At 69.0% G+C, this 57,671-nt stretch carries 40 protein-coding genes (2 of these 40 running past the window's edge); 21 read left to right on the top strand and 19 right to left on the bottom strand.

Annotated elements, in window-relative coordinates; translation table 11 throughout:
• Positions 1–317: the 3' end of an endopeptidase La gene (lon, locus tag ACIBG8_RS13590; RefSeq protein ID WP_397343002.1), read on the top strand. It extends 2,044 nt beyond the left edge of the window; the window shows 317 of its 2,361 coding nt (coding positions 2,045–2,361); its start codon lies off the left edge, out of view; the stop codon is at positions 315–317.
• A gap of 426 nt (positions 318–743) precedes the next feature.
• On the opposite strand, the gene ACIBG8_RS13585 is transcribed toward lon, so the two are convergent.
• Positions 744–1,595 (bottom strand): helix-turn-helix domain-containing protein, encoded by an 852-nt coding sequence (locus ACIBG8_RS13585; protein ID WP_397343001.1) that lies wholly within the window; start codon positions 1,593–1,595, stop codon positions 744–746.
• Positions 1,596–1,614: 19 nt separating this feature from the next.
• Positions 1,615–2,355, bottom strand: a complete 741-nt coding sequence (locus ACIBG8_RS13580; protein ID WP_397343000.1) for a DUF6879 family protein — start codon at positions 2,353–2,355, stop codon at positions 1,615–1,617.
• 284 nt (positions 2,356–2,639) lie between these two features.
• On the opposite strand from ACIBG8_RS13580, the gene ACIBG8_RS13575 reads away from it, so the two are divergent.
• The gene (locus ACIBG8_RS13575) at positions 2,640–2,846 is read left to right on the top strand and encodes a hypothetical protein (RefSeq protein ID WP_397342999.1); all 207 of its coding nucleotides are present in this window, start codon (positions 2,640–2,642) and stop codon (positions 2,844–2,846) included.
• On the opposite strand, the gene ACIBG8_RS13570 is transcribed toward ACIBG8_RS13575, so the two are convergent.
• Complete coding sequence (locus ACIBG8_RS13570; RefSeq protein ID WP_397342998.1) at positions 2,843–3,370, bottom strand: ArsR/SmtB family transcription factor; 528 nt, start codon at positions 3,368–3,370, stop codon at positions 2,843–2,845. The genes ACIBG8_RS13575 and ACIBG8_RS13570 overlap by 4 nt on opposite strands.
• A gap of 106 nt (positions 3,371–3,476) precedes the next feature.
• Between ACIBG8_RS13570 and ACIBG8_RS13565 the strand changes: the two genes are divergently transcribed.
• The 7 genes from ACIBG8_RS13565 to ACIBG8_RS13535 all read left to right on the top strand — a co-directional run bounded on the left by ACIBG8_RS13565 (position 3,477) and on the right by ACIBG8_RS13535 (position 9,301).
• Positions 3,477–4,424, top strand: coding sequence for a DUF2218 domain-containing protein (locus ACIBG8_RS13565; RefSeq protein WP_397342997.1), 948 nt, complete (start codon positions 3,477–3,479; stop codon positions 4,422–4,424).
• 9 nt (positions 4,425–4,433) lie between these two features.
• On the top strand, positions 4,434–5,270 hold the full coding sequence (locus ACIBG8_RS13560) for an NAD(P)H-binding protein (protein WP_397342996.1): 837 nt from the start codon (positions 4,434–4,436) through the stop codon (positions 5,268–5,270).
• A gap of 3 nt (positions 5,271–5,273) precedes the next feature.
• Positions 5,274–6,530, top strand: a complete 1,257-nt coding sequence (locus tag ACIBG8_RS13555) for an SGNH/GDSL hydrolase family protein (RefSeq protein WP_397342995.1) — start codon at positions 5,274–5,276, stop codon at positions 6,528–6,530.
• A 49-nt stretch (positions 6,531–6,579) separates the two neighbouring features.
• Positions 6,580–7,347 carry an alpha/beta fold hydrolase gene (locus ACIBG8_RS13550; RefSeq protein ID WP_397342994.1) on the top strand — a complete coding sequence of 256 codons (768 nt, stop codon included), beginning with the start codon at positions 6,580–6,582 and terminating at the stop codon, positions 7,345–7,347.
• 9 nt (positions 7,348–7,356) lie between these two features.
• A complete protein-coding gene (locus ACIBG8_RS13545; RefSeq protein ID WP_397342993.1) occupies positions 7,357–8,178 on the top strand; it encodes a helix-turn-helix domain-containing protein in 822 nt (273 codons plus the stop codon).
• 100 nt (positions 8,179–8,278) lie between these two features.
• Positions 8,279–8,902 (top strand): DUF998 domain-containing protein, encoded by a 624-nt coding sequence (locus ACIBG8_RS13540; RefSeq protein WP_397342992.1) that lies wholly within the window; start codon positions 8,279–8,281, stop codon positions 8,900–8,902.
• A gap of 30 nt (positions 8,903–8,932) precedes the next feature.
• Complete coding sequence (locus ACIBG8_RS13535) at positions 8,933–9,301, top strand: YciI family protein (RefSeq protein ID WP_397342991.1); 369 nt, start codon at positions 8,933–8,935, stop codon at positions 9,299–9,301.
• Here ACIBG8_RS13535 and ACIBG8_RS13530 read toward each other — a convergent pair.
• Both ACIBG8_RS13530 and ACIBG8_RS13525 read right to left on the bottom strand, forming a co-directional pair.
• On the bottom strand, positions 9,298–9,744 hold the full coding sequence (locus tag ACIBG8_RS13530) for a hypothetical protein (RefSeq protein WP_397342990.1): 447 nt from the start codon (positions 9,742–9,744) through the stop codon (positions 9,298–9,300). The genes ACIBG8_RS13535 and ACIBG8_RS13530 overlap by 4 nt on opposite strands.
• 12 nt (positions 9,745–9,756) lie before the next feature.
• Positions 9,757–10,212, bottom strand: a complete 456-nt coding sequence (locus tag ACIBG8_RS13525; protein WP_397342989.1) for a nuclear transport factor 2 family protein — start codon at positions 10,210–10,212, stop codon at positions 9,757–9,759.
• Positions 10,213–10,277: 65 nt separating this feature from the next.
• On the opposite strand from ACIBG8_RS13525, the gene ACIBG8_RS13520 reads away from it, so the two are divergent.
• Positions 10,278–11,066, top strand: a complete 789-nt coding sequence (locus ACIBG8_RS13520; protein WP_397342988.1) for a LysR family transcriptional regulator — start codon at positions 10,278–10,280, stop codon at positions 11,064–11,066.
• 25 nt (positions 11,067–11,091) lie between these two features.
• Here ACIBG8_RS13520 and ACIBG8_RS13515 read toward each other — a convergent pair whose 3' ends face one another.
• Together ACIBG8_RS13515 and ACIBG8_RS13510 are read right to left on the bottom strand one after the other, a co-directional pair.
• On the bottom strand, positions 11,092–12,090 hold the full coding sequence (locus ACIBG8_RS13515) for an NAD(P)-dependent alcohol dehydrogenase (protein WP_397342987.1): 999 nt from the start codon (positions 12,088–12,090) through the stop codon (positions 11,092–11,094).
• A gap of 2 nt (positions 12,091–12,092) precedes the next feature.
• Positions 12,093–12,410, bottom strand: coding sequence for a nuclear transport factor 2 family protein (locus ACIBG8_RS13510; protein WP_397342986.1), 318 nt, complete (start codon positions 12,408–12,410; stop codon positions 12,093–12,095).
• A gap of 61 nt (positions 12,411–12,471) precedes the next feature.
• On the opposite strand from ACIBG8_RS13510, the gene ACIBG8_RS13505 reads away from it, so the two are divergent.
• From ACIBG8_RS13505 to ACIBG8_RS13495, 3 genes are read left to right on the top strand one after another with little or no spacing between them, the layout of a single operon-like run.
• On the top strand, positions 12,472–12,924 hold the full coding sequence (locus ACIBG8_RS13505) for a hypothetical protein (protein WP_397342985.1): 453 nt from the start codon (positions 12,472–12,474) through the stop codon (positions 12,922–12,924).
• A gap of 59 nt (positions 12,925–12,983) precedes the next feature.
• Positions 12,984–13,232 carry a hypothetical protein gene (locus tag ACIBG8_RS13500; protein WP_397342984.1) on the top strand — a complete coding sequence of 83 codons (249 nt, stop codon included), beginning with the start codon at positions 12,984–12,986 and terminating at the stop codon, positions 13,230–13,232.
• Positions 13,232–13,987: a class I SAM-dependent methyltransferase gene (locus tag ACIBG8_RS13495; protein ID WP_397342983.1), complete on the top strand. Its 756-nt coding sequence runs from the start codon at positions 13,232–13,234 to the stop codon at positions 13,985–13,987. Before ACIBG8_RS13500 ends, ACIBG8_RS13495 begins: the two co-directional genes overlap by 1 nt.
• Positions 13,988–14,106: 119 nt before the next feature.
• Here the strand turns inward: ACIBG8_RS13495 and ACIBG8_RS13490 are convergent, their stop codons facing one another.
• The 7 genes from ACIBG8_RS13490 to ACIBG8_RS13460 all read right to left on the bottom strand — a co-directional run bounded on the left by ACIBG8_RS13490 (position 14,107) and on the right by ACIBG8_RS13460 (position 21,443).
• Complete coding sequence (locus tag ACIBG8_RS13490; RefSeq protein WP_397342982.1) at positions 14,107–15,423, bottom strand: PLP-dependent aminotransferase family protein; 1,317 nt, start codon at positions 15,421–15,423, stop codon at positions 14,107–14,109.
• 192 nt (positions 15,424–15,615) lie between these two features.
• Positions 15,616–16,902 carry a cation:proton antiporter gene (locus tag ACIBG8_RS13485; protein ID WP_397342981.1) on the bottom strand — a complete coding sequence of 429 codons (1,287 nt, stop codon included), beginning with the start codon at positions 16,900–16,902 and terminating at the stop codon, positions 15,616–15,618.
• 79 nt (positions 16,903–16,981) lie between these two features.
• Positions 16,982–17,785: an enoyl-CoA-hydratase DpgD gene (gene dpgD, locus ACIBG8_RS13480; RefSeq protein ID WP_397342980.1), complete on the bottom strand. Its 804-nt coding sequence runs from the start codon at positions 17,783–17,785 to the stop codon at positions 16,982–16,984.
• Positions 17,782–19,086 carry a (3,5-dihydroxyphenyl)acetyl-CoA 1,2-dioxygenase DpgC gene (gene dpgC / locus ACIBG8_RS13475; protein ID WP_397342979.1) on the bottom strand — a complete coding sequence of 435 codons (1,305 nt, stop codon included), beginning with the start codon at positions 19,084–19,086 and terminating at the stop codon, positions 17,782–17,784. The genes dpgD and dpgC overlap by 4 nt, the downstream gene beginning before the upstream one ends.
• The gene (dpgB, locus tag ACIBG8_RS13470; protein WP_397342978.1) at positions 19,083–19,733 is read right to left on the bottom strand and encodes an enoyl-CoA-hydratase DpgB; all 651 of its coding nucleotides are present in this window, start codon (positions 19,731–19,733) and stop codon (positions 19,083–19,085) included. Before dpgB ends, dpgC begins: the two co-directional genes overlap by 4 nt.
• 11 nt (positions 19,734–19,744) lie before the next feature.
• Positions 19,745–20,845, bottom strand: coding sequence for a 3,5-dihydroxyphenylacetyl-CoA synthase DpgA (gene dpgA / locus ACIBG8_RS13465; protein ID WP_397342977.1), 1,101 nt, complete (start codon positions 20,843–20,845; stop codon positions 19,745–19,747).
• A gap of 172 nt (positions 20,846–21,017) precedes the next feature.
• Complete coding sequence (locus tag ACIBG8_RS13460; RefSeq protein WP_397342976.1) at positions 21,018–21,443, bottom strand: acyl-CoA thioesterase; 426 nt, start codon at positions 21,441–21,443, stop codon at positions 21,018–21,020.
• Positions 21,444–21,999: 556 nt separating this feature from the next.
• Here ACIBG8_RS13460 and ACIBG8_RS13455 point away from each other — a divergent pair.
• The gene (locus tag ACIBG8_RS13455; protein ID WP_397342975.1) at positions 22,000–23,625 is read left to right on the top strand and encodes an FAD-binding oxidoreductase; all 1,626 of its coding nucleotides are present in this window, start codon (positions 22,000–22,002) and stop codon (positions 23,623–23,625) included.
• Positions 23,626–23,931: 306 nt separating this feature from the next.
• Here ACIBG8_RS13455 and ACIBG8_RS13450 read toward each other — a convergent pair whose 3' ends face one another.
• The 5 genes from ACIBG8_RS13450 to ACIBG8_RS13430 form a co-directional block, all read right to left on the bottom strand.
• Entirely contained in the window at positions 23,932–25,521 is a 1,590-nt protein-coding gene (locus ACIBG8_RS13450) for an MBL fold metallo-hydrolase (RefSeq protein WP_397342974.1), read from the bottom strand.
• Between the two features lie 814 nt (positions 25,522–26,335).
• Entirely contained in the window at positions 26,336–27,145 is an 810-nt protein-coding gene (locus ACIBG8_RS13445; protein ID WP_397342973.1) for a PIG-L deacetylase family protein, read from the bottom strand.
• Between the two features lie 270 nt (positions 27,146–27,415).
• On the bottom strand, positions 27,416–28,663 hold the full coding sequence (locus ACIBG8_RS13440; RefSeq protein WP_397342972.1) for a sensor histidine kinase: 1,248 nt from the start codon (positions 28,661–28,663) through the stop codon (positions 27,416–27,418).
• The gene (locus ACIBG8_RS13435; protein WP_397342971.1) at positions 28,663–28,992 is read right to left on the bottom strand and encodes a hypothetical protein; all 330 of its coding nucleotides are present in this window, start codon (positions 28,990–28,992) and stop codon (positions 28,663–28,665) included. The genes ACIBG8_RS13440 and ACIBG8_RS13435 overlap by 1 nt, the downstream gene beginning before the upstream one ends.
• A gap of 127 nt (positions 28,993–29,119) precedes the next feature.
• Positions 29,120–29,482, bottom strand: coding sequence for a hypothetical protein (locus tag ACIBG8_RS13430; protein WP_397342970.1), 363 nt, complete (start codon positions 29,480–29,482; stop codon positions 29,120–29,122).
• 460 nt (positions 29,483–29,942) lie between these two features.
• On the opposite strand from ACIBG8_RS13430, the gene ACIBG8_RS13425 reads away from it, so the two are divergent.
• From ACIBG8_RS13425 to ACIBG8_RS13395, 7 genes are all read left to right on the top strand, one after another.
• Complete coding sequence (locus ACIBG8_RS13425) at positions 29,943–31,889, top strand: ABC transporter ATP-binding protein (protein WP_397342969.1); 1,947 nt, start codon at positions 29,943–29,945, stop codon at positions 31,887–31,889.
• On the top strand, positions 31,886–36,805 hold the full coding sequence (locus ACIBG8_RS13420) for an amino acid adenylation domain-containing protein (RefSeq protein WP_397342968.1): 4,920 nt from the start codon (positions 31,886–31,888) through the stop codon (positions 36,803–36,805). The genes ACIBG8_RS13425 and ACIBG8_RS13420 overlap by 4 nt, the downstream gene beginning before the upstream one ends.
• Positions 36,806–37,256: 451 nt before the next feature.
• Complete coding sequence (locus ACIBG8_RS13415) at positions 37,257–49,481, top strand: amino acid adenylation domain-containing protein (protein ID WP_397342967.1); 12,225 nt, start codon at positions 37,257–37,259, stop codon at positions 49,479–49,481.
• 18 nt (positions 49,482–49,499) lie between these two features.
• Positions 49,500–55,112 (top strand): amino acid adenylation domain-containing protein, encoded by a 5,613-nt coding sequence (locus tag ACIBG8_RS13410; RefSeq protein WP_397342966.1) that lies wholly within the window; start codon positions 49,500–49,502, stop codon positions 55,110–55,112.
• Positions 55,112–55,321 (top strand): MbtH family protein, encoded by a 210-nt coding sequence (locus tag ACIBG8_RS13405; RefSeq protein ID WP_397342965.1) that lies wholly within the window; start codon positions 55,112–55,114, stop codon positions 55,319–55,321. Before ACIBG8_RS13410 ends, ACIBG8_RS13405 begins: the two co-directional genes overlap by 1 nt.
• A gap of 95 nt (positions 55,322–55,416) precedes the next feature.
• Entirely contained in the window at positions 55,417–56,598 is a 1,182-nt protein-coding gene (locus tag ACIBG8_RS13400) for a cytochrome P450 (RefSeq protein ID WP_397342964.1), read from the top strand.
• 63 nt (positions 56,599–56,661) lie between these two features.
• On the top strand, positions 56,662–57,671 hold the 5' portion of the coding sequence (locus tag ACIBG8_RS13395; RefSeq protein WP_397342963.1) for a cytochrome P450. 103 nt of this gene lie beyond the right edge of the window; only the first 1,010 of its 1,113 coding nucleotides appear in the window; it begins with the start codon at positions 56,662–56,664; its stop codon lies off the right edge, out of view.

Here is a 57,671-nt window from a genome sequence, read left to right as displayed (position 1 = left end):
CTTCGGCTGGGGTCACGCTGACCACAGCGCTCGCTTCGCTGCTGTCGGGGCGGCAGGTGCGGGCGGACGTGGCGATGACCGGGGAGATCTCGCTCACGGGGCGGGTGTTGCCGATCGGTGGGGCCAAGCAGAAGATCCTGGCTGCGCATCGGGCCGGGATCACTACGGTGCTGATTCCTGCTCGTAATGAGCCGGATCTGGATGATGTGCCGGCTGAGGTGCTGGCGGAGCTGACCGTGCATGCGGTCAGTGACGTGCGTGAGGTGCTGGAGATCGCCCTGACACCGGCGACGGTGGCGACTTCCGCGGTCGCGTAACGTCGCCCTTCGGACCGGCCCTGCCGTACTTACCTTCAGTGGAGGTACGGCGGGGCCTCGCGCGTAAAGGGCACACAAAGGGCTTCCTGATGGCGCTTCGCGCATAGTGGTGGCAGACGTTCTTCCAGTCGGGCCGGGGCCCCGACTCCTGGAGGGCCTCGCTTCGCTCGGGCTGTTTTGTTGGGGCGGGCGTTGCCCGCGAAAAGGGCTTCCAGTTGGCGCTTCGCGCAAGTTGGGTCAGGCGTATTTCCAGTCGGGCCGTGGCCCCGACCCCTGGAGGGCCTCGCTTCGCTCGGGCTGTCTTCCTTGGGGCGTGGCCTGGCGGCCACGCAAGACCCTTCGTGATGCCGCGACTCTGAGCCGAAGTCGAGAACGAGGAGCGTCGCGTGGCAGCCACAGGACGAGATGGGCTGACGGATATCTTCTTCAGCGAGCAGTGAGTGCTCGGCGCGCCGCGGAAATCAGGTTCTGAGCCTCGCTCCCGTACACGGCGGATTCCCGGAGTGCGTTCCAGACCCGCAGGTACGTTTCGACGCTGGCCGCGTCGTCGAGCCACAGCTCGGCGTGCCACGTCTCCGTGACGACCGTGCTGTCGTCGTAGATCCAGAAGCCAACCCCAGGAGGCTGCTTGATCGGGGCGTCGAGGGGCACGATTCCCAACTCCACCGTATCCATCCCGATAACCCCCATGAGGCGGTCAAGCTGGGCGAGGAGCACCGAAGGCGGGCAGACCAAGGCTCGTAACACCGGCTCCCACAGAAGTACGTGATAGCGCCTGTTCCCGGCATAGAGCAGCTCCTGCCGTTTCATGCGCGCCCGTACAGCCTCCTCGACATCCTGCGGGGACCGGTGCCGTTCGACGGATCGAGCGAGCCCCGCACGCGCATAGTCAGGTGTCTGGAGCACACCGACGACCCACGAGGACTCCCACGCGCGCAGGACCGTGGAGTTGGCCTGCGCCGCGTTGTGCGCGTCCTGGACGTGCCGGTGCCCGGCCGCAAGCTGGCGGCGCCAGGACCTGATGTGCGACTCGAACCCCTGGAGCTTGGCGAGCAGCTCGGCGTACGTGTCCGGCTGCCCGCACGCGTCGGCCCACAGCCGCAGATCCTCGGGAGTGGGAGTCTGCCGGCCGTTCTCCAGCCGACTGATCTTGGACTTGTGCCAGCCGTACCGCTCGGCAAGCTGTGTGCCGGTGAGCCGACCGCCAGGAGCGGAGAACCTGATCTCCCGTAGCCGAGCGCCCAAGGCTTCGCGGGCAGCCTGATAATCAGTGGTCACCGGCACCCCCTCGCTTCTGTCACATTCGCGCCGCGAAATCTTTGTACGGCACCGCGTAGTGCTGTGCCACGTCACGCAGCCGGTTGTACTGGTTCACCCGCGCCGGCTCGGATATCAGCTCGGCGCCCGTGAGGTTGTCGTCATCGTCGAACAGGCACAGGGCGACGAGGTGAGAGTCGAAGATCCAGAAGTCCTCGTCCGGCAGGTTCACGCGTTCGGCGTCCGCTCGCCACATGGTGCGAACATCCTCGCCGAGGGCCGCGTTCTTGTCGGCGTGCGCGAGCAGGTAGAGCTGCCCCGTGGTGGGTGGGTCGTCGACGATGCGGACGCGTCCCACGGCCACGCCATCGTGGGTCTTCGCCCGGATGGTCTTGCTCCACGGCGTGGACAGGTCCCAGTCTGGGGTCTCGCCTTGGACGAACTGAGCGTAGATGCCGGTCTCCTCGTCCGAGGCGTAGCGGCTGCGCGTCTCGAGCCGCCAGGCGCTGTGCTGGAAGTTCTCGAAGAGCTGGGCGAACTGCTCCGGGTCGATCTTGCGCGGTACGGTGTCCCGGTCGTGCGGCCCGAAGTCGATCAGGACGTTGCGCGGCACCACGATGGGGATCTCGTCGTCGTTGAGGTGCTGAAGCCGGGCGATGGTCTCGGGGTCGGTGAGCCGAGGCCCGTGGACGATGATGTCGCCGCTGTCGAGATCCTCGTGGATCGCGGGACAGCCGCCCTCGCCGGAGTTCGTGCCGTTGAAGCGCAGTCGACGTGCCATTGACCCGATCCTTTCGCCGGACACCGATGTCTCCAGCGTCCCCGAGATCCGTAGGCGGTTGGAGACCTCTCGACGGCCCGTGCGAACAACATCGCTCAACCTTGCAGAGGGGTCAAGCAACTTCGCGCAACCCCCATAGCGCCCTCCTGGTCACCCTCCTTACCGTCCGGGATATGGCCCTCCCCAACGCCCCTCACCAAACTCTCGGCTCCCGGGTACAGACCCGCGAAGTCACCGTTCGCGCCGATGAGGACGGCCTGTTTCACCTGCAGAAAGACGGCCGTATGTCCCCACGTGGCTGGGCACCCTCGGGCGCCTACGAGCGGCGACTGCTGGACATGGTCGTCGCCCTCGTGAACGGGCGCGACGACAGCTTCGCCTTCACCTCCGAAGAGCTCGGCCTAGCGCGAACTGCCGGGATGGATGTGGAGACGTTGCGCCGTGAGCTGCGGCGGGAGGCCTTCTCCGTCTACGTGAAGTTCCTGCTCTAGCCCTGGGCGTCCTCCGGGGGAAGGCGGGGGATGTCGGCTCGGAAGAGGCTCAGGAGCAGGCCGTACGCCTCGGTCCCTGGCTCCGGGGTCAGCTGGTGTCCGTGGTCGAAGGATTCGAGCCGTTCCGACAACGTGCGGGCCTCCTCGGCGGTGAGCCAGACGTGGTGCAACACCGTGTGGCCGGGGTCGCCGGGGCTGGTGGGGAGCATCTCGGCCAAGGCCGCGTCGTGGAGGAACATCGCACCCGTTTCCTCGTCCAGCTGGAACCCCCTGTTGACGAGCTCGAAGCGCTGCTCCGTCCCCCCGCGCACCCGCCGGGTGCTCGCGAGCCGGACCAGCCCCGCGTCGCGCAGGATGCGCACGTGGTACCCGACCGTCCCCTTGGTGGAGCCGAGCGCCGTGGTCAGCTCGCCCAGGGTGGCGGGGCGCTGGCGCAGCAGGTTCACCATGCGGTGGCGCATCGGGTGCCCGAGCGCCTTGTACTGCGCGGATGAGCGCAGTGCGAGGAGCTGCTCATCTGTCATGACGTAAGTGTCTAGGATCTTCGACGCTTTTGACAAATCGCCCAGGCCGTTGGCAGACTGCCCGGCATCGAAAGCGTCTAACAATCTAGATACTTGGATCCCCTCTATGCCCTTGTCAACGGCGCACGTCGCAACCGAGCGACCCGAGCGCTACGTCAAACAGCTGCTCTCGCACATGGGCCGCAAGGCCGCGGCGGAGCACACCGGCTCCGGCAGGGGAACGCTCACCTTCCGCTCCGGCACCTGCTCGCTGGTCTCCCTCCAGCACGAACTCGTCCTGATCGCCGCAGCCGAGGACCTCGAGTCGCTGTACGGCGTGCAGGACGTCATCACCAGGCACCTGCTGCGCTTCGCCACCCAGGAAGAGCTCAGCGTGGATTGGACCGATCCAGAGTCCGGCGACGCCCTCGAGATCGTCCCTCCGGCGATCGACGACTACCTGCGGGCGCACTGCACCCCAGCCGGGGAGCTGCTGGCCGAGCTGGCGGAAACGACGCGCGAGGCGACGGGGCGCGCCGCCGGAATGCAGGTGGCTGCCGATGAAGGGGCGCTGCTGGAGATGCTCGTCCGGCTCTCCGGCGCGCGCCGGGCCATCGAGATCGGCGTGTTCACCGGGTACTCGTCGCTGTGCATCGCCCGCGCGCTGCCCGCCGACGGCTACCTGCTCGCGTGCGACGTGAGCACCGAATGGACCGACATCGCCAGGCCGTACTGGCGACGCGCGGGCGTCGAGGACCGCATCGACCTCAGGATCGGTCCCGCCCTCGACACGCTCCGGGCGCTGCCCGGGGAACCGGCCTTCGACTTCGCCTTCGTCGACGCGGACAAGGGCAACTACCCCGGCTACTACGAGGAGATCGTGCCGCGGCTCGCGCCGGGCGGCCTGCTCGTCCTCGACAACGTGTTCCTGGGCGGCAGGGTGCTCGACCCGGCCTTCCAGGGCGCAGACCACCAGGCTATGCGGCGCGTGAACGACGCTCTCGCCCACGACGAGCGGCTGGACGTGGTCATGCTGCCCGTCCGCGACGGCGTCACCCTCGCCAGAAAACGATAAGGAGTTCTCATGTATTTGGTCACTGGTGCCACCGCCCACTTCGGCCGTCAGGCCGTCGAAGCCCTGCTCGCCGCGGGCTACCCGGTGCGGGCGCTGACCCGCGATCCTTCGCGGGCGGGGTTGCCTGAGGGTGTCGAGCTGGCTCAGGCCGATCTCACCAAGCCGGAGACCCTGCCCGCCGCGCTGGCGGGGGTGCGCGGGATCCTGCTGGTCCTGCAGTACGGCATGGACCCGGCGCCGCTCCTGGCCGCCGCCCGCGAGTCCGGGGTCGGGCGGATCGTCTTCCTGTCCTCGGGCGCGGTCGTGGACGGCGTCGAGGTGCAGCCGGATGTGATCGCCCAGTACCACGCTGACGTGGAGCGGGCCGTTCAGGAGTCCGGGCTGGAGTGGACGGTGCTGCGGCTGCTGTTCCCGGCGATCAACTCGCTGACCTTCGCCATGCAACTGGCCGGAGGTGATGTGATCCGCGCGCCGTACACGAAGGCCGCCTTCAGCGCCATCCACGAGCTCGACGTCGCGGACGTCGCAGTCGCCACCCTCACCGGCGACGGTCACGCCGGGCAGACCTACAGCTTGACCGGGCCCGAGTCGCTCACCCAGGCCGACCAGGTCCAGATCCTCGGTCAGGCGCTCGACCGCCCGCTCACCGTCGAGGACCTCGACCCTGAGCCTGTTCTTGAGCAGATGAGCGCCTTCATGGACCCCGCCTTCATCGGCGCGCTGTTCGGCTTGATGGCGGCCACCGTCGGCAAGCCCGCCGAGGTCAACGACACCGTCGAACGCATCACCGGCCACAAGCCCCGCACCTACGCCCAGTGGGCGACCGACCACGCCAAGGACTTCTAGATCATGCGTTTCACCAAGACCCTCGCCGCGCTGGCCCTCGCCACGGCGATCATCGCCCCCGCCGTCCCCGCCCAGGCCGGTACGGCAGGCCCCCGCTGGACGGGCGCCTGGTCGGCTGCCGTGCAGCGGCCCTCGCCCGGCGGGCTGCCCGGCTCGTCCAACTGGTCGCAGGCGGGTTTCCAGCGGCAGACCGTACGCCAGGTGGTCCGGGTCACCGGCTCCGGCGTCGCCGTCCGCATCAAGATCTCCAACCTGTACGGCACGGCGCCCCTGACGGTGAGCGGAGCCACGGTGGCCAAGGCCGCCGCCGGGGCCGCCGTCCGTCCGACGAGCCTGCGCCCGGTGACCTTCTCGCTCCGGCCGCACACCGTGGTCCCGGCGGGTCAGGAGCTGGTCAGCGACCCGATCCCGCTGCCCGTCAAGGCGCTGGACCGGCTGGCCGTCACCCTGTACTTCCAGGGGGCGACAGGACCGGCCACGTTCCACGACATCTCCTCGGCCACCACCTACCGGGCCCCGGGCGACCACCGGTTCGACCCGCGCGGCACCGCTTTCACCGACACCTCGCGCTCGTGGTACTTCCTGAGCGGGGTGGACGTGCTGAGCCCCGCCAGCCGGGGCGCGGTGGTGACCTTCGGCGACTCGGTCACCGACGGCACCGGCTCCACCCTCGACGCCGACAACCGTTACCCCGACCAGCTCGCCGAGCGGCTGGTCGCGGCGGGACGGCCGCTGACCGTGCTGAACAGCGGCATCTCGGGCAACCAGGTGCTGGCCGACCACCCGCTCTTCGGCGAGCGGGCCCTGGGCCGCTTCCAGCGGGACGTGCTGGACAAGCCGGGGGTGCGGGCGGTGATCGTGATGGAGGGCATCAACGACATCACCTACCCCGGCCCGGAAGTCACCGCAGCGCAGATCATCGCCGGACACCGCGAGCTGATCCGGCTCGCCCACTCCAGGGGGATCAGGATCGTCGGCGGCACGATCATGCCCTTCAAGGGCAACCCGTGGCTGTACCCGGACGGCACGCCGGAACCGTTCGCCAAGGAACAGGTCCGCGACCAGGTGAACACGTGGATCAGGACGAGCGGCGAGTACGACGGGGTGGCCGACTTCGAGCGCGCCCTGGCCGCACCCGGCGACCCGGACCGGTTGCGTCCTGAGTTCAACGTCCGCGACGGGCAGCAGGGCGACGGGCTCCACCCCAACGACGCCGGACTGAACGCCATGGCCGAGGCGATCGACCTGAACGGGCTGTAGGGGACATTCATCCAAGACCGGCAGGCGACCCGCGGGCCATCATCCCCGCATGAGTGAGATGCACGTGGTCCACGACGGGCCGGAAGACGCGCCCCCGCTGTTGCTCATCCACGGGTCCGGGGCTTCGGGGGGTACCTGGGCGCCGGTGGTCCCGGCGCTGGCCGAGCGGCATCATGTCATCCGGGTCGACCTCCCAGGCTGTGGGAACTCGCCGCCCTCCGCGTCCTACGACGTGCCCGACCAGGCGGCTCGGGTGGCTGCGCTGCTGGATGAGCTCGGGCTCGCGCAGGTCACCGTGGTCGGGCACTCCAGCGGGGGATACGTCGCCACCTCGCTGGCCGAGCAGCGGCCCGAGCTCGTGGGGTCGATCGTGCTGATCAGCACCGGGCCCCGGCTGGATGCGGTGCTGCGGCAGCCGTTCATCCTCCGTGTCCTGCTGGCCCCGCCGTTCGGGCCCCTGCTGTGGGCCAGGCGGTCGGATACGATGATCCGCCGCGCGATCAGCTCCATCGCGGCCCGGCCGGTGGAGGTCCCGGACGAGCTGGTCGACGGGGTGCGGGCCATCACCTACCGCTCGATGCGGGCGGTGCTGCGCCGCAACAGCGCCTACCTCGCCGAGCGCGGCCTGCCCGAGCGGCTGGCCGACCTCAAGGTCCCGGTGCTGGTGATCTTCGGCGCCGCGGACCCGAGGTGGGAGCCGTCGTCGGCGCGTCTCTACGACGCTGTGCCGTACGCACGCGTGGAGATGCTGCCCGGCGTCGGGCACCTGCCCATGCTGGAGGCGCCGGAACGGACCGTCGAACTGCTGGGTACCTAGACTGGGAACGTGCCGTCGTTCGACTGGGCTTCGATGGACGTCGCGGTCCCGCGCCTGCCGGGCCGCCTGCCGGGAGTCAGCATGGCCGGGTTCCGCCAGCTCGTCCCGGCGCGGGTGGACCTCGACATGGTCCCGCACCCGGCCGTCACTCTCCTCGTCGACCTGAGCGAGGGCGAGGCCACCGTCTACGACACCTGCCTGCGGCACGAACGCGGGAGCGTCGTCGTCGGGCTCCTGCCAGGCAAGCTGCGGGCGGCGGGCAGCGGGATGGGGGAGTACCTCCAGATCCGGCTGGAACCGGTCGCCGCCGCCGCGGTGCTCGGCGCGCCGGCCGAGCTCAGCGGGGCGCTGGTCGCCCTGGAGGACGTCTGGGGGCGCGACGCGGCGCGGGTCGAGGAAAGGCTGCGCGCCGTCAGCTCGTGGGAGGAACGGTTCACGCTCGCTGCGGAGATCCTCCGGCGGCGGATGGGCGCACGCCCGGTCGACCCCGAGGTCGCCCACACCTGGCGGCGGATGCGCGACGGCAAGGGGCGGGTCCGGGTCGACGGGCTGGCGGGCGAGGTCGGGTGGAGCCGCAAGCGGCTTTGGGCACGCTTCAGGTCCCAGCTCGGCATCACGCCCAAGCGCGCGGCCCAGCTCGTGCGCTTCGACCACGCGGCCCACCTGCTGGCTGCGGGGCACGCCGTCGCGGGCGTCGCAGCCGAGAGCGGTTACGTCGACCAGTCGCACCTGCACCGCGAGGCCAGGGCCTTCGCCGGGCTCACTCCAGCCGGTGTGGCCGCCGCGCCGTGGCTCGCGATCGACGACGTCGCCTGGCCTGACCTGGGGTAATGCGGTTCCCGAGAAAATTCTCAAAAATCTTGTAGGTGGTTGTCGAAAGCGGCTCCTCTCGTTCGAAGCGTCATCAAACGAAGCGAGAAGGAGAAAGAAAATGACCACCACCGAGTGCACCCCTCAGGGCCGCGTCACCAAGTCACTTCTGGGCTACGGCATCATCGCCGGACCCCTCTACGTGGTCGTCGCCCTCGCCCAGGCGCTCACCCGGGAGGGGTTCGACCTCACCCGCCACCAGTGGAGCATGCTGGCGAACGGTGACCTCGGCTGGATCCAGGTGACCAACTTCGTCGTCGCCGCACTCACCACCATCGCCGCGGCCGTCGGGCTGCACCGGGCCACCGGCTCCACCTGGGCGCCCCGCCTGATCGCGGTCTACGGGGTCAGCCTGATCGGGGCGGCGGTGTTCAAGGCCGACCCCGCGATGGGCTTTCCCGCCGGCACCCCGGAGGGTCCCGGGGCGATCAGTTTCCACGGCATGATGCACCTGGTCTGCGGCATGATCGGCTTCACCAGTCTCGCCGCCGCCTGCTTCGTCATCGCCCGCCGCTACGCCCCAGTCTTCTCCCGCGCCACCGGCGTCCTGTTCCTGCTCGGCTTCGCCGCCGTCGCCATCGGCGCCGGAGCCGTCTGGGCCAACCTCGCCTTCACCGCCGCCATCCTGCTCATCTGGACCTGGCTGGCCGCGGTCTGCCTGCACTACTACCGCCGCACCGTCTGAAACCCCCACCTTTCGGAAAGGATCACCGTCATGCGTTACCTCATCACCCTCCGCGCCACCAACCAGCCCACCACCCCGCCCACCGCGGAGCTCATGGCGGCCATCGCCAAGCTCGGCGAGGAGGCCACCGCCTCCGGCGCCCTGCTCGACACCGCGGGACTGGCCCCGAGCGCACACGGAGGCGCCAGGGTCGAGCTGACCGGCGGCCGCCTGGCCGTCACCGACGGTCCGTTCGCCGAGGTGAAGGAGCTGATCAGCTACGCGGTGTACGAGGTCAGGTCCAAGGAGGAGGCGGTCGAATGGGCCTCCCGCTTCCTGAAGATCCACCGCGACAACTGGGCGGGCTGGGAGGGCCAGGCCGACGTCCTCAAGATCTTCGGCCCCGAGGACTTCGCCTAGACCTCGCGCACACGACTGACGCCCCGATCGGATCCCCGATCGGGGCGCCGTGCTTTGACGGCCATGACCAGGCACGCGACGCACGCGACCGCGAGGACGACCGCCACCACCCAGACGAGGACGGGGACGGGCACACACTCCGGGTCGTCCCAGGGCACCCGCTTGAAGACCGTGTCACCGTCGTAGACCGGGCATTTCGCGTCGGGGTCGATCTGGAGGAAAGACGACTGGGTCAGGCCGTACGCCGCGATGGCCCACCCGCCGCAGAACGCCCCGCCCGCGAGCCTGCGCCAGAAGGAGGGCTGCCGGGTCACCCGGCGACCGCGCCACTCTCCGCGCAGCGCCCCGACGACCGCCGCTCCGACGAAGACGGGTACGGCCAGGCCGAAGACCGGCCACGCCACGACGAGAGCCAACGCGGCGACGAAGAGGAACTCCACCATAGAGCGGCGACTCTACCCGCCGAAGATCGCGGTGGGGGTGCCGGTCAGCCAGAGGTTGGAGATGCGGACCCGGCGGATGACCCAGCGGGCGCCATCGCGGACCAGCTCCACGTCGTAATGGTTCTTCAGCAACGCATGGACCCCGTGGTCGGCGCTGAGCAGATGCTGGGCCTCCACCATGGCGGTCATCGTGGCGGTGTCGCCGTCCACCACGACACGCGGGTTGGTCACCTGGTGGCTGGTGTCCACCCGGCCGTCGAAAAGGGAGAAAATGCTGTTCACGATGGTCTCCCTGCCGATCATCACCGGGGGATTGCCGCCCCACTTGGCGGCGGTCGGGCGGAAGTCGACCTCGGCGTCCTCCGCGAAGGAGGAGGCGAAAAGCTCCCTGTCCTTCGCATCCTGCCCCAGACCGAAGCGGTACAAGGCGTCGATGATCTCCACACGGTCCTTCAGTTCGTTGCTCATGCCGTCCAGCCTGGCCGTACCCCCGAGGGCCGATCAAGACCGGCCTGTGCAACGATCGTGAAGCCATGGTTAACGATGAACTCGAGGCGTTCCTGGTGCTCGCCGAGGAACTGCATTTCGGCCGGACGGCCGAGCGGCTCCGCGTGACGACCTCCAGGATCAGCCAGACGATCAAGAAGCTGGAGCGCCGCGTCGGCACGCCCCTGTTCGTCAGGACCAGCCGCCGCGTCGAGCTGACCCCCGTGGGCAGGGAACTGTACGGCGGCGTACGGCCCGCCTGGGACGCCATCGGCGCCGCGATGGAACGGGCGATCGCCCACGGCAGGGGAAGGCTGTGCACCGCCTTCACCGGCGCGGCGGCGGGACAGCTCCTCGCCGGGATCGCCGAGCTGTTCCAGCGTCGCGAGCCGGGCTGTGAGGTGGAGATGCGCGAGGTGCAACCGGGCGAGGTGGCCCGCCGGCTGCGCGACGGCGAAGTGGAACTCGTTCTTACCACCCTGCCCGTCGAGGGGCACGAAGCGGGCGACGTCCTGGTGCGGGAGGTGCGGATGGTGGCCGTCGCCGCGACGCATCCGCTGGCCGGCCGTACCAGCGTTTCCGAGTCCGACCTGGCGGGTCTCACGGTGCTGGAGGGGCCGCTCCAGGAGGGCCTGACGCTGGTGGGCGCCGGGCGCGGGGTGCTGCGGGTGGGGGCGCACACCAGGCGCTACCACCCCAGGCCGGACGTGGTCTACGTGCAGGTCGCCGACGCGCCGCCGCTGGAGTGGGGGCTGGTGTGGCGCGCGGGCGCGGCCACCCCCCGCGTCCGCGCGTTCCACCAGGCCGCGCTCGACCTGCTCAAGGCGCCGTCCTGATGACTCAGCGAGCCGTCCCGACGGCTCAGGGAGCCGTCCTGATCACGACCTTTCCGAACGGCGAAGCCGTACGGTAGTAGGAGATCGCGTCGAGGGCCTCGTCGAAGCCGTACACCCGGTCGATCACCGGCCGGATCCCCGACTGCGCGACCGCGGCCGAGAGCTGCTCCAGACCCGTACGGTGCCCCACGAACACCCGCCGGATCGTCGCCAGGCTGTTCGCGAACGTCGCACCCGCGACCTCCACGCCCCCGCCCCCGGCCATGGCCCCGATCAGCACCACGTGCCCGTACAGCGCGGTGGCCCGCACCGACTGGTCGAGCGTGCCCTTCCCCACCGTCTCCACCACCAGGTCCGCGCCGCCGGTCAGCGCGCGCACCCGCTCGCCCCACGCGGGCTCGGTGGCGTAGTTGACCACGTGCTCGGCGCCCAGCGCCTTGAGCCGGTCGATCTTGGCGTCGCTGGACGTGGTCACCGTGACCCGCGCGCCGAACGTCTGCGCGAGCTGCAGCGCGAACAGCGACACCCCGCCGGTGCCCAGCGTCAGCACCTGCTGGCCGGGCAGCAACGGCTCGCCGCCGGTCAGCGCGCTCCACGCGGTCAGCGCCGCGCACGGCAGCGTAGCCGCCTCCTCCCAGCTCAGGTGGTCGGGCACGCGGACCGCCCACTGCTCGTCGAGTACGGCCAGCTCCGTCAGCATGCCGTCCACCGTGCAGCCGAGCTGGTCGATCAGCTCAGGGCGCAACCGGCCGTCGTGCCAGCGCGGCCAGTAGCTCCCCATCACCCGGTCGCCCACCTTGAAGCGGGTCGCCTTCGGCCCCACAGCGACGACCTCACCGGCGCCGTCGCTGATCGGGATCAGCCCGTCACGGTGCGGCAGCGGGTAGACGCCGTCCAGGATGAGGGTGTCACGCTTGTTGAGCGCCGCCGCGTGCACCCGGACGACGATCTGGGACCCCGTCGCCTCCGGTTCCGGGGAGTCGGCCAAGGAGAGGGTGTCGCCGTTCAAACGGTAGGAACGCATGGTCAGGCCGCCTTCACGTAGCCGAGGCCCTCGACGATCTTGCCGTCGGCGACCCGCATGATGTTCACGCCTTCCGTCTGGCCGAGCCGCCACCTGATGATGGCCCGGTCGCCCAGGACGTCCACGTCACCGAGGTCGAAGACGACCTGCGGGTCGGCGGCCAGCGCCCGCCACCACTTCAGGGCGACGCCCTTGCCCTCGTGGCGGGTGCCGTCCACGTTCTCCACCACGCAGTCCTCGGCGATCACGTCGTCGAGCAGGTCCGGCTCGTGAAACTGGAACGCGTTGTTATAACGGCTGATGATCTCGGTAGTGCTCATGCGATGATCCTGCTTGCGGCACCGCGCATCCAACAATTCCCTCCAGGGAATCGGGGGCCCAGTGAAAGCGACAGCAGCGATCCTGATCCTGTTATGCACCTGCCTGGCGGGCTGCTACCGGACCGTCCAGGCGGGGCAGGCGTGCGTCGACCACGCCGGCAGGGAGATCGGGCTCTACCTCAAGACCGTCGACAGCGCCCTGCCGCCCAAGGAGCAGATCGTCTCCGTGGACGAGTGGATGGGCTGCGACACCGCGGGCAAGGGCGCGGCCGTGGACATCACGGTCAGCTCCGAGCTCAAGGCGAGCGACCTGATGACGATGCTGCAGAAGGCCGGATGGTCGGCGGAGGACCCGGTCGAGCGGCGCGACGGCATCAGGATGACGAAGAAGGCGGGCACCCGGGTGGTCGAGGTGCGCATCAGGGAGCTCAGCGCCGAGGACGCCGCGCCGTACCAGTCGGAGGGCACGCTCCTCAGCGTCGGCGCGGGCGACGACTGCTGGGACAACTGTTAAATAGGCTCTCACCTGGGAAGACTCCAGAAATGGGATGCCTGCTGGCCATATTCGGGGGAATGTTCCCCCGCCTCGCCGTACTGATCGTCTGGCTGTTGCGGCCGCGCTTCGTCGACATCGCCTTCGGCGACAACTGGCTGCTGCCACTGCTGGGCATCATCTTCCTGCCGTTCACGACGCTGATGTACATCATCCTGTACACGCCGGGCATCGGGCTGGTCGGCTGGGAGTGGTTCTGGATCGTGCTGGCCGTACTCCTCGACCTGGGCCAGTGGGGAGCGTCGTTCCGGCAGCGCAGAATGTCCTGATGAAGACTTTCGACGAGCTGGTGGCCGAGGCGAACGAGGTGTCGGTCGACGGCTGGGACTTCTCCTGGCTGGACGGCAGGGCCACCGAGCAGCGCCCCTCGTGGGGCTACCAGCGGACCATGGGCGAACGGCTCGCCCGCGCGCACGCCGCGCTCGACGTGCAGACCGGCGGGGGCGAGGTGCTGGCCGGGGCGCCGAAGCTGCCGCCGGTGATGGTCGCGACCGAGTCGTGGCCGCCGAACCTGGCCAAGGCCACGCGGCTGCTGCACCCGTTGGGCGCCGTCGTGGTGTCCGACACCGACGAGCCGCCGCTGCCGTTCGCCGACGAGGCGTTCGACCTGGTCGTCAGCAGGCACCCGGTGACGGTGTGGTGGTCGGAACTGGCCCGGGTGCTGCAGCCGGGCGGCACGTACCTGTCGCAGCAGGTGGGCCCGGCGAGCGTCTTCGAACTGGTCGAGTATTTCCGCGGCCCCTTGCCCGAGGCGTCACACAGGACCCGCCACCCGGACGACGCCAGAGCCGCGGCGACCGCAGCCGGGCTGGACGTCGTCGACCTGCGCTTCGAGTCGCTCCGCACCGAGTTCCTCGACATCGGCGCCGTCGTGTATTTCCTGCGCAAGGTCATCTGGATGGTCCCCGACTTCACCGTGGAGGCCTACCTGCCGCAGCTACGCGCCCTGCACGAGCAGATCCAAGAGCAGGGCCCGTTCGTGGCGACCACCACCCGCTTCCTCATCGAGGCCGTCAAGCGGTGACTCGCCAGGCTGGACGAGTCCTTGGTGGAGCACCGCGCAGAAACCCCTGGCCAGTGCGTTGACCTGGGGTTTCTTGGTTGTTACGTCTCTCTGGTGCCAGCCGAGTGATCAGGTGTGGATCAGGGGAGACGTGCGGTGACGAGCTCAGCGAGCCGGGAGACACCCTCCTCGATCAGTCGCGGATCAAGCAGGCTGATCGACAGCCGGAGTTGGTTGAACCCATCCTTGCCACCGTAGAAGTGATGCATCGGGGTGAACAGGACGCCGTGGTCGCGGGCGGCGTGTTCCAGCAATTCGTCATCGACGACGAAGGGCACGGTGACGGTGATGAAGAACCCGCCCGTCGGCGTGTTCCAGGTGACTCCGGGGACGGCGCCGAGCCGGCGGGTGAGTTCGCCCAGCGTGAGGTGGAGGTTGCGCTGGTAGATGGCGGTCTCACGGGCGTTGGCCTTGACCAGGCTGAAGTCGTTGAGCAGCAGCTTGCCGGCGATCACCGCCTGGGCGATGGGGGAGGTGTTCACGGTGAGCATGCCCTTGAGCTTGGCGAGCTCGTCGGCGAGCAGGCCACCCCCTGTTACGTGCTGATCCGCTACGACATAGCCGACCCGGGCGCCGGGCATGCCGGTCTTGGCGAAGGAGCCGAGGTACACCACGGTCGCCGCATGGTCGAGGGCTTTCAGCGTGGGGAGGCGGTCCCGTCCGAGGAGCCCGTACGCGTTGTCCTCCAGGAGCAGGACACCATGGGCCGCGGCGACCTCCAGGAGGCGATGGCGGGCGGGCAGGTCCATGCTGGTGCCGGTGGGGTTGGCGAAGCTGGGTGTCACGTAGCAGGCCCGGACCCGCGCGCCCTGCTCCTGTGCACGTTTCAGCTGGTGGACCAGGTCATCGAGGTCGATGCCGTTCTCGGTGGATTGGACCGGCCAGACGGGTGTGTCGGTGAGTAGCGCCGCTCCGGTCAGGCCGACGTAGGTGGGAGTGGGGGCGAGCAGCACATCCCGCTCGCCCGCTCGCAGCGTGCGAAGCACCAGGAACAGGGCCTCCTGGAAGCCCACGGTGACGACCACGGAGTCCGGGTCGGTCTCGATGTTCTCATCTACGGCGAGGTGCCGCGCGACGAGGTCGGAGATGATCCCCTTCGTGGTCCCGTACTGGAAAAGCGTGCGGCTGATCCCGGCATCGTCCATTCCCCGGTCGCTGCGAAGATGGTCGCGGTAGGCCTCGAGATAGTCGTGGATGAGGCTGACGTCGAAGAACTCTTCGTACGGTCGGCCCGCGGCCATGGAAATGGCGTCGGGGTATCTGCCGGCTATCTCGTTCAGCAGATTCATCGACTCGATGGCCGGGTCCATCAGCGATCCGTGCAGCGTTTCCTTGCTTAATTGATGGGAAAGCACGTTGGAGTCCATGGAAACAAAGACTTTCTCTTCGCAGACCACGCCGCCATTTGTCAGCCGACTTGGAAGCCGTCTCGTCGTACGGAAAACCCGTCAGAAGACCGCATCGACCCGCACCAAAGGATTTGGCGGCAAAACCGTATTCAATGTCGATGTGTGCATAAAGTCAGGTCATCATGACCGACCCCAGATTATGATGTGAGGCCGGAGCGAGGCTACATGTCCACTCCGTCGTCACCGCGCGTCTTCCCTTGCCCCGCCGGGCCGCGGCCCGTAGGTCAGGAGGCGGGCCTCCTCCTCGGCAGTGGCTTCGATCCTGGCCATGGCCAGGCGCAAGAGTGGTGGGGCGAGCAGAGAGGTGATCACCGCCACCACCATGATGATCGTGAAGACCTCGGTAGTGATCACCTCCAGGCGCAGACCGACCGTCGCCACGATCATCTGGACAACGCCGCGAGCGTTCATACCCGCCCCCAGCGCCAAGGCCTCCCACCGGCTGAGCCGGCTGGTCCAGGCGCCCAGAAAGGCACCCAGAAACTTGCCGATGATCGCCAGGGCCAGGAGAAGCAGCCCCAAGGCAAGCACGTCCGGCCGCGTCAGGGTCGTTAGATCAACACGCAGGCCCGTTGTGGCGAAATAGAGGGGAGCCAGCACCCCGAGCGTCAGGGTTCGCAGTGGCGCCAATCTGACCGGCTCCCGCACGGCCGTACTCACCAACAGCCCCGCGACGAAGGCCCCGAAGACCGGTTCAAGCCCCAACGCTTGCGTCCCGGCCGCAGCCGCGAGCACAAGTATCACGACCTGACCGGCGATCACCCCCGGATCCTCCGTCGCCCGCAGTGTCAGACGAGTCGCCGGCCTGCCGATGACGACGCTGAAGACGATCACGCCGAGCAGCGACGTGATCGACAGCACGACGGTCCCCGCACCGGCTCCGGCGGTGGCCATCGCCGTCACCACCGAAAGCAGCACCCACCCGAAAGCATCGTCGATCAAGCCGGCGGTCAGCGTGAGCTGACCGACGTTGCGATGGAGCAGGTTCATGTCCATCAGCGTCTTAGCGATCACTGGGATCGCGCTGACACACATCGCCACCCCCAGAAACAGGGCGAAGACGGCAGGTTCGCCGGTCCCGCGGAACTCAGGCGGCAGCAACAGGCCGACACCGATGCCGAGAGCCAACGGTATGACCAGCCCGAAGGCGCTCACCCGCACCGCCGTAGCGCCCTGACGCCGGATCAGCCGCAGGTCCAGATGCGCTCCCGTCAAGCCGATCAACAACAACACGCCGAGCTGCGCGACGGCGTCCAGCATGTGTGACGACGGCGAGGGAAACAGCCACTGCTCTGCCCTGGGTGCGATCTGCCCGAAAACGGATGGGCCGAGGATGACGCCGGCGCACAGTTCACCGACGACCGCTGCCACGCCCAGCCGTACGGCCAGGCGGCCCAAGAGCAACGCGAGCAGCAGGAGGGCCGCGGCCTGGACAAAGAAGACCAGCAGCGTTTGCGGGGGGATCATGTCGGCCCGCAGGACGGCTGTCCGGCAGAGGCCGGTATCCCGCCCGTGCTAGGGGAGCACAGCGCCCGCCAACCTTCCATCACCCCTGATCCCCCGTCCAGACCGGGTCCCGTTTCTCGATGAAGGCCCGGATGCCCTCGACCGCATCGCTGCTGCGCCGACGACGCTCTTCCCACGGATAGGACGTGGCGAACGCCTTCTCCAGGGGGATGTCGAGGGACCGCAGGGCGGCCTCCTTGATCGCGCGAATGGACAGCGGAGCACCGCGCACGAGGCTGTCCGTCCATCCGGCCACGCACCGATCCAGCTCATCAAGCGGTACGACCTCATTGACCAGTCCGTACCGGAACGCCGTCGCCGCATCCATCCGGCGCCCGGTCAGCAGATAGCCCATCGCCACTTTCTGCGGCAGCTGCCGCGGCAGCCGGAACACGCCTCCAGCTCCGGGGATCAGGCCGAGACGGACCTCTGGCAAGCCGAACACCGCCTCCTCGGAGGCGATGACGATGTCGCAGGCGAGTGCCAGCTCGAAGCCGCCACCCAGCGCGTAGCCGTTCACCCGGGCGACCACCGGCTTGGACAGGGTGAAACGGTCGGTCAGCCGGGGATGACCCGCCTGCCCTCGGCTGCCGAACGTCGAGGCCTCCGTTCCTGCCTCGTTCAGCAGCGCGCGTTCCTTGAGGTCCTGGCCGACGGAGAACGCGCGGGTTCCCGCGCCGGTCAGAACGACCGTTCTGACGTCGTCGTCGGCCTCGACGTCATCCCAGATCTCGGCGAGTTCCTCGTGCATCCGCCGGTCCATCGCGTTCAGCACCTGGGGCCGGTCCATCGTCACATAGGCGACGTGTTCCTTCTTTTCGCAGCGCACTCGGGGGTCGTTCATGCCGATCCCGCCGCGAACCTGCCGACCTTGTCGATGACATCCCCGCCGTAGATGCGCAGCGCCTGCTGCAGGGCGAACTCGGCCATGTACCGGCCGAACCCCTCGGGCGACTCCTCGGCCAGGTTCAGCATGCGCCGGTTGGCCGGCACCGCATCTCCATCGAGGCGGGCCAGCGCGCGATCGACTGCCGCGTCCATCTCTTCCGGCGGGACGACCTCGTCAACCATCAACCGTGCGTCCGGCTCGTCCGCCCGGATCCGGCGCCCGCCGAGGATCATCTGCCGGGCCATGCGGGGCCCGGTGAACCGGGTCAGCCGATAGTTCGCGGCCCCGGGAATGATCCCCTCCGTCGCAGCGGGCAGACTGATGTAGGCGTCGGACGCCGCCAGCACATGGTCGAAGACCAGGAGGAGCTGAGCTCCACCGCCGATGGCGAAGGAGTCGACGGCCGCCATCCAGGGCTTGTCGATCAACTTCGAGTGCCACGAACCGTCCGTGAACACGCCACGAACGATCTTGTGGATGTAGCCCAGCTCGCGCCTCAAGAGGAAATCGACGAGGGAGATGTCGCCCGAGCTCAGCTTCTTCAGGTTGACGCCCGCGCAGAACACCCGGCGCCCCCGATACAGGGGATGGCTCATCTCGCCGCCGCGCAGCAGCCCCACCCGGACGCCGGGGTCGAGCAGCGCCAGGTCGACCGCGGTCTCCATGTCGTCCACCTGCTGGGCGTCCTCGGCGTTGAGGCAGTCGTCCCGGCACAGGGTCAGGTACGCGACACCGTCGTGGCGTCGCAGCAGGACCGCCTCCATCCGCACAACGCCGGACTCTGCGAATTCAGGGAGCAGTTCGAGGGCTCTGGGGGTGGGCCGGAGCATGGCGTCGAGCAGGTGCGGACCCGCCTTCGGGGCACGCAGGATCCCGCGCAGAAATATGGCCTGATCGATCTCGCGCCCTTCCTTCTCCGCCTGCGGCCGTGAGCGCTCGGCCGCCATCTGCTCGTCGGTGGGCACCAGGCCGGGATAGGCCAGGGCGGCGGCCCGCACGAGTTCGTCGATGCGCTGGTGCCGAGTCCGGCCGGAGGTGAGGTATCCGTAGACTTCCTCGGCGTGCGCCTCGACGTAGTCCGCGCGCATCCCCCTCACCTTGTCCAGTGCCGAGGACGCGAGACCGCGCTGGGCGGGGGTCCTGGCGGGAGGCGCCGGCAGCACGGCAAGCAGGTCATCGACCCGCTGGGCCTCCTCCGTCAGGGCGCTGAGGGCGAGCGGCGAGCTGGACGGCGGAGCCGGCCAATCCGTTGTCATGAGAGTGCTTCCCGTCGTAGGGCCCGGTCCACCGCGGCCAGGTGAGTACCGAGCGCGTCCTCGAAAGCGGTCGAGCTCGCTTCGAAGATCAGCTGCCGGCGGATCGCCAGCTCCGCGCCGTCCATGGCGCCGGCCGCGTCGCCCAGGCCGGCCAGGGCCCCCGCTGGATCCTCGGACACCACATCGATCAAGTTGAGGGCGAGCGCGCGGTCGGCGTCGAGCGGTGCTCCGAGCAGTACGGCCTGCCGGATGCCGCCCGTACCTGCCTGCTGAGTGAGCCGGTAGACGGCCATCCCGGGCCACGTGCCGCCGCCGGCTCCGGAGAGCAGCAACCGGGTCGCCGGAGCGACGATCCGGACATCGGCCGCCAGGAGGAGGTCCAGAGAGGGTCCCGTGCAGTCGCCTGACGCTACGGCGACGGTGAGACGGGCGAGCCGTTCGAACCGGCGGACGACCCGTTCCCACTTGGCGACCAGGCCCACCGTCAGCCCCTTTGACCAGCCCGGGCGCGGCATGCCCGCGACGTGGATGATGACCGGGCCAGGCTCCCGATGGTCCTCGGCGCGGTCGCAGAGGTCATTCAGCTCCTCGACCGACGCGGCCGGCGGCTGAGTGGCGTCGAAGCTCAGCTCCAGGTCGCCCTTCATTTCACTCCCGCTCACCATTGGACCAGCGCCGTTTCGATCGTGGAGCCGGGCCCCATGGTCATGAGCAGGCCATAGTCTCCAGGCGTGGTCACGGCCTCGTCGGCGAGCCGCTCGTAGGAGAAGAGGAAGGAGCCACTGGAGAGGTTTCCGTACTCGCGGAGCACACCGGTCGTGTGGCGTACGTCGTGCCGGCTCAGACCGAGGTTGACGACCATGGCGTCGATCACCTTCTTGCCGCCGGAGTGCACCAGCCAATGGTCGATGTCGCTGCGGCGTAGCCCCGTACCGGACAACAGCCGGTCGACGACGATCTCGGCGTGCGCACCGACCACGTAGGGAATCTGCGGATCGAGGAAGAAGCTGAACCGGTCCTGGTCGCGGTCCCAGTCGTAGCGCATCGCGTCGACCGCGTCGGTGATGATGTAGCTCGCGAACTTCAGTACACGCGGACCTGGTACGCGCCCGTCACCGGAGACGACGGCGAGGGCGGCGGCTCCGTCGCCGAACAGGCTGTTGACCACGGCGGTCCGCATGGTCCCGTCCAGTGTGTAAGCGGCGGAACACGCCTCGCTGCACAGAACGACGGCGAGTTCACCCGGGTGCGCCGCGGACCAGCCCGCGACCACGTTGAGCGCGTTCAGTCCCGCGTTGCATCCCATGCCCACGATGTCCGCGCGGCTGCAATGCGGGTCGATGCCGAGTTCGCGGATGATCAGGGCGCTCAGACCGGGGGTCAGAAAACCGGTCGAGGTGACGCAGCACAGGTGACGGATATCCGACAGCGCCGCGCCCGCCGACTTCAGGCAGGCCTCGAGCGCCCGGCACCCCATGTCCACAGCGATTTCTTTGTGCTTCCCGAGGAGATCACCCTGCATTTCCGCCACGCGTGCTCCGTCCCGGCCCTCAGGCGGAAGCGCGAGAAAACGCCGATCGATCGCGCTGTTCAGGAACAGCGATCGGATCTTGGGATCCCGTATGTCGAAGATTTCGAGAAGCTCGGGTTGCGAATAGGACGTGGCAGAAACAGCGGTCCCCACACCGGCGAACCTCGTGATCTCGGTGAGTTCCGTGAGGGTGGAAAGGTCTTCTGCTGACGCAATAATGGTCGTCATCGATACATCCACCCCCATGTCCTGAGCTTGCTTCTGAGTATTTGCCTGACCTCGGAGGCGGCCATTGATCTCACCTTTCCTGTCGGCAGCGAACACAGTGAAGGTAGGTTCGGCCAATCTCGACGGTCAAGATCGTCCAACGCCCGGAACCGCGGCAATGGAGGGAGCCAATTCAGCGCAGGTAGCGCTTCAGAAAGGCGCACTCGTGGACGGTGAGACGCCGTGGCTTGGCGGTGTGCGTGTCGAAGCCCATGATCTTTGATCGGGCTTCGACGAACACCTCCCCATCCGAGCAGATCTGCGCGGCCAGCTCGCAGGTGACCCGGTTCACCTTGGTCACCCACGACTCGACCCGCACCGATCCGTGCCGGAATGTGAGCGGGCGGCGATAGAAGATCTCGTGGCGCACGACGGCGAACCCCACGGTGGGCACCCCGGCGCGGTCCTCCGGCGGCACGGCCGTGTTGTCGAGATAGAGGGCGATCCATGCGTCCTCCAGATACTCGAGGAATCGCACGTTGTTGACGTGGCCGTGGGCGTCGATATCGGAAAAACGCACCTGGCGGTGGTACATGTGCTTCTCGGGGATGCGCTTCATCTCGACCAGCAGGCGGGTGCCGTCGGCCGGGGGCCGGCCTCGGCCATCGGACTCTTGATCGTGTGGATGTCCCATGTTGTTCCCAGTCGTTTGGAAGGAACTGGATCAGGTAGGACGTCTGCCCGAGGCCGGGGCGCAGCCGTACCGGGGGCCTTGTGCTCAGCCGGCTCCAGCGGCACCTCGCAGCCGCCGGAGAGCGCGGCGGCGATCTCGATGCCGGGCACGGCACCGTCCAACTGATGGCCTCCGTGGTTGGACATCCCGCTTCCGCCGGCACCCGCCTTGACGGCGCGGTTCCCTTGGAGCGCGCGGATCGCTGGACCACGACGTCCTGTTCACTCCGTTGCGGCAACTGATCGAGGCGGGGTCCCGGCTCGCCGGGCTTGACCCCGCGTGAGTGCCGTGGCGCACAAGGGCGACCGTATCGTCAGAGATCGGAAATCTGTAGGCGATGGACACGGACGTACGGTCACAACGTGGAGAGAGAGGGCTTACGTCCAGTCAGACAGCGAGTTGCTTGATTCACACCGAAGGTAACGTCGTCGATGTGACAAGGATGAATCAACCCAAGTTACTAGGCGCCTCCATCGCCGGGAGCGCCGCGGCGATGGAGACCGGCGGCACCGGAGCGGAGGCCGCGCAGGCCGACGCCGCGTCCGGACGACCGGAGCAGCGCGACGAGCGCTGGCTGCCGCCGGCCGGCCCGGTCAAGGTCACTCCGGACGACCCCCGCTACCTCAACCTGAACCTGCGCGGCGCCAACAGCCGCTTCAGCGGAAAGCCCGACTACATCCAGCTGGTCGGCTCCACCAAGCATGTGGTCGATGCCGTTGAGGAGACGGTACGCGACGGCAAGCAGGTCGCCGTCCGCAGCGGCGGGCACTGTTTCGAGGACTTCGTCGACAACCCCGACGTCCAGGTCATCATCGACATGTCGCTGCTGACCGAGGTCGCTTACGACCCGTCGATGAACGCGTTCCTGATCGAGCCGGGCAACACGCTCTCGGACGTGTACGAGAAGCTTTACATGGGCTGGAACGTGACCATACCGGGTGGGGTCTGCGGTGGGGTCGGCGTCGGCGGACACATCTGCGGGGGCGGCTACGGCCCGCTGTCGCGGCAGCTCGGCTCCGTTGTCGACTACTTGTACGCGGTCGAGGTCGTCGTCGTCGACGAGAACGGCAAGGCGCGCGTGATCGTGGCGACCCGTGAGCGCGACGACCCCCATCACGACCTGTGGTGGGCGCACACTGGCGGTGGCGGCGGAAACTTCGGCGTGGTCACGAAGTACTGGATGCGGGTGCCGGAGCAGGTCGGCCGGGATCCGGAGCGGCTGCTCCCGAAGCCGCCCGCGGCGTTGCTCATGAGCACGGTGACCTTCGACCTGGACGGAATGACGAAGGCGGCGTTCTCCCGGCTGCTGCGCAACCACGGAGAGTGGTACGAGCAGAACAGCGCTCCCGACTCGCCGTATATCGGGCTGTGGAGTCAGCTCATGATCGGGAACAAGGTCCCTGGCATGGGCGAGAGCGGCTTCATCATGCACGTTCAGGTGGACAACACCCGGCCGGACGCTCGGAGACTGCTCGACGCGCATATCGAAGCGGTGATCGACGGCATCCCGTCGGTCGAGGTGTCCGAGCCGATCGAAGAGAGATGGCTGGCCTCCTCGCCGGGGCGGGCGGGGAAGGCCCCGGGGTCGAAGACGAAGGCCGGCTACCTGCGCAAGCGGCTGACCGACCAGCAGATCGAGGCCGTGTACGAGAACATGACCCACATGGACGGGATCGACTATGGCGCCGTCTGGCTGATCGGGTACGGAGGCAAGGTGAACACCGTCGACCCGGCGACGACCGCCTTGCCGCAACGCGACGCGATACTCAAGGTGAACTACATCACCGGATGGGCGAATCCCCGCAACGAAGCGAAGCATCTGCAGTGGGTTCGCAAGCTCTATGCCGACGTGTACGCCGAGACCGGCGGAGTTCCGGTGCCGAACGACATCAATGACGGGGCGTACATCAACTATCCCGACCGCGACCTCGCGGATCCGGAGCAGAACACCTCGGGCGTGCCGTGGCACGATCTCTACTACAAGGAGAACTACCCGCGGCTGCGCAGGGTGAAGGCCGCCTACGACCCGCGCAACCACTTCCACCACGCGTTGTCGATCCGGGCCTGATGTCGCGCGATCGGTGATGCCGAGCGGGTGTTCCTGGATCATGATCCGGAGCTACGGCCTTGATCCCTCCAGATCACCCGCCGGCGATGGCTACCAGGGCGGCGGGCTTCCCCCCGAAGTCAGGCGGTTGCCTGACTTCGGGGGGAAGCCCGCTCCTTCAGCACGTGACGATGGCCTTCAGCCCTCGTCTCCCTCTCCGAGGCAGAACCCGGCGGGCAGCTTCCCGCTGCCCCGGCCACCGCGTCTACTGGCAGATCCTCGCCGTCTTCAACGACCTGTTCAAGCCGGCACCGATTTGGCAGGACGTCATGACGACCAGTGCCATTCATGCTGGTCAAGCAGATGGGCAGCCTTCACACCCTTGTTCGAACACCATGTCTCGAACTCGGCGATCTGCTGGAGTTGGTAGGAGTCCTCGTTGTAGGAGGTGGCCATGACGTGGCCGAGCCAGCTCTCCTCGCCCATCGCGTAGATGTACGCCTCGTCGGCGCCCAGTTCGGTGACGATCGCACTCGCCTGCTGAGCATCGGAGCCGGACATCTTGCGGCTGTCACTCATCTTCTTCGGCAACGGCTTGGCGATGAACGGCTGATATTGCCAGTTCAGGGGAGCGCCATCGCATTCCATGCCGAGAAAGGCGATGTTGACGGGTCCGAGATGCCGGCGGATGTAGCGGTAGAGGACCGGATCGAGGCCGGAGGAGTCCGCGCCCACCCAGATCGACTTTCCACCGAGGCTGATCCAGTAGGTCGACTTGGCGCGGATGTCGAGATCGGCGTGCTCGCCGAAGAACGGGGTGGAGACGATCTTCCCGCCGGGGAACTCGACCTCGTCGAAATCATCCACCTCGATCGCGGGGAGCCCGAGACTCTTGAGATAGAGCGCCAGGGAGGGATCGCACAGGTTGCCGCGCGAGGTTCTCGGCACGATGAATGTGCCCACCCGGCCGCGCAGTTGAAGCAGCGTCTCGGGCACGAGATGGTCGGTGTGCCCGTGCGTGATGAGCACGTAGTCGAGGTGGTCAGGCAGATCGTTGTAGGTGTAGCGACCGGTCGCGCCGGTATCCGCGCTGATGAACGGGTCCGTCATGATGGCCACGTCGGGCGTCTGCATGAGCAGGCAGGCGTGTCCCCAATAGCGGATCCTGGCTCCGGCCGCGATGTGGCGGTCGGGGGCGAGCGCGGGCCCTGGGACCAGCAGGTTGGCCAGCTGGTTCGCTTCCGCGTCGCCGAGCTCCAGCACCTCGCGGAGGGCGGCCAGCGTGGTGGGCCGCACCCTGGATCGGAAGAGCTCCTCCAGACCGGGGTGCCGGAACGGGATATCCAGCTCCAGCACGTCGGGTGAGGGCAGTCGCGGGGTGCTCATCACGAAGGGCCGCTCGGTTCCGGTCTCCAGGGAGAGCTGAACGGACTGGCAGTCCTCGGCGTACGCCTTGCTCTTGTAGACGAGCGGCTCCAGGAAGTGAAGCGAGGCCGCGTTGCCGGTGTCATAGGCTATTTCCACCAGGCCCGACAATTCTGGTGGCAGCTTCGGGTAGAGCGGCCTGAGATCGTAACCGGTCGCTTCCTCGCGGATGATCTTCTCGGCCGCCACGATTGCCTCGGCGAACCGGATCATGTCCGCGTGGTCGCGCCGGATGGCGGCGACCAGCGCCTCGACCTCGTTCTTCCGCTTCTCCTCGATGTTGACAAAGAATCCGCCGCGGAACTTCGGGTCGCGAGCAGCTTTGACATGCCATTCCGGCGACGTGATGTATGACTCAAGCATCGGAATGTTCCGGAAGGTGAAATTCATGGAGGCCGTGACGGGAGCCGTCGCGTACATCGTGGCATAGAACCTGTTTACTAGAGGTTCGATAATGGTGTTGGGCCGGAGGAAGAGGGACTCCTCACTCACTTCTGCTCCTCACTGTCGAATGGCTGCCGGGAAGTATCTTGGAGAACGAGGCGCGTCTTCCCCTATGAATGGAAGAACGGGTCCACCGATTCATCAGTGTGATGAATGGTCACGTCACGGATCTCTTCCGATGCGTAGACGTCGGCCTGCAGCACGTGTCTGCGGCTGGGCGAACAAGCGCGGCAAACCCATGCGCTTCCTCCGTGCCACCGCCGTCCGCCGCCAAATCTTAAAGGTCACAGAATATCCGCACGAGCGGGCCGAATCGGTCCACGCTCTGCTTTAATACTCATTAAGCCAACCTACTGACACAAATCCAACATCGGGACGATAGTCGGTTGGACAACTCTTGGTGGTAACCAGTCAGGATGGCGCTGCCACCAGCTCGAACCGCTCCTCTACCACACCTGTGGCCGCGTGAGACCGCGGTCGAGTCTGGACGCACCTCCTGAACCGAGCAACTGGCCGCCCGCAGGTCGATCACCTGGCCTCCGGAGGTGGGCCCAAGGTGCTACGGTTGTGGTGGTCGCGAAGGCCGCGAAGGCCCGCCGACGCGACACCTGACTCATCCTCGCCGCCCGTGGGAGAGGCCGCTGGAGGACACCGAACTCACCCCGGCCCGAGTCCGCCGGGGGTTCGGAACCTGCGAACTATCGCCTTGTTGACGGCTCCATCCCGATACCGCTGGAACGCGGTCTTATTCGAGGGAACTCAGCGGGGGCGGGCTCGGCATCCAGGCACGCGGACGGCGGATTCATGATGATTTCCGGCATGGGGACTGCCAGGCGTTTCCCTCGGCGGTTCGCCGCCTTCGCTAGTCTTCGTAGCGAATGACCGGCCAGGTGGTTTCGTGGTATCCGCCGTCCGGGGAAGCGTTCCGGGCATGCTCGTCCAGCCTGGCGAACAAATTCTTGTTCGGCCCGTCGAGCACCGACAACTGCGTCGCGTAGTGCTTCATCGCGTGAAATTTCCGCGTCCGAGCCTCTTCATTGACGAAGCTGAGATCCGGAGAGTCGAGCCGGAGGCCGTCAGGCAGTTCAGCCATGTCCGAGGAATACGCTGCGTACGGGAGATCCTGCCAGAGTCGCAGCGGAATACCCCTCTCGCCCGCCGCGAGCAGCGTGGCGTCTCGCGTGACCTTGTGGTCGGGGTGATTCCCGATGCCCGCGCAGGTGAGAAGCAGCGTTGGATCGCAGTCCGCGATCATGGACTCGATGTCATCCCTGATCGCGGAAAGCAGATCATCGTTGTTCGCCGGCGACTGCTGGCGGACTATCGAACCTTCTTCGTGGCTCAGCAGCCACTGGCCGTCCGGCGACTTCCGATAAATGGCATCGATGAATCGGCCATGCCGATGGCTCGCACCGAGATGATTGAGGGCGGCGATGTCTTCATTTCGACGACGAAGCGGTGCGTCCTCGGTCGGCGACAGACCCCAGCGCGCATGGAATCGCTCCGCGGCGGGGGAATAGGGGGGCGCCGCACTACCGGCGAAAACCGTGAAGACGGTCGCCTTTCCACCGTCCTGCTCCGCTTGGGCGAGGCTGGCTCCGATGGATAGGACGGCATCATCCAAATGTGGGGAGATTGCTAATATCCGGGTTCTGTCGGCGTCCTGCAGCATGGTGATCAGTCTGATGTCGGCCCTGCCCCGTTTCAATGGAGTCAGACTGGACGGGACCTTTCCCGCATGGACGTTTCCGGGAGGGCGAGATCGTCCGGGGCTTCCTGGAGGCGCCGGGCGTGCCGTACGTTGGCGCGGAAATGGCCGGGGTCGGCGAGGTCGCGACGAAGCGCGCCTTCCGGTCACGTCGGAGTCACACTTTTTCTGACCAGCCTGTCACCACCCGCCGCGTAGAACTGAGTGGGAAGACCGCGGCGTCTCAGATGGTGTCTACCGGCGCATTGTGCGCAGGATGAGCGGGAAATGAATCTCTATCGCGAGGCCACCCTGCGGCCGCGCGCTCGCGGACAGCGGGGCGTCGTGGGCGACGGCGATGGCGCGGACGATGGACAGTCCAAGGCCATGGTGGTCGTCGGCGCGGGTGCGGTCGAGTCGCTGGAAGGGCTCGAAGAGGCGGTGGACCTGCTCGGGCGGGATCACCGGACCGGTGTTCGCGATGGCGACGACCGCCTTGCCGGCCTCGATCCGGGTGGAGATCTCCACCCGGCCGCCAGGCACGTTGTAGCGCATGGCGTTGTCCAGGAGGTTGGTGATGAGTCGTTCGACCAGTGCCGGGTCGCCCGTGGTGGGGGCGTAGGCGATCCCGGTCACCAATCGGGGGTGTGAGCAACCGGCCCCGACGGGCTTCCCGTTGGCCCAGGAATCGGTTGCCGCACTGGCCGTGGGGTTGTTCCCGTCATCCCCGCGGTCGGCGCCCGCGCCGGTCCTGGGGTTGTTCCCGTCAGCCCCGGGGCCGGTCCCCTCCATCGCGCGGATCGTGTGCTCGGCGATCTCCGCCAGATCGAGGACCTCGCGGTGATCAAGGCCGCTCTCGCTCTTGGCCAGCGTCAACAGCGATTCCAGCAGGCGCCCCTGCTGCCGGCTGAGGTCGAGCAGCCGCTCCATGATCGATCGCACGGACGGGGTGTCGGAATCTCGATGCAGGAGGCTCTCCTCCAGCAACGCGTGCTCCAGGGTGAGCGGGGTGCGGAGCTCGTGGGCCGCGTTGGCGACGAAGCGCTTCTGCGCGTCGAGGGCGCTGTGGAGACGTTCCAGCAGCCCGTCTACCGTGTCGGCGAGATTCCGCAGTTCGTCGCGTGGTCCGGGGAGGGCGAGCCGCTCGTGGACGTTGCGGGCGGAGATCAGCTTGAGGGCGGTGTTCATCGTCCGCAGCGGGCGCAGCATCCTCCCTGCCACCAGCCAGCCGAGCAGGAACGAGATGACCGTCATCAGGGCCAGGGCGATCACCGCCTGGAACAACAGGTTCTCGAGAATGGCCGCCTGCTGCTGCCGCGCGAGGGCGCGGAATCTACCGCCAGGGTCGTCGTTTACGATCACCAAGGGTCTGGAGCCGCGGAAGAGCAGATAGGTGATGGCGAGCAGCACGACCCCGGAGGCGGCGAACAACGCGCCGTAGACGAGCGTGAGGCGCAGCCGTACGCTGCGGAAGGCTGCCAGACGTCGAAGGCGATCGGCCACTATTCCCATGGTATGGGACCCGGACCGGCCGGAGGCGCCCACGGCGCCGACGATCCCAGCCCGGGGCGGAGGCCGAGATGCCGGATCCGGGCGCCTACCGAGCCGGCGCAAGCGCGCACCGCCGCGGTGATCTCCGGCGCCAGGGTGCGGGCGAAGGTGGTGGTGAGGTGGCTGCGGTCGGAGTAGGCGATCAGGCCGCCGATGACGGGGCGGCACGGCTCGCCGCACATCAGATCGTCGACGCTCGTCACGGAGACGAGGCCGGTGGTGTCGGCGCGGGCGGCGACGCCGCCCGCCCCCGCGACGACCACGACGCACGACGCGAGCACCGCGAACGTGATCCTGCGGCTGCGGACCAGAACCGGGTGCCAGCGCAGCCTGTCCTCGATGAGGCGCTGCGAGAGCGTGCCCCGGGAAAGGCTGTCTCGGAATCGAACCGGACGACGGCGTACACGATCATGCCCGGGCCGGCCCACGCGAGCCCGCGCTCCACCTCGTGGCGTTCTCGGGATGGCGGTGCCCCCGTACCAGCCGGGTGGCCAGCCAGAGCGCCATCCCCAGCAGCGGCCAGAGGACGTAGAAATGGACAGCGGCCAATAGTGCTGCGCGGGCCAGTCCGGCTGGTCGACGTCGAGGTGGTTTCGCCTGCGTGAACGCGAGTCTCAGGTTCTCCACGTACAGCGCGGCGGCGATCACCTCGCGCGCCGCCGTCCCCAGCGCCGTCAGCGGCAGCCACACCACTGACGCGGCGAGCGTGACCAGCAGCGCGAGGCTCGCGGCCGGGATGAGGCGGCGGATGCGGCGCGCCCGCTGACGCAAAAGGTGGCCAAGAAGACGTCCACCCCCACGTACCCGCCGTGCCACTGGATGTCCGTGCTGGACCTGGAGCTCCGGCCACCGGCGTGTTCGCCTTGCCGCACACACGGCGAGGCGTGCGGCGTCAGCCCGCGCGAGCAGGTCGGAACAGGCACTTGTTCGGTGGGTGCCGGGCGCTCCATGGCAACTCCCGAGTCATCGAGATGATGCGCAGCCCTCGAAGGTCGCACCCGCGCGGACGAAAACCTTGGGATGCGAGGCGTTGACGGCGGGCTTGATCGCAATCGTGCTCAGCGGACCCGATGTCTGCAAGGAGGTCCACGTGACCGCTTGGCCGCGTCCGCCTGGTACGGCGACGCGTCCAAGCGCGCGAGATGTTCAGTTGGACCCACTCGTGGACATCGGCTCCACTCAGCACGATTGAGATCTCTGACTTGCGTGCGCGTGTGGGAGGAGTACCCGTATGGCCACAGTTTCTCCGTTCGGAGGCTTACTGAAGGGCGACGGAGGCGATGACCCCGCGCCGTCCAGGATCCGCCCGGGGACATGGCGGCGAGTGCTCGGCTACTTCCGCCCGCACGTCGGCAAGGTGGCGTTCTTCGTTCTCGTCACCGCGCTGGATTCGCTGTTCGTCGTCGCGTCTCCCCTGATATTGAGGGACCTGGTCGACAGGGGGGTTCTCGGGAACGACCTCGAGCTCGTCATCTTTCTCGCCTGCCTGGCCGCCGGGCTTGCCGTGATGAGCGCGCTGTTGCAGCTGGTGTCGGCCTACATTTCCGGCAAGATCGGGCAGGGGGTCAGTTACGACCTCCGGGTTCAGGCACTTGGCCACGTCCAGCGGCTGCCGATCGCGTTCTTCACCCGGACCCAGACGGGCGTGCTGGTCGGCCGGCTGCAGACGGAACTGGTCATGACGCAGATGGCATTCACCCAGATGCTGTCGTCGGCCGCCAGCGCGGTCACGGTCGTGCTGGTGCTGGCCGAGTTGTTCTACCTGTCGTGGCTGGTCGCCCTCCTCGCGGTGGTGCTGATCCCGGTGTTCGCGGTGCCCTGGTCCTACGTGGGACGGCGGATGCAGCGGTACACCAGACGGCTGATGGAGGAGAACGCCGGCCTGGCCGGGCTTCTGCAGGAGCGGTTCAACGTCCAGGGCGCGATGCTCTCCAAGCTCTTCGGACGTCCGGCCGAGGAGATGGCCGAGTACGAGAGCCGTGCCGGCCGGATCCGCGGGCTCGCCGTGAGCGCCACTCTCTACGGCCGGATGGCGCCCGCCACCTTCGCGCTGATGGCCGCGCTCGCCACGGCGCTCGTCTACGGGGTCGGCGGCGGGCTCGTGCTCGAGCAGGTGTTCCAGCTCGGCACGCTGGTCGCCCTGGCTGCCCTGCTGGGGCGCCTGTTCGGGCCGATCACCCAGCTGTCCAGCATTCAGGAGAACGCGCTCACGGTCGTGGTGGCCTTTGACCGAATCTTCGAGCTGCTCGATCTGAAGCCGCTGATCGAGGAACGCCCCGACGCGGTCGGACTCGGGGCGAACGCGGCATCGGATGTCGAGTTCGAGAACGTGTCGTTCCGCTATCCCAACGTGGACGAGGTCTCACTGCCGTCGCTGGAACAGAACGTGAGCACCGGGCGGGAGCGCGGTGGAGTGGCGCCAGAGGTCCTGCGGGACGTGAGTCTGCGCGTGCCGGCCGGAACCCTCACCGCGCTCGTCGGCCCGTCCGGCGCAGGGAAGACCACCCTTACGCACCTGGTGTCCCGGCTGTATGACCCGACCTCCGGGACCGTTCGCATCGGCGGACACGATCTGAGGGACCTTACCTTCGACTCGCTTCGCGAAACGGTAGGGGTGGTCAGCCAGGACACCTACCTCTTCCACGACACGATTCGGGCGAACCTTCTCTACGCTCGCCCCGACGCCACCGAGGAAGAACTGGTCGAGGCATGCCGAGGGGCCCAGATCTGGGACCTGATCGCATCCCTGCCAGGGGGGTTCGACACCGTCGTGGGTGATCGTGGCTATCGCCTGTCGGGCGGGGAGAAACAACGGCTGGCGATCGCCCGGCTGCTGCTGAAAGCACCCTCGGTCGTCGTTCTCGACGAGGCCACCGCTCACCTGGACTCGGAGTCGGAGGCGGCCGTCCAGCGAGCACTCGCGACAGCCCTGCGCAGCCGTACCTCTCTGGTGATCGCCCACCGGTTGTCCACGATCCGCGAGGCCGACCACATCCTCGTGATCGACGACGGGAGGGTGCGGGAACGCGGGACGCACGAGGAGTTGCTGGCGGAAGGCGGTCTCTACGCGGACCTGTATCACACGCAGTTCGCCAGGTCAGGCGGCAACGGGACCCGGCCGGAACCGGATGACGGGGTGGAGCCTGTGCGACAGGTGGTTGGTGGAGGGGGACGGTGAGCGCCGGAGCGCGAGCCACGCCGACGCTGCTGGACCTCTTCGCCCGGCAGGTGGACCGGGCACCCGATGCGGCGGCCCTGGTCGATGGGGACCGGGTCCTGACGTACCGGCGGCTGGATGAGCTCGCCGGAGTGTTGTCCGGGCGTCTGATCGGCCGCGGCGTCGGTCGAGGTGATCGCGTCGCGGTGATGATGGACCGCTCGGCGGACCTCGTGGTGACGCTGCTCGCCGTATGGAAGGCGGGGGCGGCGTACGTGCCGGTGGACGCCGCGCTTCCCTCCCGGCGGGTGGCGTTCATGGTGGCGGATTCCGGGACCTCCCTGATGGTGTGCTCGGAGGCGACGCGCGACGCGGTACCGCGCGGGGTTGAGTCGATCGAGCTCACCGCCGGCGGCGTGGGCGGCGCGCCGGCGGTCACGGTGGGCCCGGGGGATCTGGCGTATGTGATGTACACGTCCGGCTCGACGGGAACCCCCAAGGGGGTGGCCGTCCCGCATCGGAGCGTCGCGGAGCTGGCGGGAAACTCCGGTTGGGGGATGGAACCCGGCGATGCGGTCCTCATGCACGCGCCCTACACCTTCGACGCCTCCCTGTTCGAGATCTGGGTGCCGCTCGTGTCAGGCGCCCGTGTGGTGATCGCCGCGCCGGGTCCGGTGGATGCCCGGCGCCTGCGCGAGACGGTCGCGGCCGGGGTGACGAGGGTGCACCTGACCGCGGGCAGCTTCCGCGCGGTAGCTGAGGAGTCGCCGGAATCATTCGCGGAGCTTCGTGAGGTGCTGACCGGCGGAGACGTGGTGCCCGCTTACGCCGTGAAAAAGGTGCGGGCGGCCTGCCCCCGCGTGCGGATCCGGCATCTGTACGGCCCGACGGAAACGACCCTGTGCGCGACGTGGCACCTGCTGGAGCCGGGTGACGTCGTGGGTCACGTCCTGCCGATCGGCCGTCCGCTCGCGGGCCGCCGGGCCCATGTGCTCGACGCGTCACTGCGGCCGGTCGAGCCCGGCGTGGTCGGTGAGCTGTACCTTTCCGGCGCCGGTCTGGCGGACGGCTACCTGGACCGGGCGGGGCTGACGGCGGAGCGGTTCGTGGCGGATCCGTCCGCGCCAGGGAGAAGGATGTACCGGACGGGGGATCTCGCCCAGTGGACCGCGGGTGGTGAGTTGCTGTTCGCGGGCCGCGCCGACGACCAGGTGAAGATCCGCGGATTCCGGATCGAGCCGGGTGAGGTCGAGGCCGCGCTGACCGCTCAGCCGTACGTCCGCGAGGCTGTGGTGAGGGCGATCGACGGGCGCCTGATCGGTTACGTGGTGGCGGACGGGGACGTGGATCCCGTACTGATGCGTAAGCGCCTGGCGGCGTTGCTGCCGGACTACATGGTTCCTGCCGCCCTGGTCACGCTGGACACGCTGCCGCTGACCGGTAGCGGCAAGGTGGACAGGAGGGCGCTGCCCGCGCCCGACTTCGCGCCGGCTGCGACGCGTCGCGAACCCGGTACCGATACGGAGCGCGTCCTGTGCGATCTGTTCGCGGAGCTTCTTCAACCGGAGGGGAGGAGGGTAGGGGTCGATGACGGTTTCGTCGAGCTGGGCGGAGATTCGATCGTCGCGATCCGGCTGGCAGCACGCGCGTCCAGGGCAGGTCTGCTGGTGACGCCCTCCCAGGTCTTCCAGGAGAGGACTCCCGCGCGGCTGGCAGCCGTCGCGGGCGCCGTACCGGCCGGCGCACCCGGCGACGGCCCCCTGATCACCCTCACGGCGGCAGAGCAGGCGGAGCTGGCGAGCGCCGTCCCGGGGGCTGAGGAGGTCTGGCCCCTCGCACCGCTCCAGGAGGGGCTGTACTACCAGGCGACCCTCGACGATGAGGGCCGCGACATCTACCAGGCGCAATGGATCCTGGAGGTGGAGGGGTCACTGGACGCCGCCCGGCTGCGGGCCTCGTGGGAAGCGGTTTTCGCCCGGCACGCCGAGCTTCGCGTGAGCTTCCACCGGCGCGCGTCGGGGAAGCTGCTGCAGGTCGTCGCCGCGCACGTCGCCCTGCCGTGGCGAGAGGTGGACCTGGCCGACGCGGACGATGTCGACGCGGCAGTGGAGGCCTTGATCAGACAGGAACAGGAGCAGCGGTTCGACCTCGCCAAGGCGCCGCTGTTCCGGCTGGTGCTGGTCCGCTACGGCGAGGACCGGCACCGCCTGCTGGTCGTCCATCACCACATCCTGACCGATGGCTGGTCGGTGGCGGTCATCCTCAACGAGGTGGCTGAGGCGTACACGGCCGGCGGTCGCCTCCCGGATCGGACGGGCGCGGCCTCCTACCGGGACTATCTGGCCTGGTTGGACCGGCAGGACAAGGAGGCCGCCCGTGCGGCCTGGCGGGCGGAGCTGTCCGGCCTCGAAGGGCCAGCGCCGATCGCGAAAGCCGCCGCCACGGCCGGCGCCGGGACGGGCTACGAATATCGCATCGCCTTCCTCACACCCGACCTCCACACGCGGCTGATGGAGCTGGCCCGCGAACACGGGCTGACGCTGAACACCCTGGCGCAGGGCGCATGGGCGATGGTGCTGGCGCGGCTCGCGCGGCGGACCGACGTGGTCTTCGGCACCACGGCCGCCTGCCGTCCAGCCGAGCTCCCGGATGTGGAGTCGATACCGGGCCTCATGATGAACACGGTTCCGGTCCGGGTGTCGCTGCAGGGCGGGCAATCAGTCGTGGACATGCTCACTGACCTGCAGAGGCGGCAGGCGGCCTCGATGCCGCATCAGCATCTGGGGCTGCCGGAGATCCAGCGGGCGGCAGGACCCGGCGCGGTGTTCGACACGCTGCTGGTCTTCGAGAACTACCCTCGGGACTTCGCCGGCCAGTTCACCCATCTGGGCACGATCGAGGGGACCCACTATCCGCTGACCCTGGGCATCATCCCGGGAGATCAGTTCAGGATCCAGCTCGTCTACCGGCAGGGGCAGGTCGAGGAGAGCGTCGCCGAGTCGGTTCTGGGGTGGTTCACCAGCGCTCTCACGGCCATGGCCGCCGATCCGCACGGGCTGGTGGGGCGCATCGGTGTGGGTGAGGCGTGGGACGGCGGCTCGGGGCGGGCGATGGCGGCGGGGGAGCCGCTGCCGGTGCTGGTACGGCGGGCGGTGGAGGATCGGCCGGACGACGTCGCGGTGGTGGACGGCGAGGGTGAACTGTCGTTCGGGGCGTTGTGGGCACGGGCGACGGGGCTGGCGGCTGAGCTGAGGGCTCGCGGGGTCGGGCCGGAGACCCGGGTCGCCGTGATGGTGGGGAGGTCGGCGTGGTGGGCGGTCGGGGTACTGGGCGTGTCATTGGCGGGTGGCGCGTTCATGCCGGTGGATCCGGCGTATCCGGCTGAGCGCGTCAGGTGGATCTTGGCCGACGCCGATCCCGTGCTGGTGCTGTGCGCGGGGACGACGCGGGAGGCGGTACCTGAGGGGTTCGAAGATCGGCTGGTGGTCGTCGATGAGCTGGATCTGGCGGGGGGCGACGATGCGGGGCTGCCGCGGGTGAGTCCGGCTGACGCGGCCTATGTGATCTACACGTCGGGATCGACGGGGACCCCGAAGGGGGTCGTCGTCTCACACGTGGGGCTCGGGAATCTGGCGATGGCGCAGATCGACCGGTTCGCCGTGACGCCGTCGTCGCGAGTTCTGCAGTTCGCTGCGCTGGGCTTCGACGCCATGGTGTCGGAGGTGCTGATGGCGCTGTTGTCGGGGGCGCGGCTGGTCATGGCGCCGGAGCAGACTCTGCCACCGCGGGTGTCGCTGGCCGAGGCGTTGACGCGGTGGGATGTCACGCACGTGACGGTTCCGCCGTCGGTGCTGGCCACCGCCGAGGCGTTGCCGTCCGGGCTGGAGACGGTGGTGGTGGCGGGGGAGGCCTGCCCGCCCGGCCTTGCGAATCGCTGGTCGGCGGGACTGCGGCTGGTCAATGCGTATGGGCCGACCGAGGCCACGGTCTGCGCGGCGATGAGCATGCCGTTGGAGGCGAGCCGGGACGTGGTCCCGATCGGGACACCTATCGCCGGTGCCCGTTGCTATGTGCTGGATGTCTTCCTGCGGCCGTTGCCGCCGGGTGTGGCGGGTGATCTGTACATCGCGGGTGGTGGGTTGGCTCGGGGGTATTTGGGGCGTGCGGGGTTGACGGCTGAGCGGTTTGTGGCGGATCCGTTTGTTGCTGGTGAGCGGATGTATCGGTCGGGGGATCTGGCGTATTGGTCGGGTGATGGTGAGTTGGTGTTCGTCGGGAGGGATGACGAGCAGGTCAAGATTCGTGGTTTTCGGGTGGAGCCGGGTGAGGTGGAGGCGGTGCTGGCTGGGTTGGCGGGGGTGGACCAGTCGGTGGTGGTGGCGCGTGGTGGGCGTTTGCTGGGTTATGTGGTGTCTGGTGGTGGGGTGGATCCGGTGGGGCTGCGGGAGCAGGTTGCCGGGGTGTTGCCGGAGTACATGGTGCCGGCGGTGGTGATGGTGCTGGATGCGGTGCCGGTGACGGCGAACGGGAAGGTGGATCGGGAGGCGTTGCCGGATCCCGATTTCGGTGGGCGTGTTTCGGGTCGGGAGCCGCGTTCGGAGGTCGAGCGGGCGTTGTGTGCGCTCTTCGCCGAGGTGCTCGGGCTGCCGGGGGTGACGGCGGTAGGTCCGGACGACAGCTTCTACGAGCTGGGCGGGGACTCCATCTATTCGGTGAAGCTGGCGGCGCGGGCTACGCGTGCCGGAATGCCCTTCACCGTGGTGGAGGTGTTCGAGCACAAGACGCCCGCGGGGCTCGCGACGATCGTCGAGCTGGCAGCCGGGCCTGCGGCAGGTGCGGCTGATTCCTCATCGGACTCCGAGCTTCTCGACCTGGACCAGGACGAGATAGAGGAGTTCGAGGCCGAATTCGACGACGAACGTGGTTCCCTTCGCTGATCGAGACCGGCCATCGCCGGGATGAACCCGGCCTCGAGCCGGGTTGAGCAACGTCGGCACGCACGTCCCGCGTGATCGTTCAGAGGCATGCCCGGGGTACGGCTGCGCTGGAGCGTCACGCCGTGACCAGGCTGTTCACCCGGCCGCCGCCTGTCCGGCCACGTACGCGCTCCGGGGCTGCCCGCGTCCGGGAAGGTCATCGGCCCAGGGCGGCATCCCGGGGTTGCCACCGTCGCGCGAGACCAGCCGCCCGACGCAGCCGGACGACCTCCGCCTTCAACGCCACGTCCCCGGCCACGAGCGCGCGCGTCAGAGCGACCGGCTCCGCGTGAACGCTCACCCGAGATCGAGAACGAGCTGAGCAGCTGCGGCTGGACAGATTGTCCGGATTAGAACCATCCGTAGATGATTCCCTCGCGGGCCGCTTGACGATTGAGGGAGATATTAATCAATGGCTCAGTCGCGGATCGAGGATTTCTGGCCGCTGTCGCCACTCCAGCAAGGGCTGCTCTTCCACGCGGCCTACGACGATGACTGGCCCGGCCTCTACGTGGGCCATTGGATCCTGCACCTGGACGGCCCGGTGGAGGCGGACAGACTGCGTGCCGCATGGGAGGCGCTCCTGGCACGGCACGCCGCGCTCCGGGCGTGTTTCCGGCAGCGCAAATCGGGTGAGACAGTGCAGCTCATCGCCAGGCAGGTGGAACTGCCGTGGCGGGTGGTGGACCTCTCCCACCTCAGCGAGCCCGAGGAGGCCGTGCGCGCGCTGGCCGAGGAGGACAGGACGAGGAGATTCGACCTCGCGAAGGCGCCGTTGCTGCGGCTGACCTTGATCCGTCTCGCCGGCGGCAGCCACCGCCTGGTGATGACCTGCCATCACGCGATCATGGATGGCTGGTCGATGCCCATCATGTTCGACGAGCTGTCGATGCTGTACGCGGCCGACGGGGGCCCGCTGGACCTGCCTGCCGTGACGTCGTATCGGAACTATCTCGCGTGGCTGGACCGGCAGGACAAGGAGCGGACGCTGTCGGCGTGGGCGGCGGAGCTGCGGGGTGTCGAGGAGTCGACGCTGGTGGCGCCGCCCGATCCGGGGCGAGCCGCCGCCATGCCGGAGAACATCACGGTCGAGCTGCCCGAGAACCTCACGCGAGCCCTGAGCGAGCTGGCTCGCGCCCATGGGCTGACGCTGAACACCGTGGTGCAGGGCGCGTGGGCATTGCTGCTCGCACAGCTGGCAGGCCGTACGGACGTGGTGTTCGGCGCGGTGGTTTCCGCGCGCCCGCCGGACCTGCCCGGCGTCGAGGGGATGGTGGGGCTGTTCCTCGCCACCGTTCCCGTACGCGTGCGGCTGGGCGGCTCGACGCCGGTCATCGAACTCCTGGCGGATCTGCAGAAGCGGCAGTCGGCGCTCATCCCCCACCACTATGTGGGGCTGGCCGATATCCAGAAGGCGGTCGGCGCCGGCGCGATCTTCGACACCTTGCTCGTTTTCCAGAACTTTCCCCGTGACCTTCGGGAACCGGACGCCGCGGAAACCTTCGGCATTCGCATAGACCAGGGCCGCGAAGCCGCCCACTATCCGCTGACGCTGGTCGCCGTCCCAGGCGAGTCGATGCTTCTCAATCTCGACTATGCGACGGACCTCTTCGACGGGAGAACCGCGCTCGCCGTCATCGAGAGATTCACCGGGATTCTGCGGCAGCTGGCGGATGCGGGCGACATCACGGTGGCCGAGGTGGATGTGACGACCGCGGCCGAGCGTGACCTGGTGGTGAACGATTGGGGAGCGGCATCCCCCGCTGCGCCCTGCGGTCTGGCTCTGGATCTGTTCGACCGCCAGGTGGAGCGCGGCCGTGACCGGGTGGCGGTCGTCGACGGAGAGCGGGCGGTCTCGTTCGGTGAGCTGACCGAGCGCGCGGAGAAGCTCGCCGGCTACTTGAGCGGCCGGGGCGTCCGGCGCGGGGATCGGGTGGCCGTGGTGATGCAACGGTCATCCGACCTGATCGCGACGCTGCTCGCGGTATGGAAGGTGGGAGCGGCGTTCGTGCCGGTGGATCCTGCCTACCCGGTGGAACGCGTGACGTTCATGCTCGAGGATGCGGAGCCGGCGGCAGTGGTGTGCGATCGAGCGTGCCAGGACGCCGTGCTGGACGGCGGGTTAGATCCGATCGTCCTGGACGACCCGGAGACCCTGCGGGCAGTGGCTGAGCACGCCCGGCTCGCTGCGGGTGCGCAGGCCGGTGACCTCGCGTACGTGATGTACACGTCGGGATCGACGGGGAGGCCGAAGGGCGTCGCGGTATCGCACGGCAACGTCGCCGCGCTGGTCGGCGAGCCGGGATGGGAGATGGGCCCCGAAGACGCCGTGCTGATGCACGCCTCACACGCGTTCGACATCTCGCTGTTCGAGCTGTGGGTGCCGCTGCTGTCGGGCGCCCGGGTCGTGCTGGCCGAGCCGGGGGCGGTGGACGGCGAGGCCCTGGCCGGACATGTGGCCGACGGTGTCACCCGCGTTCACCTGACCGCGGGGGCCTTCCGGGTACTGGCCGAGGAGTCGCCGGAGTCGATCGCCGGTCTGCGCGAGGTGCTGACCGGTGGGGACGTGGTACCGCTCGCGGCGGTGGAGCGGGTACGGCGGGCGTGTCCGGATGTCCGTGTCCGGCATCTCTACGGCCCGACGGAGACCACGCTGTGCGCGACATGGTGGCTGCTCCGGCCGGGCGAATCGACGGGGCCGGTGCTGCCGATCGGGCGTCCTCTCGCGGGGCGGCGTGTCTATGTCCTCGACGCGTTCCTGCGGCCCGTACCTCCGGGGGTGACGGGCGAGTTGCACGTCGCCGGGGCCGGTGTGGCGCAGGGCTACCTGGGCCGCCCGGCGTTGACGGCCGAACGGTTCGTCGCCGATCCCTTCGTGCCCGCTGAGCGGATGTACCGAACCGGCGACCTGGCGTACTGGACGGACAGGGGTGAGCTGGCGTTCGCCGGACGCGCCGATGACCAGGTGAAGATTCGCGGGTACCGAGTGGAGCCCGGCGAGATCGAGGCGGTTCTCGCCGGCCTTCCAGGTGTCGGCCAGGCCGTGGTGTCCGCGCGGGAAGAGCGCCTGATCGGTTACGTGGTCGCCGAAGCGGGGCGGGACCTCGACCCGGTACGGACACGCGAACAGCTCGCCGCGACGCTGCCCGAATTCATGGTTCCGGCCGCGGTGCTGGTGCTGGATGAGCTGCCGCTGACCGGCAACGGAAAGGTGGACCGCCAAGCCCTGCCCGAGCCGGACTTCGCTTCCGAGGCTGTGCATCGGGAGCCGGCCACCGAGGCAGAGCGGATCCTGTGCGAAGTGTTCGCCGAGGTCTTGGGTGTGGAGCGGGTCGGAGTCGGAGACAGCTTCTTCGAGCTGGGCGGGGACTCGATCTCGTCGATGCAGGTCGCCGCCCGCGCACGCCGCCAGGGCATCCCGCTGACCCCGCGGCAGGTGTTCGAGTGCCGGACCCCTGAGCGCCTGGCGGCGCTGGCCCAGCAGGCCCCGGCGCGGCGACCCTCCGCGACGGAGACGGGCGTGGGGGAGATCCCGAGGACGCCGGTGATGCGTGCCCTCGGGGATGACGCGGTGCGCCCCGGTTTCGCGCAGGCGCGGGTCATCGTCACCCCGGCCGGCTTCGACCCGGACGCGCTGGCGAAGGCCCTGCAGGCCGTACTGGACGCGCACGATCTTCTACGAGCCCGGGTGACGCCCGATGGACGGCTGATGGTGGCCGGGCCAGGTGCCGTGGACGCGGCCGGCGTGGTGACGCGGGTGGCGGCCGGCGACGGGAACACAGGTGAGATCGCCGAGCGCGAGGTCAGGACGGCAGCGGGCAGGCTGAACCCGTCCGCGGGAATCATGGTTCTGGCCGTGTGGGTTGACGCGGGCGACGCCGAGCCGGGCCGGTTGGCGTTGGTGGCGCATCACCTGGCCGTTGACGCGGTCTCGTGGGGAATCCTGCTGTCGGATCTGCGTGCGGCGTACGACGAGGCGATCTCCGGTGGAACCCCCGTCCTCGAACCCGCGGTGACGTCGTACCGGCAATGGGCGCGGCGGCTGACCCGGCAGGCGTTCAGCGAGAGCACCGTGGCCGAAGCCGGCTATTGGGCCGGCGTGCTCGAAGGCGAAGACCCGCCGCTGGAGCGGCACACCGGACAGTCGGCGTCGTGGTCTCGGACTCTGTCCGGCACCGCGGCACGCGACCTGGTGGCGCGCGTGCCGGGAGCCTTCCACTGCGGGGTCCAGGACGTCCTGCTGGCGGGCCTGGTGGGTGCGGTGGCGCGGTGGCGCGGTGCCGGCTCGGGGATTCTGGTGGACGTGGAAGGCCATGGCCGCCACGCCGCCGACGGCGAGGATCTGCTGCGTACCGTGGGCTGGTTCACCAGCGTTCACCCGGTCCGCCTCGTGGTAGCAGGGAACGCAGCATGCGGCGAGTTGCTGAAGGCCGTGAAGGAACAGGTGCGAGCGGTGCCCGGCGATGGGCTCGGCTACGGGCTGTTGCGCCATGTCAACCCCGAGACCGGAGCCAGGCTGGCGGAGTTGCCGTCGGCCCAGATCGGATTCAACTATCTCGGACGCTCCAGCGGCGCCGCCGAGGACGCCGCGTGGCAGGTATGCGAAGGGTCTCTCGGTGGGGGAGCGGCTGGGCCGGGCATGGTCCGGACCCACCCCCTGGAGATCGGTGCGGACGTTCAGGACACGCCGGCCGGCCCCCGGCTGAGGCTCGCCATCGACGGCAGCGACCTCGACCCTGCCACGGTGGAGCGACTGGGCGCGGCCTGGCTGGACATGCTGGCCGACCTCGCCGCTCTCGTCGGTACTCCCGGCGCGGGCGGACACACGCCGTCCGACTTCGACCTTGTCGATGTGCGGCAGCGGGACGTGGACGAGCTGGAGGCCGTGGTCCCAGGCCTGACGGACGTCTGGCCGCTGTCGCCGCTCCAGGAGGGCATCCTCTTCGAAAGAGCCTTCGACGAGGACAGCGTCGATGTCTACCAGACCCAACGGATCCTGGACCTCGACGGGCCGCTCGACGCGGAACGGCTGCGCGCGGCATGGAAGTCGGTGGTCGCCCGGCACGAAACGCTCCGGACACGCTTCCATCAGCTGGGATCCGGCGAGACGGTGCAGGTCGTCGTGGGCGAGGTCGATCTCCCGTGGCGTGCGGTGGATCTGTCGCAGCTCGATGAGCCGGACGCGGCCGCGGAGGTCGAACGCCTGCTCGCGGCTGATCAGGCGGAACGGTTCGACGTCAGCAGGCCGCCGCTGCTCCGGTTGCTGCTGATCCGTCTCGGTACGGCGCGGCACCGGCTCGTGGTGACCTCGCACCACGTACTCGTGGACGGCTGGTCGACACCGATCCTTCTGGGCGAGATGCTGACCGCCTACACGGGCGGGCGGAGCTCGCCGACGCCGCCCTCCTATCGGGACTACGTGGCGTGGCTGAGCCGTCAGGACGAGGACGCGGCACGGTCGGCGTGGCGGTCCGAACTCGCCGGGTTGGACGAACCGACCATGGTGGGCTCCGACGCGGGCAAAGCACCGATGATGCCGGACGGGCATTCCGAACGGCTGTCGGAGGAGGCGACCCGTGCCCTCACCGGGTTCGCCCGCGGTCATGGACTGACGCTGAGCACGGTCGTGCAGGGCGCCTGGGCCCTGGTTCTGGCGCGGTTGGCGAGACGGACGGATGTGGTGTTCGGCACGGTCGTGTCCGGACGTCCGGCGGACGCGCTGCCGGATGTCGAGCGGATGGTGGGGATGTTCATCAACACCGTTCCGGCGCGGGTGCGCCTCGACGGCGGTGTGCCGGTGCTGGACCTGCTCCACGACTTGCAGAGGCGCCAGTCGGCCTTGACGGAGCACCAGTACCTGGGGCTGCCGGAGATCCAGAAGGCGGCGGGGGCGGGCTCGATCTTCGACACGATCGTGATGATCGTCAACTACCCGATGGACGCCGACGGCCTCGACAACGATGGCGTCGCGATCAGCTCGATCCGCACGCGGACCGGCACCACCTATCCGCTGTCCGTGAGCGTCATCCCAGGCGCGCGCCTGCAGATCCAGCTGGACTACCGGCCCGACTGGATCGACGGGGACACGGCCGCCGAGATCACCAGGCAGGTCGTGCGCGTCCTGGCTCGGATGGTGGCGGAACCCTCGCTTCCCGTCGGCCGCCTGGGCCTGACGAGCGAATCCACGCGCGCTTCCGTGGCGGAGCGCTGGAACTCGGCCGGTGAAGCGGCCGGCGGTTCGTCGGTGCCGGAGATGTTGCGGCGCCGGGCCGACGCGGCGCCGGACGCGATGGCGGTCATCGACAACGGCCGCACCCTGTCCTACGCCGACCTCGACCGGGAATCGGATCGCCTGGCGGGGCACCTGGCCGGGAGGGGCGTGCGGCGCGGCGACCGCGTCGGCGTGCTGATGGAACGCGGCGCGGACCTGATCGTCGCCCTGCTCGCTGTCTGGAAGGCGGGGGCCGCGCAAGTACCGGTGAATGTGGACTACCCGGCGGAGCGCATCGAGCGGATGCTGGCCGACGCCGGCGCGTCGGTGGCGGTGTGCGTGGGAGCGACACGGAGCGCGGTCCCAGCCGGGGTCGAGCTGGTGGTCATGGACGCACCGGCGATCGGGGGAGAGCGGCACGAGGCGCCACCGCTCGCGGTCGGAGCGCACGACGTGGCCTACGTGATGTACACGTCCGGATCGACCGGGGTGCCGAAGGGCGTCGCGGTGCCCCATGGGAGTGCCGCGGCTCTGGCCGGCGACCCGGGCTGGTCGCAGGGCGCCGGCGATCGCGTGCTGATGCACGCGTCGCACGCGTTCGACGCATCACTGCTCGAGATCTGGGTGCCGCTGGTCAGCGGGGCCTGCGTGATGGTCGCGGAACCGGGCGCGCTCGACGCGCAGCGGCTGCGGGAAGCGATCGCACGGGGCGCGACCACCGCCCATCTGACGGCAGGGACCTTCCGGGTGCTGGCAGAGGAAGCCCCGGACTCCTTCAGCGGGCTGCGCGAAGTCCTTACCGGCGGGGACGTGGTCCCGCTCGAGTCCGTCGCACGGGTGCGCCGGACCTGCCCGGAGGTTCGAATCCGGGAGTTGTACGGTCCCACCGAAGTCACCCTCTGCGCCACCTGGCACCTCATCGAGCCGCAGGCGGAAACGGGCGACATCCTGCCGATCGGCCGTCCGCTGGCCGGCCGGCAGGTGTACGTACTCGATGACTTCCTCCAGCCGGTGGCGCCGAACGTCACCGGTGAGCTCTACATCGCCGGCGCGGGCCTGGCACACGGTTATCTGGGCGCCCCCGGAGCGACCTCGGAGCGGTTCATCGCGGTGCCCGCCTCGGTGAAGCGTTCGGCCTCCGGTGAGCGGATGTACCGCACCGGCGACCTGGCGCGCTGGACGGATCAAGGCGAGCTGCTCTTCGCCGGGCGGGCCGACTCGCAGGTGAAGATCCGGGGATATCGCATCGAGCCCGGCGAGATCGAGGCGGCGCTGGCCGAGGTCCCCCACGTCGCGCAGGCGGTCGTCGTGGCGCGGGAGGACCGTCCCGGCGAGAAGAGACTCATCGCCTATGTGACCGCGGAAGAGGGCTCGGGACTGGATCCCGACGCGGTACGCGAGCACCTCGCGCGACGGCTGCCGGAATTCATGGTGCCGGCAGCGGTGGTGCTGCTGCTGGACGGCGTCCCGCTGACGATCAACGGGAAGATCGACCGCGCCGCCCTGCCCGTCCCCGGGTTCGCCGGGAAGGCGGCGGGCCGGGAGCCGCGTACCGAGGCCGAGCGGGTGTTGTGCGGGCTGTTCGCCGAGATCCTGGGGGTGGAGCGAGTCGGGGCCGGAGACAGCTTCTTCGAGCTGGGCGGGGATTCGATCCTCTCGATGCGACTGGCCGCCCGCGCGCGACGCGAGGATCTCATCTTCGGTGCGAAGGATGTCTTCGAGCGCAAGACGCCCGCGGGGATCGCGGCGATCGCCGAGCGCGGCGCTGAGACGCGGGTGAGCGTCGCGGACGGCGTCGGTGAGGTGATGTCGACGCCGGTGATCCGGGCACTGCTCGAACGCGATCCCGACGCGATGACCCGAGGCGCGCTGGCGCAGTGGGTGACCGCCGGTGCGCCCGGCGACCTGACGGTGGAGGTGCTGGCGGCCGGACTGGGCGCGGTGATCGACGCGCATGACATGCTGCGAAGCCGGATCGCTCCGGCCGAGGCCGCGCAGCCCCGGCTGGTCGTGGCCGACCGCGGAACGCTGGACGCGGCGACGCTGGTCGAACGGGTCGATGCCGGTGCCGGTGACGTGGATGAGATCGCGGATCGCCGCGCCCACGACGCGGCACAACGGCTGGACCCCCATGCCGGCGTGATGATCCGGGTGGTCTGGGTGGACGCGGGACCAGGACGGGTGGGACGGCTCGTCGTGGCGGCGCACCATCTCGTGGTGGACGTGGTGTCGTGGCGAATCCTGCTGCCGGACCTGCGGGCGGCATGTGAAGCCGTGACCGCCGGCCGGCAACCGGTACTCGATCCCGTCGACGTCTCGTTCCGGCGCTGGGCGCGGACCCTGGCCGATCAGGCGGTGGGACGGACCGCGGAGCTGGAGACGTGGACGGAGATCCTCGGCGGAGCGCAGTCGCGCTTCGGCGAGCTCGACCCGGCGCGCGACACCGTCTCGACCGCGGGACGCAGGTCGTGGACGCTGCCGCATGACCATGCGGGCGTGCTCGTGGAAAGGGCCACCTCGGCCTATCACTGCGGTGTCCACGAAGTGCTGCTGGCGACGCTGGCAGGCGCGGTGGCCCGATGGCGCGGCGGCACCGCGGTCGTGGTGGACGTCGAAGGTCACGGTCGTCAGCCCCTCGATGGGATGGACCTGTCGCGGACGGTCGGCTGGTTCACGGACGTGCATCCGCTCCGGCTGGATGTGGCAGGGATCGATCCGGCCGAAGCGATCGCGGGTGGCGATGCGGCCGGTCGCCTGCTGAAGCAGGTCAAGGAGAACGTGCGAGCGGTGCCGGACGGCGGGCTCGGCTACGGGATGTTGCGTCATCTCAACGACGAGACGGGGCAGGTTCTCGCCGCGCTGCCGAAGGCGGAGATCGGGTTCAATTACCTCGGACGCTTCCCGTCCCGGTCCGAGGGCGCCGCGGAGCCCTGGCAGATGCTGGGCACCATCGGCGGTACCGCGCAGCGGGACACCGCGTTGCGGCACGCCGTGGAGATCGACGCGGCCGTGCTGGACCGTGCGGACGGACCTGAGCTCAGCCTGACCGTGACCTGGGCAGGGCGGATTCTCGGCGAAGCCGAGGCGGAGTCGCTCGCGAAGGCATGGCTGGACATGCTGACCGGCCTCGCCGCGCACTCCGCAGCCGGCGGCGTCGGCGGGCACACGCCATCAGACTTCCCGCTCATCTCGCTGACGCAGCGAGACGTGGCGGAGGTCGAGGCCGCCGTACCGAACCTGCTCGACATCTGGCCGCTGTCCCCGCTCCAGGATGGCCTGCTGTTCCATGCCGCAGACGAGCGCGGTCCGGACGTCTACGCGGGTATGCGCAACCTCGCCCTCGACGGTCCGCTGGACGTCGCCCGTTTCCGCGCGTCCTGGCAGGTCCTGCTCGACCGCCACCCCGCCCTGCGGGCGAGCTTCCACCAGCTCGGGTCCGGCGCGGCCGTCCAGGTGATCGCCCGCGCTGTGCCGCTGAACTGGCGGGAGAGCGATCTGTCCCATCTACCCGAGGACGAGGCGCTGGCGGAGTTCGACCGCCTGGCGGAGCAGACGCACGCCGAGCGGTTCGACCTGACCCAGGCGCCGCAGCTCCGGCTGCATCTGGTGCGCCTCGGTGAACGCAGGCACCGGCTGGTCTTCACCTCCCATCACATCGCGGCCGACGGCTGGTCCCTGCCACTGATCATCGGGGACGTGCTGACCGTGTACGAATCCGGCGGTGACGGCCGGGCACTTCCGCCCGCGACGCCGTACCGCGACTACCTCGACTGGCTCGCCCGCCAGGACAAGGCGGCCGCCCGGGAGGCGTGGCGGACCGAACTCGCCGGGCTCGACGAGGCCACCCACGTCGTGCCGCCGGAAACGATCACCACACCTCTGGAGCCCCAACGCGTCGGGTTCGAACTCGACGATGCGCTGAGCCGGCGCGTGGTGGAGTTCGCCGGCCGTCACGGCGTGACGGCGAACACGCTCTTCCAGGGGATCTGGGCGCTGCACCTGGCACGGCTGACCGGACGCGACGACGTGGTCTTCGGCGCCGCGGTGGCCGGGCGCCCGCCCGAGATCCCCGGCATCGAGTCCGCCGTTGGCCTGTTCATGAACATGTTGCCGGTCCGTGCCCGCCTGACCGGGGCGGAGCCGTTCCTCGACATGCTGGCGGACCTGCAGGAACGGCAGGTCGCTTCCATGCCGCACCAGCACGTGGGGCTGAGCGAGATCAACCAGCTCGCCGGTCCGGGCGCGGCGTTCGACACGATCGTGGTGTTCGAGAACTACCCGCCCCCGCCGCCTCGGCCCGAAGGCCCCGGCGCGCTCGTCATGCGGCCCGCGGGAATTCCGAACGACACAGGGCACTATCCGCTGTCCATGCGCGCGTCCGTGGCGGGCCGCGTCCATGGTGAATTCATCTACCGGCCGGACGTGGTCGATCGGACCGAGGCCGAGGAGATGCTCGCGTCGATCCTTCGGGCACTGGAACAGGTGGTGGCCGAGCCGCGCGTGCCGGTGGGGCGCGTAGGCCTGATCGGTCCGCTGCAGCGCCGCCTGGTAGTGGAGGAGTGGAACCAGACCAGCGTGCCGCTCGCCGCGGAGCCGATGCCGGTGCTGTTCCGCCGGCAGGTGGAGCGGTCGCCGGACGCGGTGGCGGTGGTGGATGAGGCCCGGAGCCTGCCGTTCAGCGGATTGCTGGACGAGGCGGAGGCGCTGGCGCGGCTGCTGGTGGGGCTGGGCGTGCGGCGGGAGACGCGGGTGGGCGTGCTCGTGGGGCGGTCGGCCGAGCTGGTGGTGGCCCTGGTCGGGGTGTCCTTGGCGGGCGGGGTGTTCGTTCCGGTAGACCCGGACTATCCGGTCGAGCGCATCACCTTGATCCTGGCGGATTCGGCGCCAGAGGTGCTGCTGTGCACGGCGGCGACCCGGGAGGCCGTCCCAGAGGAGTTCGCGGGCGCGGTGGTGGTGCTGGACGCGCCGCTCGCCGTCGATCCTCGAACGGTGTTGCCGCGGGTGGAGTCGGGTGACGGGGCGTACGTGATCTACACTTCGGGGTCGACGGGCGTGCCCAAGGGGGTCCTTGTCACCCATGCCGGGCTCGGCAATCTGGCGAGCGCGCAGATCGAACGCTTCGGCGTCACGCCCGCCTCGCGGATCCTGCAGTTCGCCGCTCTCGGATTCGACGCCGCCATCTCCGAGCTGTGCATGGCCCTGTTGTCGGGCGGGACCGTGGTGCTGGCCGGCTCGGAGAGCATGCCGCCCCGGGTGTCGCTGGGCGACGCGGTACGCCGGTGGGGCATCACCCACGTCACCGTGCCGCCGAGCGTGCTGGCCGTCGAGGACGACCTGCCGGACAGCCTGGAGACCCTGATCGTGGCCGGCGAGGCATGCCCGCCCGCTTTGGTGGGCCGCTGGTCGCCGGGCCGCCGGATGATCAACGCCTACGGGCCCACCGAGACGACCGTGTGCGCGACGATGAGCTCGCCGCTATCTCCGGGACGCGACGTGGTTCCCATCGGCCGCCCGCTCCCCAACATGCGGGCCTATGTGCTCGATGCCTTCCTGCAGCCGGTGCCGCCAGGTGTGACCGGCGAGCTCTACGTCGTGGGGGCCGGGCTCGCACGCGGCTACCTCGGACGTCCGGGCCTGACGGCGGAAAGGTTCGTCGCGGTACCTGCTTCGGTGAACCCTGCGCATCCCGGTGAGCGCATGTACCGCACCGGCGACCGGGCCCGCTGGACCAGGGAAGGTGAGCTGGTCTTCACCGGCCGGGCCGACGCGCAGGTCAAGGTGCGCGGATATCGGATCGAGCCGGGTGAGATCGAGGCCGTGCTCGCGGACCATCCGGGGGTCGCCCAGGTGGCGGTCGTCGCCCGCGAGGATGGTCCGGGCGAGAAGTACCTGGTGGCGTATGTCGTTCCCGCGACCGAGGCAGGGGAGGACGGCGCATTGATCTCCGCCCTCCGCGAGACAGCGGCCGAACGCCTGCCGGAGCACATGAGGCCGGCGGCGCTCGTCCCGCTGGAAGCGATGCCGCTGACCCCGAACGGCAAGGTCGACCATCGGGCGTTGCGGGCCCCCGATTTCGCGAGGTTGTCGTCCGGACGCGGCCCGCGCTCGGCCATGGAGGCGACGTTGTGCGAACTGTTCGCGGAGGTGCTCGGAGTGGATGGCGTGGGCGCTGACGACAGCTTCTTCGAACTCGGCGGCGACTCGATCACCTCGATGCAGCTGTCGGCCCTGGCCCGCAGGAAGGGGCTGGACCTCAACCCGTGGCAGGTGTTCGAGGAGAAGACGGCGGAACGGCTGGCGGCGGTCGTCAAGGAGCTCCCGGCCGACGGCGAGGACACCGGGGAGCCGGAGCTCCCGGCCGGCATGCTCGTGGATCTTTCGCCTGATCAGTTGGACCAACTCGAGACCGGACCGGCCGGCGAATGACTCCATAAGGAGCAGATCGTGACCATTGACGATACGCGTGCAAAGCCGCGCTTCAGCGTGGAAGACGTCTGGCCCCTCTCGCCGCTGCAGGAGGGAATGCTTTATCACACCGCCCTCGACGAGGGTGGGCCGGACACGTACACGGTGCAGACCGTGTACGGCATCGACGGTCCGCTGGACGCCGCGCGGCTGAGGGCGTCGTGGCAGGCGCTCGTGGACCGGCATGCCGCGCTGCGGGCGCATTTCCGCTATGTCAGCGGCGCGCAGATGGTGCAGGTCATCGCGCGAAACGCGGAGATCCCATGGCGCGAGACGGATCTTTGCGGGCTGCCGGACGACGTCCTCGACAGCGAGGTGGACCGGCTGGCGGCGGACGAGCTGGCCGAGCGCCTGCCCATCGAGGCGGCCCCACTGATGAAGCTGCACCTCATCCGGCTCGGCCCGGCGAGCCACCGGCTCGTGCACACCCTGCACCATGTCCTGCTGGACGGCTGGTCGATGCCGATCATTCACCGCGAGCTGGCCGCGATCTACGCGGCGGGCGGTGACGCGTCCGGACTGCCTCCCGCCGTGTCCTACCGGGAGTACCTCGCCTGGCTGGGCCGGCAGGACAAGGAGGCGTCCCGGGCGGCCTGGCGAGAGGAGCTCGCGGGACTGGACACGCCCACTCTGGTCGCCCCGGCCGATCCGGCCCGCGTGCCGGACATGGGTACCTCGGTGGTCGAGCTCTCCAGGGAGCTGACGGATCGCCTGTCGCGGCTGGCGCGCGGCCACGGCCTCACCTTGAACACCGTCGTCCAGGGTGCGTGGGCCGTGGTCCTGTCGCAGCTCGCCGGCCGCACCGACGTGGTGTTCGGCGCGACCGCCTCGGGGCGGCCCGCCGAGCTGGCCGGTGTGGAGTCGATGGTCGGGCAACTGCTCAACACCCTGCCGGTACGTGTCCGGCTCGAAGGCGGCCGGCGGGTCGTCGAGCTACTCGCCGAGCTGCAGCGGAACCAGTCGGCACTCATGGCCCACCAGCATCTCGGCTTGCAGGAGGCGCAGGCAGCCGCCGGAGCCGGGGCGGTCTTCGACACGCTCGTCATCTATGAGAACTTCCCCCGCCAGGGACTCGGCCGAGCGGAGGAGGACGGCGCCCTGGCCCTGCGCCCGGTGCGGCGGGGGCGCAACTCCTCGCACTACCCGTTCACGCTGATCACCGGGCCCGGCGAGGAGATGCCGCTCATCCTCGACTACGACCGTGGCCTCTTCGACCAGGCGACCGCCGACTCGGTCGTGGGTGCGCTGGCTCGCGTGCTGGAGCAGCTGGTCGCCGAGCCCGATATCCTCGTCGGCCGCCTGACGCTGCTGAGCGAGGCCGAGCGCGCCCTGGTGGTGGAGAACTGGAACGCGACGGCGGGCCCCAGGCCGGGGAAGTCCGTGATCGAGATGTTCGGGCGGCGGGTGGCCGCGGCGCCTGACGCGGTGGCGATCACCGATGCCGGCGGCACGGACCTGACCTATGCCGAGGTCGACCAGGCGTCGAACCGGCTGGCCGGCCACCTCGCCGGGCGTGGTGTCGGCCGCGGCGACCGCGTCGGCGTGGCCATGGACAGGTCGCCCGACCTGCTGATCGCGTTCCTGGCGATCTGGAAGGCGGGCGCCGCGTACGTCCCGGTGGACGTCGAGTACCCGGCCGACCGGATCGCGTTCGTTCTCGCCGACTCCGGTGTCTCGGCCGTCCTGTGCACGCAGGCCACCAGGGGAGTGGCGCCGGCGAACGCGATCGTCCTCGACGCGCCGGAGACCCGCGCGGCCGTAGACGGGGGTGCCGCCACGGCGCCGGAGATCCAGCTGAGCGCCGACGACCTGGCGTACGTGATGTACACCTCGGGCTCCACCGGCCTCCCGAAGGGCGTGGCGATCCCCCACGGGGCCGTGGCCGGCCTGGCGGGCGACGAGGGCTGGCAGATCGGCCCAGGCGACAGCGTCCTGATGCACGCGACGCACGTTTTCGACCCTTCGCTCTACGCGATGTGGGTGCCGCTCGCCATGGGCGGCCGGGTCGTGCTTACCGAGCCGGGAGTGCTCGACGCGCGCGGGGTGAGACAGGCCGTCGAACGAGGCGCGACCTTCGTCCATCTCACCGCCGGCGCCTTCCGCGCCCTCGCGGAATCGTCCCCGGACTGTTTCGCGGGCCTCGTCGAGATCGGGACCGGTGGTGACGTGGTTCCGCCGCAGTCCGTGGAGAACCTGCGGCGGGCCCTGCCCGGCCTGCGGGTGCGCAACACCTACGGACCGACCGAGACCACCCTGTGCGCGACGTGGAAGCCGATCGAGCCAGGTGCGGCGGTCGGACGGGAACTGCCGATCGGCCGCCCCATGACGAACCGCAAGATCTACCTCCTCGACGCCTTCCTGCGCCCGGTCCCGCCGGGGGTGGCGGGCGAGCTGTACATCGCGGGCACAGGGCTGGCTCGCGGGTACCTCGGCCGGCCGGATCTGACGGCCGAGCGGTTCGTGGCCGTTCCGGCCTCCGTGGGCCCTTCTTCTCCTGGTGAGCGTATGTACCGCACCGGCGACCTGGCGCGCTGGAACCGCGACGGCGAGGTGGTGTTCCTCGGCCGCACCGACGACCAGGTGAAGATCCGCGGCTACCGGGTGGAGCTCGGCGAGGTGGAATCCGTGCTGGCGGCCCAGCGCGGGGTGATCGAGGCGGTCGTCGTGGCGCGGGAGGACCAGCCGGGCGAAAAGCGGCTGGTCGGCTACTTCATGTCCGACGGAACCGACGCGGGGCCGGCGGAGATCCGGCGGCGAATGGCCGTGGCCCTGCCCGCGTACATGGTTCCCCTGGCAGTCGTCGCCCTGCCCGCTCTGCCTGTCACGCCCAACGGCAAGGTGGATCGCCAGGCCCTGCCCGCCCCCGATCTCGTGGGACGTGCGTCGGACAAGGCACAGGAGAGCGAGACCGAGAAGGTGTTGTGCGCGCTCTTCGCCGAGATCCTCGGCGTCGACCGGGTAGGTGTCGACGACGCCTTCCACGATCTTGGCGGAAGTTCGGCGCTGGCCATGCGGCTCATCGCGCGGATCCGTGAGGAGCTCCACGCGGATCTGCCCATCCGGCAGTTGTTCTCCGCGGCCACACCCGCGGGTATCGCCCGGGCACTGGCCGCGAAGTCACGCCCCCCGCTGGAACCCGCTGAACGGCCGGGCCGGGTACCGCTCACCGCCCGGCAGCTCGACACCTGGCTGCGGGCAAGTCCCGGGGAGGAGGCCGCCGGCCTGCACGTCTCGGTCGCGTTGCGCCTGCGTGGCCGGTTGGACGTACCCGCGCTCGCCGCGGCGCTCGGCGACGTCGCGGCGCGGCACGAGATCCTCAGGACGACCTTCCCCGGACACGCGCAGAGCGTTCACCAGCAGGTACACGACGCCTCGCCGGTAGACCTGACCCCGGTCACCGCCACGGAGGAGAACCTGCCCAGGTTGCTCGCCGAGCTGCGTGAGTCGGTCTTCGACCTCACCCGGGAGGTGCCGTGGCGGAGTGACCTGTTCGAACTCTCCGACAAGGAATACGTCCTGCACCTGATGGTGCACCGGATCCTCGCCGATGACGACTCGCTGGACGTGTTCCTCCGGGACCTGGCGGCCGCGTACGCCGCGCGTCGCGCCGGCCGGGTACCGGAGCGTGCGCCCCTGACGCTGCAGTTCGCGGACTACGCGATCTGGGAGCGGCGCCTGCTTGAGGGCGAGCGCGATGAGGACGGCCTGATCAACGAGCAGATGGTGTTCTGGCGGGACAACCTGGCGGGCATCCACGGAGAGACGGTGCTCCCGTTCGACTACCCCCGGCCCGCTGTCTCGTCGCGGCGGGCCGGCACGGTCTCCTTGCGCCTGGAGGCCGGCCCGCACGCCAGGCTGGCGGAGGCGATGAACGAGTCCGGCGCGCACATGTTCCAGATCGTGCACGCCGCGCTCGCCATGCTGCTGACCAGACTCGGAGCGGGCCACGACCTGGTGATCGGCACGACGCTGCCACGCGACGACGACCTCATCGACCTGGAACCGATGATCGGGCCGTTCGCCCGGCCGCTCGCCCTTCGCACGGACGTCTCGGGCGATCCGGCCTTCCTGGAGGTCGTCACCCGGGCGCAGGAGGCGATCCGGTCCGCGCGCCAGCACCTGGACGTGCCCTTCGCGAGGATCGTCGAGCTGCTCGACCTGCCGGTCTCGCTCTCCCGCCATCCCGTGTTCCAGGTGGGGTTGGAGGTGCACGAGGAGGACATCGGCGCGTGGGACGCGACGGCACTGCCCGCCCTGCGCACCGGCGTCGAACCTGTCGGGCCGGAGGCCATCGAGCTGGATCTCGCTTTCAGGCTCACCGATCGCCGCGACGAGGACGACAGCGAGAACGGCATCGAGGGCACCCTCCACTACGCCGCCGACCTCTTCGATCAGGCCACGGCCGAGTCGCTGGCACGGCGGCTGGTCAGTGTCCTGGAACAGGTGGCGGAGGATCCCCGACGGCGCGTCAGCGACCTGGACGTCCTCCTGGATGACGCGGAACGCGGACGTCCGGCCGAGGCGCCGGCGCTGTGGTCCGAGGCCGTGCCCCCGGTGGCCGCCGACCTGGCCAAGGGCGGTCCGCTTGGCGCGCTCGTGCTCGACGACCGGTTGCGTCCCGCCGTTGCCGGAGGCGTTGGAGAGCTCTACCTCACTGGCCCGGCGGTGGACGCGGGTCCTGGCGACCGAACCATGGCCTGCCCCTTCGGCGCCCCGGGACGGCGAATGGTGCACACGGGCCTGCTCGCCCGCTGGTCGGCCGCGGGCACCCTGATCGTCGTCGGTGAGCAGCGGCGATCGAGTGGCTCGGTGAAGACCGGCACGGGCGACTTCGAGGTACTGCTGCCGCTGCGAGCAGGCGGCAAACGTCCGCCGCTGTACTGCGTCCACGCGAGCGGGGGATTGAGCTGGAACTACGCGCCCCTCCTGCGGAGCCTTCCGTCGAATCAGCCGGTCTACGGAGTGCAGGCGCGCGGCCTGGCTCGTGCGGAACCGCTCGCGGCCGACGTCGAGGAGATGGCGGCCGACTACGTCGAGCAGATCCGCGGCGTGCAGCCGGCCGGGCCGTACCACCTCCTCGGGTGGTCACTGGGCGGGCGGATCGCGCAGGAGATGGCCAGGGTCCTGGAGGAGCAGGGGGAAGAGGTCGGCCTGCTCGCCCTGCTCGACGCCTACCCCACCGACGTGGGCAGGCTCGCGCGCCCGCGCGGCGACGAGGCCGACCAGGAGGCCCAGGACTTCGACAGGCAGCAGGAGCAGCAGGCGGAGCTCGCCGCCGCAGTAGCCACGGAGTCCGGCGCCCGCAAGCGCCTGGACGAGGTTATGCAGCACCTCGCCAGAGTCGGGCCGTCGCATACCTCCCGAAGCTTCGGCGGCGACATCCTGCTCTTCGTCGCCACGGTGAACCGCCCCGCCCATCTGCCCGTGGCGGACGCCATCGCGAGCTGGCAACCCCTCACCACCGGAACCATAGAGCCCCACGAGATCGAAATCGACCACATGCAGATGCTGCAGCCTGCGGCGATGGCCCAGATCGGGGCCGTCGTCGCCGGGAAACTCCGGCCCCGGCCGGACGGCGAAAGGACACGATGATGACCAACCCGTTCGACAACGAAGACGGTTCCTTTCTCGTGCTCGTCAACGACGAAGGACAGCACTCGATCTGGCCCTCGTTCGCGGAGGTGCCGCTGGGCTGGACCCGCGTCCACGGCGAGGTCGGCCGCCAGGAATGCCTCGCCTACGTCGAGGCGAACTGGACGGACATCCGGCCGAAGAGCCTCATCGCGGAAGCCGGCGCCTGAACGAGGGTGTCCAGCCGCTCGAAGTGGACGGTTGGACGGGCTCGGCGCCCGTCCGACCGACCTGAGACAACCGTTGAGGCGGAAGGACCTGTGACGTGGAAGCGTTCGAGGAGCTCAACGTCGTCCTGCCCGGGGAGCTTCACTGGAGGGACCGGTTCGATCCGGTACGACAGCTCCAATCCCTCATGGCCGAGGGCCGGATGACCAAGCTGGGCACCGAGGGATCCCCCGGAGGGCGGACCGCGTGGCTTGCCACCGGGTTCGACGAGGTCCGGCAGGTTCTGGGCTCGGACAGGTTCAGCTCCAGGTTGCTGTACGGCGGGACCGCGGCCGGAATAACCTTTCCCGGCTTCATCACCCAGTACGACCCGCCGGAGCACACGCGACTGCGCCGGGTGGTCTCGTCCGCGTTCACCGTCCGGCGGATGGAGAGGTTCCGGCCGCAGGTCGATCGGGTCGTCGAGGACAGCCTGGACGCCATCGAGTCCATCGGTGGCCCGCTGGACTTCGTCCCGCATTTCGGGTGGTCCATCGCGACGACGGCGACCTGCGACTTCCTCGGCATTCCACGTGATGATCAGGCAGAACTGTCACGCAGCCTCCACGCCACCCGGTCTCGACGGGCAGCCAGCAGGCGCGGAGTCGCGGGAAACAAGTTCATGACGTACATGGGCCAGATCGTGGCTCGCACGCGTCGCGATCCCGGTGACGACATGCTCAGTGTCGTGGTGCGCGAACACGGGGGCGAGATCACCGACGCGGAGCTGACGGGGCTGGCCGCGTTCGTCATGGGCGCGGGCGGCGATCAGGTGGCTCGTTTCCTCGCGGCGGGCGCGTGGCTGATGGTCGAAGCCCCCGAGCAGTTCGCTCCGCTTCGGAAGAATCCGGCCGTCGTCCCCGACTGGCTGGAGGAGATGGTCCGCTATCTCACGATCGACGAGAAGCTCACTCCGCGTATCGCGCTGGAGGACGTGCTCATCGGTGATTGCACTGTAAAAGCAGGCGATACCGTCACGTGCTCTCTGCTGGGCGCGAACCGGCGAAACTTCCCTGGCTCGGACGATCAGTTCGACATCACCCGCGAGAGAACGCCGCATGTCGCGTTCGGGCACGGCATCCACCATTGTCTCGGCAGACCCCTGGCCGAGCTCATTTTCCGGTCGGCGATTCCGGCTCTGGCACAGCGCTTTCCCGCACTTCGGCTGGCCAAGCCCGAGCAGGAGATCAAGCTGGGGCCGCCGCCGTTCGATGTGAAAGCTCTGCTGCTCGACTGGTAACGCAGGAAGCTGAGGAGAATCATGGTAGTTCCGCTGCCACATCAGCGGCTGAGGCTCGATCCCATGCCGGTGCTCTTCGACCTGCAGGAGGATGGGCCGCTGCACGAATATGACACGGAGCCGGGGCTGGACGGCCACAGGCAATGGCTCGTCACCGGATATGACGAAGCCATTGAGATTCTCGCCGACGCCAACCGGTTCAGCTCGATGCGACCGGTCGATGACGAGGCGGATCGAGCTTGGTTGCCGGGAATCCTGCAGTCGTACGATCCGCCTGATCACACCCGGTTGCGCAGGACGGTGACCAGGGCGAACACCGCCCGGCGGATTGAGGGTCTGCGACCTGGCGTCGAAGAGATCGTCGAAGACTGCTTGGACGATCTGGAGAGCATGGGGTCACCGGTCGACTTCGTCCGGAACGCCGCATGGCCCATCCCGGCGCTGATCGCCTGCGACTTCCTTGGCGTCCCTCGTGACGATCGGGCTGAGTTGTCGAGAATGTTCCGGGAGAGCCGGGAGAGCCGGGTCCCCAGGCAGCGGAACCTGTCGGGTCTGGGCATCGTCGACTACGCCAGAAAGCTCGCAGCCCGCGAACGCCGCGATCCCGGCCCAGGAGTGATCGGTGGCATCGTGCGCGAGCACGGAGACGAGGTCGCCGACGAGGAGCTGGCAGGGCTCGTCGAGGGGATCATGATCGGGGCGGTCGAGCAGATGGCCTCGCAACTGGCGATCGCGGTGCTTCTCCTCGTGGCCCATCCCGCCCAGATGGCGTTGCTCCACGAGCGGCCGGAACTCGTGGACAGCGCGACCGAGGAAGTGTTCCGCTACGCGTCGATCGTCGAGACCCCCTCTCCCCGGACCGCGCTCGTCGATACGCGCCTGGCCGGACGTGACATCCACGCCGGTGACGTCCTGACCTGCTCGATTCTCGCGGGCAATCGTGCGCGGGGGGACCGGTTCGACATCACGCGGGAGAACCTCGATCACATCGCGTTCGGGCATGGCGTCCACTACTGCATCGGGGCGCCGCTGGCCAGGCTCCAGATGCGAGTGGCGTTGCCGGCGGTGGTCCG

Source organism: Nonomuraea sp. NPDC050556, from assembly GCF_044457355.1.
Taxonomy (GTDB): Bacteria; Actinomycetota; Actinomycetes; order Streptosporangiales; family Streptosporangiaceae; genus Nonomuraea.
The sequence above is the reverse complement of the archived record's forward strand: the minus strand, read 5'-3'. Positions and strand labels throughout refer to the sequence as shown.

Excerpts from the sequence above, each read along its gene's own strand:
- ACIBG8_RS13580 (WP_397343000.1), bottom strand. The coding sequence starts at position 2,355 with ATGGCACGTCGACTGCGCTTCAACGGCACGAACTCCGGCGAGGGCGGC.
- ACIBG8_RS13575 (WP_397342999.1), top strand. The coding sequence starts at position 2,640 with ATGTCCCCACGTGGCTGGGCACCCTCGGGCGCCTACGAGCGGCGACTG.
- ACIBG8_RS13570 (WP_397342998.1), bottom strand. The coding sequence starts at position 3,370 with ATGACAGATGAGCAGCTCCTCGCACTGCGCTCATCCGCGCAGTACAAG.
- ACIBG8_RS13565 (WP_397342997.1), top strand. The coding sequence starts at position 3,477 with ATGCCCTTGTCAACGGCGCACGTCGCAACCGAGCGACCCGAGCGCTAC.
- ACIBG8_RS13560 (WP_397342996.1), top strand. The coding sequence starts at position 4,434 with ATGTATTTGGTCACTGGTGCCACCGCCCACTTCGGCCGTCAGGCCGTC.
- ACIBG8_RS13555 (WP_397342995.1), top strand. The coding sequence starts at position 5,274 with ATGCGTTTCACCAAGACCCTCGCCGCGCTGGCCCTCGCCACGGCGATC.
- ACIBG8_RS13550 (WP_397342994.1), top strand. The coding sequence starts at position 6,580 with ATGAGTGAGATGCACGTGGTCCACGACGGGCCGGAAGACGCGCCCCCG.
- ACIBG8_RS13540 (WP_397342992.1), top strand. The coding sequence starts at position 8,279 with ATGACCACCACCGAGTGCACCCCTCAGGGCCGCGTCACCAAGTCACTT.
- ACIBG8_RS13535 (WP_397342991.1), top strand. The coding sequence starts at position 8,933 with ATGCGTTACCTCATCACCCTCCGCGCCACCAACCAGCCCACCACCCCG.
- ACIBG8_RS13530 (WP_397342990.1), bottom strand. The coding sequence starts at position 9,744 with ATGGTGGAGTTCCTCTTCGTCGCCGCGTTGGCTCTCGTCGTGGCGTGG.
- ACIBG8_RS13525 (WP_397342989.1), bottom strand. The coding sequence starts at position 10,212 with ATGAGCAACGAACTGAAGGACCGTGTGGAGATCATCGACGCCTTGTAC.
- ACIBG8_RS13520 (WP_397342988.1), top strand. The coding sequence starts at position 10,278 with ATGGTTAACGATGAACTCGAGGCGTTCCTGGTGCTCGCCGAGGAACTG.
- ACIBG8_RS13515 (WP_397342987.1), bottom strand. The coding sequence starts at position 12,090 with ATGCGTTCCTACCGTTTGAACGGCGACACCCTCTCCTTGGCCGACTCC.
- ACIBG8_RS13510 (WP_397342986.1), bottom strand. The coding sequence starts at position 12,410 with ATGAGCACTACCGAGATCATCAGCCGTTATAACAACGCGTTCCAGTTT.
- ACIBG8_RS13500 (WP_397342984.1), top strand. The coding sequence starts at position 12,984 with ATGTTCCCCCGCCTCGCCGTACTGATCGTCTGGCTGTTGCGGCCGCGC.
- ACIBG8_RS13495 (WP_397342983.1), top strand. The coding sequence starts at position 13,232 with ATGAAGACTTTCGACGAGCTGGTGGCCGAGGCGAACGAGGTGTCGGTC.
- ACIBG8_RS13485 (WP_397342981.1), bottom strand. The coding sequence starts at position 16,902 with ATGATCCCCCCGCAAACGCTGCTGGTCTTCTTTGTCCAGGCCGCGGCC.
- dpgD (WP_397342980.1), bottom strand. The coding sequence starts at position 17,785 with ATGAACGACCCCCGAGTGCGCTGCGAAAAGAAGGAACACGTCGCCTAT.
- dpgC (WP_397342979.1), bottom strand. The coding sequence starts at position 19,086 with ATGACAACGGATTGGCCGGCTCCGCCGTCCAGCTCGCCGCTCGCCCTC.
- dpgB (WP_397342978.1), bottom strand. The coding sequence starts at position 19,733 with ATGAAGGGCGACCTGGAGCTGAGCTTCGACGCCACTCAGCCGCCGGCC.
- dpgA (WP_397342977.1), bottom strand. The coding sequence starts at position 20,845 with ATGACGACCATTATTGCGTCAGCAGAAGACCTTTCCACCCTCACGGAA.
- ACIBG8_RS13460 (WP_397342976.1), bottom strand. The coding sequence starts at position 21,443 with ATGAAGCGCATCCCCGAGAAGCACATGTACCACCGCCAGGTGCGTTTT.
- ACIBG8_RS13455 (WP_397342975.1), top strand. The coding sequence starts at position 22,000 with ATGAATCAACCCAAGTTACTAGGCGCCTCCATCGCCGGGAGCGCCGCG.
- ACIBG8_RS13445 (WP_397342973.1), bottom strand. The coding sequence starts at position 27,145 with ATGCTGCAGGACGCCGACAGAACCCGGATATTAGCAATCTCCCCACAT.
- ACIBG8_RS13425 (WP_397342969.1), top strand. The coding sequence starts at position 29,943 with ATGGCCACAGTTTCTCCGTTCGGAGGCTTACTGAAGGGCGACGGAGGC.
- ACIBG8_RS13415 (WP_397342967.1), top strand. The coding sequence starts at position 37,257 with ATGGCTCAGTCGCGGATCGAGGATTTCTGGCCGCTGTCGCCACTCCAG.
- ACIBG8_RS13405 (WP_397342965.1), top strand. The coding sequence starts at position 55,112 with ATGACCAACCCGTTCGACAACGAAGACGGTTCCTTTCTCGTGCTCGTC.